Source organism: Nocardiopsis prasina DSM 43845, assembly GCF_000341265.1.
Classification (GTDB): domain Bacteria; phylum Actinomycetota; class Actinomycetes; order Streptosporangiales; family Streptosporangiaceae; genus Nocardiopsis; species Nocardiopsis prasina.
On sequence record NZ_ANAE01000143.1, the window covers coordinates 57672 to 115342 of the forward strand.

General features: G+C 69.8%; 51 protein-coding genes, 4 tRNA genes and 1 pseudogene (2 of these 56 cut by a window edge). 42 read left to right on the forward strand and 14 right to left on the reverse strand.

Annotated elements, in window-relative coordinates:
• Both D452_RS0116135 and D452_RS0116140 read right to left on the reverse strand, forming a co-directional pair.
• Positions 1 to 1694, reverse strand: partial view of an ABC transporter ATP-binding protein gene (locus D452_RS0116135; RefSeq protein ID WP_017545188.1) — the 5' portion only. Its footprint begins 169 nt before the window's first position; only the first 1694 of its 1863 coding nucleotides appear in the window; its start codon is at positions 1692 to 1694; its stop codon lies off the left edge, out of view.
• Positions 1695 to 1808: 114 nt separating this feature from the next.
• A complete protein-coding gene (locus D452_RS0116140) occupies positions 1809 to 2312 on the reverse strand; it encodes an adenylyltransferase/cytidyltransferase family protein (RefSeq protein WP_017545189.1) in 504 nt (167 codons plus the stop codon).
• Between the two features lie 215 nt (positions 2313 to 2527).
• Between D452_RS0116140 and D452_RS0116145 the strand changes: the two genes are divergently transcribed.
• Entirely contained in the window at positions 2528 to 2821 is a 294-nt protein-coding gene (locus tag D452_RS0116145; protein WP_017545190.1) for a hypothetical protein, read from the forward strand.
• 207 nt (positions 2822 to 3028) lie between these two features.
• On the opposite strand, the gene D452_RS0116150 is transcribed toward D452_RS0116145, so the two are convergent.
• Positions 3029 to 3102, reverse strand: a tRNA-Gly gene (locus D452_RS0116150).
• A 116-nt stretch (positions 3103 to 3218) separates the two neighbouring features.
• Between D452_RS0116150 and D452_RS0116155 the strand changes: the two genes are divergently transcribed.
• From D452_RS0116155 to clpX, 5 genes are all read left to right on the forward strand, one after another.
• A tRNA-Pro gene (locus tag D452_RS0116155) sits at positions 3219 to 3293 on the forward strand.
• A 228-nt stretch (positions 3294 to 3521) separates the two neighbouring features.
• Positions 3522 to 4973: a trigger factor gene (gene tig, locus D452_RS0116160; protein ID WP_017545191.1), complete on the forward strand. Its 1452-nt coding sequence runs from the start codon at positions 3522 to 3524 to the stop codon at positions 4971 to 4973.
• Between the two features lie 316 nt (positions 4974 to 5289).
• Positions 5290 to 5838, forward strand: coding sequence for a ClpP family protease (locus D452_RS0116165; RefSeq protein ID WP_082206236.1), 549 nt, complete (start codon positions 5290 to 5292; stop codon positions 5836 to 5838).
• 58 nt (positions 5839 to 5896) lie between these two features.
• Positions 5897 to 6553 (forward strand): ATP-dependent Clp protease proteolytic subunit, encoded by a 657-nt coding sequence (locus D452_RS0116170; RefSeq protein WP_017545193.1) that lies wholly within the window; start codon positions 5897 to 5899, stop codon positions 6551 to 6553.
• Positions 6554 to 6847: 294 nt separating this feature from the next.
• Entirely contained in the window at positions 6848 to 8131 is a 1284-nt protein-coding gene (gene clpX / locus D452_RS0116175; RefSeq protein WP_017545194.1) for an ATP-dependent Clp protease ATP-binding subunit ClpX, read from the forward strand.
• A gap of 148 nt (positions 8132 to 8279) precedes the next feature.
• On the opposite strand, the gene D452_RS0116180 is transcribed toward clpX, so the two are convergent.
• On the reverse strand, positions 8280 to 8990 hold the full coding sequence (locus tag D452_RS0116180; RefSeq protein WP_017545195.1) for a DUF305 domain-containing protein: 711 nt from the start codon (positions 8988 to 8990) through the stop codon (positions 8280 to 8282).
• Positions 8991 to 9241: 251 nt separating this feature from the next.
• Between D452_RS0116180 and D452_RS0116185 the strand changes: the two genes are divergently transcribed.
• From D452_RS0116185 to D452_RS0116200, 4 genes are all read left to right on the forward strand, one after another.
• On the forward strand, positions 9242 to 10600 hold the full coding sequence (locus tag D452_RS0116185) for an LVIVD repeat-containing protein (protein ID WP_017545196.1): 1359 nt from the start codon (positions 9242 to 9244) through the stop codon (positions 10598 to 10600).
• Between the two features lie 184 nt (positions 10601 to 10784).
• Complete coding sequence (locus tag D452_RS0116190; RefSeq protein WP_026129374.1) at positions 10785 to 12194, forward strand: LVIVD repeat-containing protein; 1410 nt, start codon at positions 10785 to 10787, stop codon at positions 12192 to 12194.
• 135 nt (positions 12195 to 12329) lie between these two features.
• Positions 12330 to 13748: an LVIVD repeat-containing protein gene (locus tag D452_RS0116195; RefSeq protein WP_017545198.1), complete on the forward strand. Its 1419-nt coding sequence runs from the start codon at positions 12330 to 12332 to the stop codon at positions 13746 to 13748.
• Between the two features lie 94 nt (positions 13749 to 13842).
• Positions 13843 to 15207, forward strand: coding sequence for an LVIVD repeat-containing protein (locus D452_RS0116200; RefSeq protein ID WP_017545199.1), 1365 nt, complete (start codon positions 13843 to 13845; stop codon positions 15205 to 15207).
• A gap of 48 nt (positions 15208 to 15255) precedes the next feature.
• On the opposite strand, the gene D452_RS0116205 is transcribed toward D452_RS0116200, so the two are convergent.
• Positions 15256 to 16140, reverse strand: coding sequence for a hypothetical protein (locus D452_RS0116205; protein WP_026129375.1), 885 nt, complete (start codon positions 16138 to 16140; stop codon positions 15256 to 15258).
• Between the two features lie 106 nt (positions 16141 to 16246).
• Positions 16247 to 17506 (reverse strand): folylpolyglutamate synthase/dihydrofolate synthase family protein, encoded by a 1260-nt coding sequence (locus D452_RS0116210; RefSeq protein WP_017545201.1) that lies wholly within the window; start codon positions 17504 to 17506, stop codon positions 16247 to 16249.
• A gap of 111 nt (positions 17507 to 17617) precedes the next feature.
• Here D452_RS0116210 and D452_RS0116215 point away from each other — a divergent pair, with 111 nt between their 5' ends.
• From D452_RS0116215 to D452_RS0116290, 16 genes and pseudogenes are all read left to right on the forward strand, one after another.
• Entirely contained in the window at positions 17618 to 18967 is a 1350-nt protein-coding gene (locus D452_RS0116215) for a bifunctional folylpolyglutamate synthase/dihydrofolate synthase (protein WP_017545202.1), read from the forward strand.
• Between the two features lie 26 nt (positions 18968 to 18993).
• Entirely contained in the window at positions 18994 to 19362 is a 369-nt protein-coding gene (locus tag D452_RS0116220; protein WP_026129376.1) for a DUF4233 domain-containing protein, read from the forward strand.
• A 211-nt stretch (positions 19363 to 19573) separates the two neighbouring features.
• A complete protein-coding gene (gene ndk / locus D452_RS0116225) occupies positions 19574 to 19978 on the forward strand; it encodes a nucleoside-diphosphate kinase (protein WP_017545204.1) in 405 nt (134 codons plus the stop codon).
• A 232-nt stretch (positions 19979 to 20210) separates the two neighbouring features.
• Positions 20211 to 21245, forward strand: a complete 1035-nt coding sequence (locus D452_RS0116230; protein ID WP_026129377.1) for a rod shape-determining protein — start codon at positions 20211 to 20213, stop codon at positions 21243 to 21245.
• A gap of 1 nt (position 21246) precedes the next feature.
• On the forward strand, positions 21247 to 22146 hold the full coding sequence (gene mreC / locus D452_RS0116235) for a rod shape-determining protein MreC (protein WP_017545206.1): 900 nt from the start codon (positions 21247 to 21249) through the stop codon (positions 22144 to 22146).
• Positions 22143 to 22697, forward strand: coding sequence for a rod shape-determining protein MreD (gene mreD / locus D452_RS0116240; protein ID WP_026129378.1), 555 nt, complete (start codon positions 22143 to 22145; stop codon positions 22695 to 22697). Before mreC ends, mreD begins: the two co-directional genes overlap by 4 nt.
• Positions 22698 to 22701: 4 nt before the next feature.
• Positions 22702 to 24815: pseudogene (gene mrdA / locus D452_RS28415) on the forward strand (penicillin-binding protein 2).
• Positions 24815 to 25999 carry a rod shape-determining protein RodA gene (gene rodA, locus D452_RS0116250; RefSeq protein ID WP_017545208.1) on the forward strand — a complete coding sequence of 395 codons (1185 nt, stop codon included), beginning with the start codon at positions 24815 to 24817 and terminating at the stop codon, positions 25997 to 25999. The pseudogene mrdA and the gene rodA overlap by 1 nt, the downstream one beginning before the upstream one ends.
• A 113-nt stretch (positions 26000 to 26112) precedes the next feature.
• Complete coding sequence (locus D452_RS0116255; RefSeq protein ID WP_017545209.1) at positions 26113 to 28050, forward strand: TIGR03960 family B12-binding radical SAM protein; 1938 nt, start codon at positions 26113 to 26115, stop codon at positions 28048 to 28050.
• Between the two features lie 616 nt (positions 28051 to 28666).
• Positions 28667 to 29449 carry a TIGR03936 family radical SAM-associated protein gene (locus D452_RS0116260; RefSeq protein ID WP_017545210.1) on the forward strand — a complete coding sequence of 261 codons (783 nt, stop codon included), beginning with the start codon at positions 28667 to 28669 and terminating at the stop codon, positions 29447 to 29449.
• A gap of 159 nt (positions 29450 to 29608) precedes the next feature.
• Entirely contained in the window at positions 29609 to 32746 is a 3138-nt protein-coding gene (locus tag D452_RS0116265) for a ribonuclease E/G (RefSeq protein WP_026129379.1), read from the forward strand.
• A gap of 279 nt (positions 32747 to 33025) precedes the next feature.
• Complete coding sequence (gene rplU / locus D452_RS0116270) at positions 33026 to 33337, forward strand: 50S ribosomal protein L21 (protein WP_017545212.1); 312 nt, start codon at positions 33026 to 33028, stop codon at positions 33335 to 33337.
• A 13-nt stretch (positions 33338 to 33350) separates the two neighbouring features.
• The gene (gene rpmA / locus D452_RS0116275; RefSeq protein WP_026129380.1) at positions 33351 to 33611 is read left to right on the forward strand and encodes a 50S ribosomal protein L27; all 261 of its coding nucleotides are present in this window, start codon (positions 33351 to 33353) and stop codon (positions 33609 to 33611) included.
• A gap of 139 nt (positions 33612 to 33750) precedes the next feature.
• Positions 33751 to 35115 carry a GTPase ObgE gene (gene obgE / locus D452_RS0116280; protein WP_017545214.1) on the forward strand — a complete coding sequence of 455 codons (1365 nt, stop codon included), beginning with the start codon at positions 33751 to 33753 and terminating at the stop codon, positions 35113 to 35115.
• Between the two features lie 99 nt (positions 35116 to 35214).
• Positions 35215 to 36402: a glutamate 5-kinase gene (gene proB / locus D452_RS0116285; protein WP_040694005.1), complete on the forward strand. Its 1188-nt coding sequence runs from the start codon at positions 35215 to 35217 to the stop codon at positions 36400 to 36402.
• A 153-nt stretch (positions 36403 to 36555) separates the two neighbouring features.
• Entirely contained in the window at positions 36556 to 37443 is an 888-nt protein-coding gene (locus tag D452_RS0116290; protein WP_017545216.1) for an alpha/beta hydrolase fold domain-containing protein, read from the forward strand.
• A 38-nt stretch (positions 37444 to 37481) separates the two neighbouring features.
• Here D452_RS0116290 and D452_RS0116295 read toward each other — a convergent pair whose 3' ends face one another.
• From D452_RS0116295 to D452_RS0116305, 3 genes are read right to left on the reverse strand one after another with little or no spacing between them, the layout of a single operon-like run.
• Positions 37482 to 38231 carry an SDR family oxidoreductase gene (locus tag D452_RS0116295; protein WP_017545217.1) on the reverse strand — a complete coding sequence of 250 codons (750 nt, stop codon included), beginning with the start codon at positions 38229 to 38231 and terminating at the stop codon, positions 37482 to 37484.
• On the reverse strand, positions 38228 to 39091 hold the full coding sequence (locus D452_RS0116300; protein WP_017545218.1) for an SDR family NAD(P)-dependent oxidoreductase: 864 nt from the start codon (positions 39089 to 39091) through the stop codon (positions 38228 to 38230). The genes D452_RS0116295 and D452_RS0116300 overlap by 4 nt, the downstream gene beginning before the upstream one ends.
• The gene (locus D452_RS0116305; protein ID WP_017545219.1) at positions 39088 to 39396 is read right to left on the reverse strand and encodes a hypothetical protein; all 309 of its coding nucleotides are present in this window, start codon (positions 39394 to 39396) and stop codon (positions 39088 to 39090) included. The genes D452_RS0116300 and D452_RS0116305 overlap by 4 nt, the downstream gene beginning before the upstream one ends.
• 70 nt (positions 39397 to 39466) lie before the next feature.
• On the opposite strand from D452_RS0116305, the gene D452_RS28420 reads away from it, so the two are divergent.
• From D452_RS28420 to D452_RS0116330, 5 genes are all read left to right on the forward strand, one after another.
• Complete coding sequence (locus D452_RS28420; protein ID WP_017545220.1) at positions 39467 to 40021, forward strand: TetR/AcrR family transcriptional regulator; 555 nt, start codon at positions 39467 to 39469, stop codon at positions 40019 to 40021.
• A 65-nt stretch (positions 40022 to 40086) separates the two neighbouring features.
• On the forward strand, positions 40087 to 40623 hold the full coding sequence (locus D452_RS0116315) for a type II toxin-antitoxin system PemK/MazF family toxin (RefSeq protein ID WP_394297090.1): 537 nt from the start codon (positions 40087 to 40089) through the stop codon (positions 40621 to 40623).
• A 168-nt stretch (positions 40624 to 40791) separates the two neighbouring features.
• The gene (locus D452_RS0116320; RefSeq protein WP_017545222.1) at positions 40792 to 42066 is read left to right on the forward strand and encodes a glutamate-5-semialdehyde dehydrogenase; all 1275 of its coding nucleotides are present in this window, start codon (positions 40792 to 40794) and stop codon (positions 42064 to 42066) included.
• Between the two features lie 295 nt (positions 42067 to 42361).
• A complete protein-coding gene (locus D452_RS0116325; RefSeq protein ID WP_017545223.1) occupies positions 42362 to 43333 on the forward strand; it encodes a hypothetical protein in 972 nt (323 codons plus the stop codon).
• Between the two features lie 235 nt (positions 43334 to 43568).
• The gene (locus D452_RS0116330; protein WP_017545224.1) at positions 43569 to 44333 is read left to right on the forward strand and encodes an SDR family NAD(P)-dependent oxidoreductase; all 765 of its coding nucleotides are present in this window, start codon (positions 43569 to 43571) and stop codon (positions 44331 to 44333) included.
• 133 nt (positions 44334 to 44466) lie between these two features.
• Here the strand turns inward: D452_RS0116330 and D452_RS0116335 are convergent, their stop codons facing one another.
• Positions 44467 to 45390, reverse strand: coding sequence for a PaaX family transcriptional regulator (locus D452_RS0116335; RefSeq protein WP_017545225.1), 924 nt, complete (start codon positions 45388 to 45390; stop codon positions 44467 to 44469).
• Between the two features lie 382 nt (positions 45391 to 45772).
• On the opposite strand from D452_RS0116335, the gene D452_RS0116340 reads away from it, so the two are divergent.
• Positions 45773 to 46495, forward strand: a complete 723-nt coding sequence (locus D452_RS0116340) for an alpha/beta hydrolase family protein (protein ID WP_017545226.1) — start codon at positions 45773 to 45775, stop codon at positions 46493 to 46495.
• 80 nt (positions 46496 to 46575) lie between these two features.
• Here D452_RS0116340 and D452_RS0116345 read toward each other — a convergent pair whose 3' ends face one another.
• Entirely contained in the window at positions 46576 to 47643 is a 1068-nt protein-coding gene (locus D452_RS0116345; RefSeq protein ID WP_017545227.1) for a M48 family metallopeptidase, read from the reverse strand.
• 274 nt (positions 47644 to 47917) lie between these two features.
• Here D452_RS0116345 and nadD point away from each other — a divergent pair, with 274 nt between their 5' ends.
• The 7 genes from nadD (at position 47918) to D452_RS0116380 (ending at position 53198) form a co-directional block, all read left to right on the forward strand.
• A complete protein-coding gene (gene nadD, locus D452_RS0116350; protein WP_255421452.1) occupies positions 47918 to 48526 on the forward strand; it encodes a nicotinate-nucleotide adenylyltransferase in 609 nt (202 codons plus the stop codon).
• Positions 48527 to 48575: 49 nt separating this feature from the next.
• Complete coding sequence (gene rsfS, locus D452_RS0116355; RefSeq protein WP_017545229.1) at positions 48576 to 48974, forward strand: ribosome silencing factor; 399 nt, start codon at positions 48576 to 48578, stop codon at positions 48972 to 48974.
• Between the two features lie 42 nt (positions 48975 to 49016).
• Positions 49017 to 49640 carry a histidine phosphatase family protein gene (locus D452_RS0116360; RefSeq protein ID WP_026129382.1) on the forward strand — a complete coding sequence of 208 codons (624 nt, stop codon included), beginning with the start codon at positions 49017 to 49019 and terminating at the stop codon, positions 49638 to 49640.
• 77 nt (positions 49641 to 49717) lie between these two features.
• Positions 49718 to 49790: transfer RNA gene (locus tag D452_RS0116365), tRNA-Ala, on the forward strand.
• Positions 49791 to 50131: 341 nt separating this feature from the next.
• A complete protein-coding gene (locus D452_RS0116370) occupies positions 50132 to 50404 on the forward strand; it encodes a lactococcin 972 family bacteriocin (RefSeq protein ID WP_233515634.1) in 273 nt (90 codons plus the stop codon).
• 144 nt (positions 50405 to 50548) lie between these two features.
• Positions 50549 to 52519 (forward strand): hypothetical protein, encoded by a 1971-nt coding sequence (locus tag D452_RS0116375; RefSeq protein WP_152498600.1) that lies wholly within the window; start codon positions 50549 to 50551, stop codon positions 52517 to 52519.
• A gap of 28 nt (positions 52520 to 52547) precedes the next feature.
• Positions 52548 to 53198 (forward strand): ABC transporter ATP-binding protein, encoded by a 651-nt coding sequence (locus D452_RS0116380; RefSeq protein WP_017545233.1) that lies wholly within the window; start codon positions 52548 to 52550, stop codon positions 53196 to 53198.
• A gap of 59 nt (positions 53199 to 53257) precedes the next feature.
• Here D452_RS0116380 and D452_RS0116385 read toward each other — a convergent pair whose 3' ends face one another.
• A complete protein-coding gene (locus D452_RS0116385; RefSeq protein ID WP_017545234.1) occupies positions 53258 to 55015 on the reverse strand; it encodes an ABC transporter ATP-binding protein in 1758 nt (585 codons plus the stop codon).
• Positions 55016 to 55165: 150 nt separating this feature from the next.
• Between D452_RS0116385 and D452_RS0116390 the strand changes: the two genes are divergently transcribed.
• Entirely contained in the window at positions 55166 to 55753 is a 588-nt protein-coding gene (locus D452_RS0116390; RefSeq protein WP_017545235.1) for a TetR/AcrR family transcriptional regulator, read from the forward strand.
• Positions 55754 to 55775: 22 nt separating this feature from the next.
• Here D452_RS0116390 and D452_RS0116395 read toward each other — a convergent pair whose 3' ends face one another.
• Positions 55776 to 56069: a GroES family chaperonin gene (locus D452_RS0116395; RefSeq protein ID WP_017545236.1), complete on the reverse strand. Its 294-nt coding sequence runs from the start codon at positions 56067 to 56069 to the stop codon at positions 55776 to 55778.
• 172 nt (positions 56070 to 56241) lie between these two features.
• Here D452_RS0116395 and D452_RS0116400 point away from each other — a divergent pair.
• Together D452_RS0116400 and D452_RS0116405 are read left to right on the forward strand one after the other, a co-directional pair.
• Positions 56242 to 56314 (forward strand) — tRNA-Ala (locus D452_RS0116400).
• Positions 56315 to 56780: 466 nt separating this feature from the next.
• Positions 56781 to 57629: an NAD(P)H-binding protein gene (locus D452_RS0116405; protein ID WP_026129384.1), complete on the forward strand. Its 849-nt coding sequence runs from the start codon at positions 56781 to 56783 to the stop codon at positions 57627 to 57629.
• Here the strand turns inward: D452_RS0116405 and D452_RS0116410 are convergent.
• Positions 57622 to 57671: the 3' portion of a DUF998 domain-containing protein gene (locus D452_RS0116410; protein ID WP_017545238.1), read on the reverse strand. 553 nt of this gene lie beyond the right edge of the window; 50 of the gene's 603 nt are visible here — the last part of the coding sequence; its start codon lies beyond the right edge, outside the window; its stop codon occupies positions 57622 to 57624. The genes D452_RS0116405 and D452_RS0116410 overlap by 8 nt on opposite strands.

The window sequence follows — 57671 nt, forward strand, 5'->3', positions numbered from 1 at the left end:
CGGCCCTCCAGCGCCACCGACAGCGCCTCCTGCACCGCCGCCTCGGACTCGGAGTCCAGGTGCGCGGTGGCCTCGTCCAGGACCACCACGGACGGCGCCTTCAACAGCAGCCGCGCGATCGCCAGGCGCTGCTTCTCCCCGCCCGAGAGGCGGTAGCCGCGGTCACCGACCATCGTGTCCAGGCCGTTGGGCAGCTGGTCCAGGAGAGCCCCGAGCCGCGCCATCCGCAGCGCCTCCTCCAGCTCCGCGTCGGTCGCCTCCGGCCGCGCGTAACGCAGGTTGGCGCCCACGGTGTCGTGGAAGAGCTGCGCGTCCTGCGTCACCACGCCCACCGCCTCCCGGAGGGAGTCACTGGTGGTCCCACGGAGGTCCAGGCCCCCGATCCGCACCGCTCCCTCCCTCGGGTCGTACAGCCGTGAGACCAGGTGGGTGAGGGTGGACTTGCCCGCCCCGGACGGCCCCACCAGGGCCACCATCTGACCCGGCTCGGCGCGGAAGGACACCTCGCTCAGCACCTGGGTGTCGTCGGCGGCCTCGGCCTGCGGGGTCAGCTCCAGGGACGCCACCGACGTCTCGGAGGCGCCCGGGTAGCGGAAGGACACCCGGTCGAACTCCACGCTCAACGGCCCGGCGGGCAGCGGCCTCGCGTCCGGGCTCTCCTTGATCTGCGGCTCCAGGTCCAGCACCTCGAAGACGCGGTCGAAGGAGACCAGGGCCGTCATGATCTCCACGTGCACGTTGGACAGCGTGGTGATCGGCCCGTAGAGCCTGGCCAGCAGGGTGGTCAGCGCCACCAGGGTGCCCACCTCGAAGGCACCGTCCACCGCGAGCACACCGCCCACGCCGTAGACCATCGCCATGGCCAGCGCCGTGATGGTGGCCAGCATGGTGAACAGCAGACCGCCGATCACCGACTGGCGCACCCCGAGGTCACGCACGCGGGCGGCTCGGTCGGAGAAGGTGCGGGACTCCTCGTCGGGCCTGCCGTAGAGCTTGACCAGCATGGCCCCGCCCACATTGAACCGCTCGGTCATCAGCGAGCTCATCGCGGCGTTGTTGTCCATCGCGTCGCGGGAGATGTTCGCGAGCCTGCGCCCCAGCAGCTTCGCCGGGACGATGAATAGCGGTACCAGGACCAGCGCCAGCAGCGTCACCTGCCACGAAAGGGCCAGCATGGTGATGAGTACCGCCACCACGCTGATCAGGTTGGAGACCACCGACTGGAGGACCGAGGTGATGGCGCGCTGCGCGCCGACCACGTCCGTGTTCAGCCGACTGATCAGCGACCCGGTCTGAGTGCGGGTGAAGAAGGCGATCGGCATCCGCTGCACGTGGGAGAACACCTGGGTGCGCAGCAGGTAGATGACGCCCTCACCGATCCTGGAGGACAACCACCGTCCGGTCAGGGTGATGACGCCCTCCACGAGCGCCAGAACGGCCGCCGCGACGGCCAGCCAGACCACCACCGAGGTGTTCCCCGGGATGATGCCCTGGTCGATGATGGCTCGTAGGAGCAGCGGGTTGGCCACGACCACGGCCGCGCCCACCGCGGTCACCGCGAGGAAGAACAGGATCTGCCGCCAGTGCGGTGTCGCGTAGGACAGCACACGTCTGGTGAGCCCCGGGGGCAGTTCCTGCCCCCGCGCGCTTCCGTCGTTGACCAGTGCCCTGTAGGAGGGCCTCCCTGACATCATCCGCAGCCTCGATTCCGTTCACCACGTCGCCATCCAAGCCTCAACACCGGAGGGAGGGCGCTGCTTCCCTGGTCCGGTGTGGGATCGCCGGGGACGTCGGTGGGAACAGGGGCCTCAGAGGGACGAGGCGAGTCGGCCGAGTGCCGCGGTGGTGGAGCGGCCGGGCGTGAACGGCAGTTCCCAGGTCTGGGCGCCCAGGGCGTCGGCGCCCCGGATCTTGGCCTGCGTGTAGCGGTCCCCGGCGGTGAAGGCCAGCGCGGCGGGGGAGAGGGGCCGGAGCAGTTCCGCGTAGGCCGCCCAGTCGGCGACCGAGGGCGGGCCCTCGATCACGAAGGACCCGGCCACACAGCCCAGGGCGGCGATGGTCTCGGACCGTTCCGCGTCGGGGTTGACCGGGCGTCCAGGACCCTTCCAGGCCCGGACGCGCTCGTCGGACTCGATCCCCACGACGAGGGGGAGGCCGCGGGCGGCGATGGACTGGAGGAAGCGCACGTGCCCGACGTGCAGGACGTCGAAGACCCCGGTCACCACGACCGGTCGCTCCAGCGGTTCCGGTCGCTGGAACCACAGCAGGCGCAGCGGCGTCGCCTGCTCGCCTGTGCCGTCCGTGTCCGTCATCTGGCCCCCGTTCCACCGAACCCGAGTGGCGCCCGTTCCAGGTCGTGCCGACGGGTCCGCCCGAAAGGTCAACGTACCCGCTTGAGGCCGGTATTCCGCTTCGTGGCGAGGTGAAACCGAACAGTGTTCTGTGGGTGTGGGCCACGTCACCGGGAACCGTGGCCGTCGGGGGTGAGTCCCATCACGGGAATCGAGGACGAGAGGAAGAGGTGTCCATGTCGTGGACGGTGCTGATCGAGGAGATTCGGGGGAGCGGTGAACGCCAACGCTGGGGGCTGGTTCCGTCGGTGCTCGGTGGCCAGCGCAACGCCAGCTTCGACGACCGGGAGGAAGCCAGGGCGGAGGCCCTTCGCCTGACAGCGGCGCATGTTCCTGGCCACCCGTGGTCGGAGCGGGACCGTCAAGCCTACCGGGTCTCTCCCGACGAGTACGTCGTGAACGTGGACGGTGCCACGACCGAGTTCCACTTCCGCGTCACCGTGGCCGAGCGGATCGTTCCCGGAGGCTAGGGGAGCGGTCCGGAACCCCTGGGCCGCCGACTCTTCCGGGTTCGGTGGTGCGGGGGTCTCGGGGGGCGTCCCCCGGGTGGAACGGCGAAACGAGCTGGTGCGGATGGGCACACGGCTCGCTTCGAGTGGTGCGGGGGTTTCGGGGGGCGTCCCCCGGGTGGAACGGCGAAACGAGCTGGTGCCGACAGGCACACAGCTCGCTTCGAGTGGAGCGGGCGACGAGAATCGAACTCGCATGACCAGCTTGGAAGGCTGGGGTTCTACCATTGAACTACGCCCGCGTGGCATCGGAGCCCCTGAGTTTCCTCTAGACTCGTGGAGCCGATGGAGACAAGAGTACAGTCTCTGGGGCGTTGGTCGCACACCCGTTTTCGGGTCGTGTGTCCGCGCCGGGTGACGGGGTGTAGCGCAGCTTGGTTAGCGCGCATGCTTTGGGAGCATGAGGCCGCGGGTTCGAATCCCGCCACCCCGACGAAACCGTCCGCGGCGGTTCGGCCTTCGGGCCGTGCGCCGTGGCCCCCTGTCTGTCTGCCCTAGACTTGGTGCGATCAGCAGGAAACTGTAAGTCCCAGCCCGTCGCAGGGCACCCCGAAGGAACGTGGTCATCACCGACCGGGGGTGCGCGCGTGCATACGCCGTTCGTGTGGTGCGCCTGCGGGCCGACGCGGACACCAGCCGGCAAACCTAGGAGTACCGCCCCGTGAAGACCGATGTCGAGGAGCTCAGCCCGACCCGGGTCAAGCTGACCATCGAGGTGCCCTTCGAGGAGCTCGAGCACGCTTTCGACGTGACCTACAAGTCGCTCGCCAAGCAGGTTCGGATCAAGGGCTTCCGCCCGGGCAAGGCACCGGCGCGGCTGATCGACCGCTACGTCGGCCGTGGCGCGGTGATCAGCGAAGCGGTCAACCACGCCGTTCCGGAGCTCTACAACGAAGCCATCCAGAAGGAGGAGATCTTCGCGCTCGGCCAGCCCGACGTGGAGGTCACCAAGCTGGAGGACAACGACGAGCTCGCCTTCACCGCCGAGGTCGACATCCGACCCAAGTTCGAGGTGAAGGACTACAAGGGCATCGAGGTGACCGTCGACAGCGCGACCGTCACCGACGAGCAGGTCGACGAGCAGATCGGCACCCTGCGCGAGCGCTTCTCCACCCTGGTTGGCGCCGACCGTCCCGTCGAGGACGGTGACCACCTCTCCATCGACCTGGTCGCCGCCATCGACGGTGAGAAGCTCGAGGACGTCGCCGTGAGCGGCTACTCCTACGAGGTCGGCACCAACACCATGCTGGAGGGCCTCGACGAGACCCTGCGCGGCATGGAGTCCGGTGGCGAGGCCACCTTCAAGACCACCCTCGTCGGTGGTGAGCACGAGGGCAAGGAGGCGGACGTCACCGTCACCGTGCACTCGGTGAAGGTGAAGGAGCTGCCGGAACTGGACGACGAGTTCGCCCAGCTGGCCTCCGAGTTCGACACCATCGACGAGCTGCGTGACGACGTGCGCAAGCGCATGGCCGACGTCCGTCGCATGCAGCAGCTCTCCGCCGCCCGTGACAAGGCGCTCGAGAAGCTGATCGAGTCCGTCGAGATCCCGCTGCCCGACGCGGTGGTCGACGAGGAGATCAACCGTCGTCGCCAGAGCCTTGAGCAGCAGCTCGCCCAGAGCGGTCTGACCAAGGAGGCCTACCTCGAGTCGCAGGAGAAGACCGAGGAGGAGTTCGAGGAGGAGCTGAAGACCGGCGCCAACTCGGCGGTCAAGGCCGGCTTCATCCTCGACCAGCTGGCCCTCCAGGAGGACCTCAGCGCCGACCAGGGTGAGCTCAGCCAGTACGTGTTCGAGCAGGCCCAGCGCATGGGCGTGAGCCCGGACCAGCTGGCCCAGCACCTGGTCGAGTCGAACCAGATCCGCGTCGCCTTCACCGAGGTCGTCCGCGGCAAGGCCATGGACGTCGTCCTGGCCGGTGCCAAGGTGACCGACGAGGACGGCAACGTCGTCGAGCAGGAGATCGTCGAGGCCACCGACGACCAGGCTCTGGCCGAGGCCGTCAAGGCCGCCGCCGCTGCCTCCGCCGAGGTCACCGAGGCTGACAAGGCCGAGGAGACCGCTGAGGCCGCCGAAGCCGACGAGGACGCCGACAAGGCCGACTCCAAGTAGTCCGAGGCTTCACGGCGCCGCGAGGCACCATGGCTCTCAGGGGCCCTGGCCGACCCGTAACGGGACGGCTGGGGCCCTTTCCCTTCCGTTCCTGGCGCGTTGTTCGCTGTCAGGAGAAAGGGTGTGTTCCCGACCGGCCGCACCCTGCGCTCAAAGCGAACAGGGACGGTATCCGGACGAGCCTGGCGTCTGTCGGCGTTAGTGTCGCTGTATCGCAACCGTTTCGATTCCGGAGCAGGTGACGAGAGTGCCGCCGACCTTTGATGAGTCCCAGCGATTCGACGCTCGTACGTCGGATCAGCAGCTTTCCCCTTTTATTGAGCAGACGCCTCAGCGCCTGTTGCGCCAGCGAATCGTGTTCCTCGGCCAGCAGGTCGACGATGACATCGCCAACCGCCTCGTCGGTGAGCTCCTGCTGCTGTCCGCAGAGGACCGCCAGCGGGACATCACGATGTACATCAACTCGCCGGGTGGATCCGTGACGGCGGGTATGGCGATCTACGACGTCATGCAGTACATCCCCAACGACGTGCGCACCGTGGGTATCGGTATGGCCGCGTCGATGGGCCAGATGCTCCTGTGCGCCGGTGCGCCCGGCAAGCGTTACGCGCTGCCGCACACCCGCGTCATGATGCACCAGCCGTCCGGTGGCATCGGGGGCACCGCCTCCGACATCCGGATCCTGGCTGACCAGCTGCTCTACGTGAAGAAGATGTTCATCCAGAAGATCTCCGAGCACACCGGGCAGTCGGTCGAACAGATCGAGAAGGACGCCGACCGGGACCGCTGGTTCACGGCTCAGGAGGCCAAGGAGTACGGCTTCATCGACGAGGTGCTCGAGGGCACGCTCGACGTGACCAGCTGACAGTCCTGAGCTGACCTGGCCCAGTCCATGAATCGGCGCAGTGCGTGGAAGGCGTGAAATGACCGAGTTCAACCCCAGTCTCATCGGCGGCGCGGCCTCGATGGCTCCTCAGAGCCGCTACGTCCTGCCGTCCTACGTGGAGCGTACGTCGTACGGCGTCAAGGAGATGAATCCGTACAACAAGCTCTTCGAAGAGCGGATCATCTTCGTCGGCGTCCAGATCGACGACACTTCGGCCAACGATCTGATGGCCCAGCTCATCACCCTTGAGCAGCTCGACTCCGAGCGGGACATCCAGATGTACATCAACTCGCCGGGCGGTTCCTTCACCTCCCTCATGGCGATCTACGACACCATGCAGTTCGTGCGCCCCGACATCCAGACGGTGTGCATCGGACAGGCCGCGTCGGCCGCCGCGATCCTGCTGGCGGGCGGCACCAAGGGCAAGCGTGGTGCCCTGCCCAACGCCCGGATGATGATCCACCAGCCTGCGACCGAGGGTATGCACGGTCAGGCCAGCGACATCGAGATCCAGGCCAACGAGATCACCCGTATCCGTACGCAGCTGGAGACCACTCTGGCCAAGCACACGGGTCGCTCCCACGAGCAGGTCTCGAAGGACATCGAGCGGGACAAGATCCTCACCGCCGAGGAGGCAGTGGAGTACGGTCTCATCGACTTCGTCCTGCCCTACCGCAAGGCCTCCCTGAAGTAACGGGGAAAACGGCTGCCGTGTCCTCCCCGGCCGGGGCGTCTCGCGAACGCGAGGAGCGCCCCGGCGGGGGAATCCGGCGCCACGAAGTACTCACCGGTCCGGTTTCTGACCCGCCTGGGACAGCCCGGTGGTGAAGCCGGTCCGGTTTTTCGCTTAGTCTGGCGGAGAGCGACACACAGATCGCCCCGTTCGTGGCTGGCTGTCGCGAACGGACACACGGGAGTCGAGTCCTTCCGTCCGTTCGGCGCCGCGTACGCCCGGAACGGGGCGGCCTTAGTTTTGAGGAGTGGCTGGGTGGCACGCATCGGCGACGGCGGGGACCTGCTGAAGTGCTCATTCTGCGGTAAGAGCCAGAAGCAGGTGAAGAAGCTCATCGCTGGCCCCGGCGTGTACATCTGCGATGAGTGCATCGATCTGTGCAACGAGATCATCGAAGAGGAACTCGCCGACGCCACCGAGCTCACGTGGGACTCCCTTCCCAAGCCCCGGGAGATCTTCGACTTCCTGGACTCGTACGTGATCGGTCAGGAGCAGGCGAAGAAGGCCCTCTCGGTGGCGGTGTACAACCACTACAAGAGAGTGCGCTCGGAGACCGACCGTCCCGGTGACGAGGACGTCGAGATCGCCAAGTCGAACATTCTCCTGCTGGGGCCGACCGGTTCGGGCAAGACCCTGCTGGCACAGACCCTGGCGAAGATCCTCAACGTCCCCTTCGCCATCGCGGACGCCACCGCCCTCACCGAGGCGGGCTACGTGGGCGAGGACGTCGAGAACATCCTCCTGAAGCTGATCCAGGCCGCTGACTACGACGTCAAGAAGGCCGAGACCGGCATCATCTACATCGACGAGGTCGACAAGGTCGCCCGAAAGAGCGAGAACCCGTCGATCACGCGTGACGTCTCCGGCGAGGGTGTCCAGCAGGCGCTGCTGAAGATCCTGGAGGGGACCACCGCGAGCGTGCCCCCGCAGGGCGGCCGCAAGCACCCGCACCAGGAGTTCATCCAGATCGACACCACCAACGTGCTGTTCATCTGCGGTGGCGCCTTCGCGGGTCTGGAGAAGATCATCGAGTCCCGCACCGGGCAGCAGGGCATGGGCTTCAACGCCACGCTGCGGCCCAAGAGCGAGATGGCCGGGACCGCGTTGTTCGGCGAGGTCATGCCGGAGGACCTGCTGAAGTTCGGGATGATCCCGGAGTTCATCGGTCGTCTGCCGGTGATCACCAGCGTGCACAACCTGGACAAGGCCGCGCTGATCCAGATCCTCACCGAGCCCCGCAACGCCCTGGTCAAGCAGTACCAGCGGCTGTTCGAGCTGGACAACGTCGAGCTGGAGTTCACCCAGGACGCCCTGGAGGCCATCGCCGAGCAGGGCATCATCCGGGGGACCGGAGCCCGTGGTCTGCGCGCCATCATCGAGGAGGTCCTGCTCTCGGTGATGTACGAGGTGCCCAGCCGGGAGGACGTCGGCCAGGTGATCATCACCCGTGAGTCGGTGGAGCAGCACGTGAACCCGACGATCGTGCCGCGCGCCCAGCTGGAGGCGGACGAGGGCGGTCGTCAGGAGAAGTCGGCCTGACCGCCGGACCGGCCGCCGCGAGCGGCTGACGCCGAGCGGCGGAGCGCCGAGGGCTCAGGGGCGCCCTTCCCCACGGGAGGGCGCCCTTTCCCGTGCCTGGGCTTCTCGTACCTGGGCGGGAGCCGGGCGCTGCCCGGGTTCGGCCCGGTCACTCCCCGCCCTCGAGAACCCCCTCCATACGGGCGATCTCGGTGTTCTGCTCGGCGATGAGGTCGTTGGCCATCCGCAGGACCTCCTGGTCCTTGCCCTCGGCCATCGCCTCCTCCGCCATCGTGACCGCGCCCGCGTGGTGGGCGGTCATGAGCTCCACGAAGAGCTGGTCGAAGTCGTCACCCTCGGCGTCGGCGAGGCGGCCCATGTCCTCGTCGGAGACCATGCCCTCCATGTCGTCGTGGTCCACCTGGAGGTCGCAGGCGACCACGGCGTCCTCGGTGGAGTGGTGGCTGCCGTCGCCCTCCAGACCGCAGAAGTTCTGGTGGGCCGGGTTCTCACGGGCGGGGCCGAAGACGTTGACCTCCAGCCAGCTCTCCATGGCGGAGATCTCGGGGCCCTGGGCGGCCGCGATGCGGTCGGCGATGCGCTCGATGCCGTCGCGCTGGTAGCGGTCCTCGACCAGGTCGGTCATCTCCAGCGCCTGGCGGTGGTGCTCGATCATTTTCACCAGGTAGGTGACGTCGGCCTCGTTGTGGCCCTGCTCCTCGGCGAGGGCGGCGATCTGGTCCGCGGTGGCCGGGGTCGAGTCCTCCCCGGGGGCGCCGGGGGCGATGACGTTGGCGGACTGCTGTTCCTCGTCACCGGTACAGGCCGAGACTCCGAGCAGCACGAGGGCGGTTCCGGCTGCGAGTGCCAGGCGACGCACGAGGTCTCCTCCAGGGGTGGGGGTCGGCGGGCCGGGTGCCCGCCGGTGTCGGCTGACCCGACGTCCTGCGGGTTTTTTACTCACTCGAAGGGTGTTTTGTCCAGTGCCGCGGGTGTGTCGGGGCGGTCGTGTCCGTTCGTGAACTCCCTGCGGTGTCCGTTCTCGGCGTTTCGTCTGGCTTGTGTATGACAATGAGGGTACAACCCATTGTAGTCAAGTGACGTCTTTGGGTGGTTTTCGGGGGTGGGTGCATGGCTTCGGTAACGGGACGGCGCAGAGGAACGGTCGCGGTCGCCTCGCTGGTCGCGGCGGCCGGGCTCGCGGTCCCGGGCGCCAGCGCCGACGACGGTGTGACCACCGGCGGGGGCGTGGTGCACCTGGCCAACGTGCCCAAGCCGGAGACGCTGGCCAGGTCGCCCAACTCCGATCTGGCGTTCTCCGGTGACTACGTGATCGGGGGCAACTACCACGGTTTCGTCGTCTACGACATCTCCGAACCGGAGTCCCCGACGATCGTCTCCGAGGTGCTGTGCCCCGGCGGCCAGGGCGACGTCTCGGTCAGCGGGGACCTCCTGTACTTCTCCGTGGACTACCCGCGGGCGAACGACGAGTGCGGGGCACCGTCCGCCCCGGCCACGGAGGCCGACGCCTTCGAGGGGCTGCGGATCTTCGACATCTCGGACAAGGCGAACCCGCGGTACGTTGCGTCCGTGGCCACCGACTGCGGTTCCCACACCAACACCCTGGTGCCGGGCGCGGACGGGCGAAGCGACGTGGTCTACGTGTCCTCCTACTCGCCCGCGGAGGTTTTCCCCAACTGCCAGCCGCCGCACGACAAGATCTCCGTCATCGAGGTGCCGCACGAGGCCCCCGAGGAGGCGGCCGTCGTCAACGAACCGGTGCTGTTCCCGGACGGCGGCCACAGCACCACCACCGGCTGCCACGACATCACCGCCTATCCGGCCCGAGGCCTGGCGGCCGCGGCGTGCCTCGGGGACGGCCTGCTGCTGGACATCACGGACCCGATCCACCCGGAGGTCGTGGAGCGCGTCCAGGACGAGAACTTCGCGTTCTGGCACTCGGCGACCTTCACCAACGACGCGAGGAACGTGGTCTTCACCGACGAACTCGGCTCGGGTTCCTCGGCGACCTGCAACGAGAGGATCGGCCCCGAGCGCGGTGCCAACGCCGTCTACTCGCTGGACACGTCGGGAGAAAGCCCCGAACTGGAATTTCGGAGCTACTACAAATTGCCCCGACACCAGACCGATACCGAGAACTGCGTGGCGCACAACGGTTCCCTGATCCCGGTCCCGGGCCAGGACTACTTCGTCCAGTCCTGGTACCAGGGCGGGGTCTCGGTCATCGACCTGACCGACCCCGACCGGCCCGTCGAGGTGGGCTTCTTCGACCGCGGCCCGTTCGACCCGGACCAGCTGCGCACGGCCGGATCCTGGTCCGCGTACTACTACAACGGGCACGTCTACTCGTCCGACATGGAACGCGGGCTGGACGTCCTGGCGCTCACTGACCCCCGGTTCGACGGGGCGGAGTCGGCGGTGCTGGACGAGTTCAACCCGCAGTCGCAGCCGGAACTCCCGAACGGCTAGCCGGACCGGGTGCGGCGGTGGTCGCCGCACCCGGAACCGGGCCCGTCTGGACACGGTGCGTAGGGGGATCGGGTCAGCTCGACACCGTGTAAACAACCATGTTTCTTTTGTTTCCCTCTATACATATTGATGTTGAGCTGTGTACGTTCTTCCTGTTTCGCTCCATTAGGAATCAGGAGTACGCATGGCGTCGTCCCCCGGCCCCTCCCCTTCGAGACGCTTGCGGTACCGACGCGGCTCCACCGGCCTCGCTCTCGTCGGTGCCACCGCCCTGACCTTGGGCCTTCTCGGCCCCGCCGCCGCCTCGGCGGACCGGACCCCCTTCGAGAGCGACGCCGAGACCAGCGCGAACGTCACTCACGTGACCAACGTCCCGAAGTCCGAAGCCATGGGTGACTACAACACCGACCTGGCGTTCACCGGCGATTACGCGATCGGCGGCAACTACAACGGTTTCGTCGTCTACGACATCTCCGAACCGGAGTCCCCGACGGTCGTCTCCGAGGTGGTGTGCCCCGGCGGCCAGGGCGACGTCTCGGTCAGCGGCGACCTCCTGTACTTCTCCGTGGACTACCCCCGGGCCAACGACGAGTGCGGCGCCCCCGCCGTCCCCACCACCGACCCGAACGGGTTCGAGGGCATCCGCGTCTTCGACATCTCCGACAAGGCGAACCCGGCCTACGTCGCCGCCGTGGCCACCGACTGCGGATCCCACACCAACACCCTGGTGCCCGGCAAGGACGGTGAGCACGATTACGTGTACGTGTCCTCGTACTCGCCTTCGGCGAACTTCCCCAACTGCCAGCCGCCGCACGACAAGATCTCGGTCATCGAGATCCCCGTGGACGACCCCTCCGAGGCCGCGCTGGTCAACGAACCCGTCCTGTTCCCGGACGGCGGCAACCACAACACCAGCGGCTGCCACGACATCACCGCCTACCCGGAGCTCGACATCGCCGCCGGGGCGTGCATGGGCGACGGCATCCTGATGGACATCTCCGACCCCGCCCACCCCGTGGTCACCGACGTCGTCCGGGACGACAACTTCGCGTTCTGGCACTCCGCCACGTTCACCAACGACGCGGGCACCGTGATCTTCACCGACGAGCTGGGCGGCGGTGGCGGCGCCATCTGCACCGAGGACTACGGAGTCGAGCGCGGAGCCAACGCCATCTACACCGTCGGCGGCACGGACGGAACGCCCGAACTGGACTTCGAGAGCTACTACAAGATCCCGCGCGTACAGAGCGCCACCGAGAACTGCGTGGCGCACAACGGTTCCCTGATTCCGGTCCCGGGCCAGGACTTCTTCGTGCAGTCGTGGTACCAGGGCGGGGTGTCGGTGATCGACTTCAACGACCCGGCCAACCCGCGCGAGATCGGCTACTTCGACCGGGACCCGATCGACGAGGACAAGCTCGTCCTGGGCGGTTCCTGGTCGGCCTACTACTACAACGGCTACGTGTACTCCTCGGACATCACCCGGGGCCTCGACGTGATCCGGCTCGACGACCCGCGCCTGCGCTCCGCCGCGCGCGTCACCTACGACGAGTTCAACCCGCAGTCGCAGCCGAGCTACCGACCGGGCCGCTGACGCGCGACACGACCTCTCCCGGTGGCTCCTCCTGGGGAGTCAGGGCAAACGGGAGAGCGCGGGGCCGTGGCCCGACGGCCACGGCCCCGCCGCGTCCCGCCCCCCAACCCGTCCCCCAACCGATCTGGAGAAACCATGCCCGCAGCTCCCCCGTCACGGGCCGGACTCGGCCTGCGAGGCGCGACGGCCGTCGCGCTGACCGCGGCGGCGACCCTGTTCGCCGGGCTCCTCGGCCCGGCGGCGGCGTACGCCGACACGCCCCCCTCCGACAGCGTCACCAGTGACAACGTCGAGCACCTCGCCAACGTCCCCAAGCCGGACGCGGTCAGCAACACCAACTCCGACCTGGCGTTCACCGGCGACCACGTCATCGGCGGTAACTACGACGGCTTCGTCATCTACGACGTCGCCGACCCGGCCGACCCGAAGATCGTCTCCGAGGTGGTGTGCCCCGGCGGCCAGGGCGACGTCTCCGTCAGCGGGGACCTCCTCTACTTCGCCGTCGACTCCCCCCGGGCCAACGACGAGTGCGGCGCCCCCGCCGTGCCGGTCACCGACCCGAACGGGTTCGAGGGCGTGCGGATCTTCGACATCTCGGACAAGGCCAACCCGCAGTACGTCTCGGCCGTGCGGACCGACTGCGGATCGCACACCCTGACCCTCGTGCCCGGGGCGGACCCCGCGACCGAACTGGTCTACGTCTCCTCCTACGCGCCCTCGGCGACCTTCCCCAACTGCCAGCCGCCGCATGACAAGATCGCGATCATCGAGGTCCCGGTGGACGACCCGGGTTCGGCCGCGATCGTCAACGAGCCGGTGCTCTTCCCTGACGGCGGCAACCACGACCAGCCCGGTCTGCTCCGACCCACCGAGGGCTGCCACGACATCACGGTCTACCCGGCCAAGGACCTCGCCGCCGGCGCCTGCATGGGCGACGGCATCATCATGGACATCTCCGACCCGGTCAACCCGGTCGTGACCGAGGTGGTCCAGGACGAGAACTTCGCGTTCTGGCACTCGGCGACCTTCACCAACAACGCCGAGGCCGTCCTGTTCACCGACGAGCTCGGTGGTGGCGGTGCGGCCACCTGCACCGAGGAGATCGGCCCCGAGCGCGGCGCCAACGCCATCTACTCCCTGGACGAGACCGCTGACGGCGGCCACGCCCTGGAGTTCGCGAGCTACTTCAAGATCGACCGCCACCAGGGCGACCAGCAGTCCTGTGTCGCGCACAACGGGTCGCTCATCCCGGTTCCTGGGAAGAACTACTTCGTGCAGTCCTGGTACCAGGGCGGCATCTCGATCATCGACTTCAACGACCTCAGCAACCCCCGCGAGATCGGCTACTTCGACCCCGACAACCGGATCGACCCGGACATCGAGAACGGCAGCACCTGGTCCGCGTACTACTACAACGGTCACGTGTACTCCTCGGACATGCGCCGCGGTCTGGACGTCCTCAAGCTCACCGATCCCCGCCTGAGGGCGGCCGAACGGGTGACCTACGAGGAGTTCAACCCGCAGACCCAGCCGGCCTACCGCCCCGGGCGGTAACCAGCGACGACGTACCGGGGTGCCGCGCGAGCCACGCGCGGCACCCCCGCGTGCTGTCACCCCCACCCCCAACCCCCACCAGGAAGGCAGACCCATGCGCACCTCCCCGCGCCGCGTCGCCGCAGTGGCGACGGCCGCGGCCGCGACGCTGTTCGCCGGGCTCCTCGGCCCGGCGGCGGCGTACGCCGACACGCCGCCCTCGGACGAGATCTCCAGCGACAACGTCGAGCTCGTGGCCAACGTCCCCAAGCCCGAGGCGGTCAACAACACCAACTCGGATCTGGCGTTCACCGGCGACTACGCCATCGGTGGCAACTACGACGGCTTCGTCATCTACGACATCTCCGAGCCCGAGGACCCGAGGATCGTCTCCGAGGTGGTGTGCCCCGGCGGTCAGGGAGACGTCGCGGTCAGCGGCGACCTCCTGTACTTCGCCGTGGACTACCCCCGCGCGAACGACGAGTGCGGCGCGCCCTCCGTGCCGGTCACGGACCCGAACGGGTTCGAGGGTGTTCGCATCTTCGACATCTCGGACAAGGCCAACCCGCAGTACGTCTCGGCGGTGCGCACCGACTGCGGTTCGCACACCCTGACCCTGGTCCCCGGTGACGCTGAGCGCGAGTACGTGTACGTGTCCTCGTACTCGCCCTCGGCGAACTTCCCCAACTGCCAGCCGCCGCACGACAAGATCGGCGTCATCGAGGTGCCGCTCGAAGCGCCCTCGGAGGCGTTCCTGGTCAACGAGCCGGTGCTGTTCCCGGACGGCGGCCACCGCACCACCACGGGCTGCCACGACATCACGGTGTTCCCGTCCAAGGACATCGCCGCCGGCGCCTGCATGGGCGACGGCATCCTGATGGACATCTCGGACCCGGCCTCGCCGGTGGTCACCGAGGTGGTCCAGGACGAGAACTTCGCGTTCTGGCACTCGGCGACCTTCACCAACGACGCCCGCACGGTGCTGTTCACCGACGAGCTCGGCGGCGGCGGTGCGCCCACGTGCACCGAGGAGATCGGCCCGGAGCGCGGCGCCAACGCCATCTACACCCTCGACGGTGAGGGCGCGGACTCCGCGCTGGAGTTCGCGAGCTACTTCAAGATCGACCGCCACCAGGGCGACCAGGTGTGCGTGGCCCACAACGGGTCGCTCATCCCGGTCCCCGGCCAGGACTACTTCGTGCAGTCCTGGTACCAGGGCGGCGTCTCGGTGATCGACTTCAACGACCCGGCCAACCCGCGCGAGATCGGCTACTTCGACGCGGACTCGCGGATCGACCCGGACATCCAGGACAACGACACCTGGTCGACGTACTACTACAACGGTTACGTGTACTCGTCCGACATCGACCGGGGCCTGGACGTCCTCAAGCTGACCGACCCGCGCCTGCGCGCGGCCGAGCGGGTCACGTACGAGGAGTTCAACCCGCAGACCCAGCCGGTCTACCGCCCCGGCCGGTAAGCGTCACCGACGCTCAGGGGTCGGGGGCCGCGTGCCCCCGGCCCCGTCTCAGTCGAAGAGGTCCTCGGGCCGGTCCACCGTGACGGCCGCGGGGACCCACTTCTCCAGGGTCGCCAGGTCCGCGCAGCCCTCGATGCGCTCGCGGACCTCGTCCGAGACGCCGAACCCGCGTGCCTCCAGCACCGAGACGACGCTGCGCGCCGCCTCAGCCGCGCGGCCTTCCTCCCGGCCTTCCTCTCGGCCTTCCTCTCGGCCGATACCGACGTACTTGCGGGCGAAGTCGCTCTGCCACTCGTAGGTCTCCACAGCCATCAAGCCCTCCAGCTCCTTGCGAGCGGCCTCATTGAGGCCGGACAGCACATAGTCATAGTAGAACGCCCGGTTTCGCTCGGGCGTGGAATCCAGGGCCTCCACCACCGCGTTCAGTGTGCGGATATCGGAGCTGCCGTGCGCGTGGGCGGACAACACGGAGAGCTCCGGCAGATCGCGGGCCTGGTCCGTCCGCGCGATCACCGGCATCCTGCTGGGACCGATGGCCAGCGGTGCAAGATCGAACCCGGGGTGCCCGGTTCGGATCGGAGCGGCACACCAGTTCGCGAGGGCATCGGTTGGGCACAGGACCACCAGCAGCGTCGGACATTCCAGGCGGGTGTGAAGGTTGACCACATAGGCGGGCCAGGTCAGACGTTTCTCCTTGTCACGGCCGTTCTGGCGCTCGACCACGACCGCCATGACGTTCTCCGGTCCGTCACGCAGGAGGACGGCGCCGTCGGCGTTGAGCTCCTTGGGGTCGCAGTTGGTCATGGCCGTGCTGGTGTTGACCACCTCCGTGTGATGGGGGATCTCGAACCCCAAAGATTCCACCAGGACCGGAGCCAGCGCGGGTTGGTTCTGTACAAGACGAAGAGGGATCTCGTGCTCTCGTGTGGGCATGCGGCTCCTTGGAGCGAAGGGTCCGACGCGCATGACGAATCAGGGCATGGGACGACCAGGGGTGACCAAGGATGATCGTGCCGCGAAGAGCGGGTATGAGTGGGGGTTATGCGGGACGCGGGTCGAAGAGGCGGTCGGTGGGGGCGTCGAGGACCTCCAGGACGCGACCGGTGAAGTAGACCGTGCCCAGGGCGAGGACGCGTTGGCCGAGGGCCGTGAGGGCGGCGGGGGAGAGGTCCTCGGCGCGGACGCGGTTCCAGTGGTCGGGGAGGGCGTGCTCGAAGCGCAGGTGCTCCTCCGGGAGGCGCACGGCGGTCACCGGCACACCCCGGAGGGCGTCGACCGCCCCGGAGACGTCCTTGTGGTCGGGCAGGCACAGCAGGACGTGGTCCACACCGCCCCACAGGTCGCGGGCGTGCGACAGCGCGGCGGTCACGCCGACGCGGTCGATGGCGGAGTCCACCACGACCTCGGTGGCCGAGCCGGGCACGGTGTGCCCCGACAGGCGGGCGGGCAGGTTCACGGTGCCCAGGACCTCGTGGAGCCGTGCGGCCGTCGCCGGAGGCCTGCCCAGCAGTTCCAGCATCCGGGTGGCGGCGGCCGTGCCCAGGACGCCGTTGGCGGCGGACAGGCCCCGGGGCCGCAGTGCCTCGGGGGGTTCGGACGCGGTCGCGGGGTCCACGACCTCCGGGGAGAGCCGTTCGCGGGTGTCGGCCAGGGTCCCGGCCACGACGGGCGCCACCTCGGCGCTCTGCGGCAGGGTCACCAGCGCACGGGTGCGTTCGGGGTGGACCACGCGGGTCTTCTCACGTGCGATCTCCGCCACAGTGTCCCCGAGGACCCCCACGTGCTCGGCGAAGACCATGCCCAGCGCCACCACCTGCGGGCCCAGGAGACGCAGCTCGTCGCGGTGGCCGCCCATGCCGGCCTCCAGGACGCACACGTCGGCTCCGACCGCTCGTGCGTGCAGCAGCCCGGCCACCAGGAACATCCCGCTGGGCGCCAGGTATCCCTCCCCGGGGGAGGGCAGGGACCGCCGGGCGGCCTCCACGGTGTGGCCGAGGCCGCGGAGTTCCTCGTCGGTCACGGACACCCCGTCGACCCGGATCCGTTCGCGGTACCCCCGGAAGCTCGGCCCGGTCACCAGGACGGTCCGCAGACCGGCGGCGGACAGCGTCGCCGCCGCGTAGGTGGCCGTGCTCCCCTTCCCCTTGGAACCCACCACACCGAGCACGGGCATCGGCGCCGGATCCAGGTCCAGCTCGGCCAGGAGCGCGGCCGCGCGGTCCAGGCTGCGCGCGTGGCCGGGGGCGCGACCCGCCCACTCGGAGAAGAACGGTTCGACGATCGGGTCAAAGCTGGGCATGCCCCCAGTATGGTCGGCGCGGTGTGCGTCGCCGTACGTCCGACCCCGCATCGGAGCCCAGGTGGGGCCGCGTACACTGGCGCGGGTGTACACCCCGACCACCGAGACCCCGTGAGTGGCGCGGGCGCCCACGAGCGCTACGCCGAGGTCACCGCGGAGATTCTCTCCCGCGCGCCCGAATCCGACATCGACCCCACTCTGGACCGTGTCCGCACGGTCCTGGACCTGCTGGGTGACCCGCACCGCAACTTCCGGGTCATCCACGTCACCGGGACCAACGGCAAGACGTCCACCGCCCGGATGATCGACGCGCTCGTGCGCGGCCGAGGCCTGCGCGTGGGCCGCTACACCAGCCCCCACCTGCGGACGGTGCGGGAGCGGATCGTCGTCGACGGCGAGCCGATCTCGCAGGAGGAGTTCGTCGAGGCCTACGACGACATTCGGCCGTACCTGGAGATGGCCGACTCGATGTGCGACATCCGGTTGTCGTTCTTCGAGATCCTCACCGTTATGGCCTACGCCGTGTTCGCCGACGCCCCCGTGGACGTCGCCGTGGTGGAGGTCGGCATGGGCGGCAGCTGGGACGCCACCAACGTCGTCGACGGCGACGTGGCAGTGATCACGCCCATCGGGATCGACCACACCGAGTACCTGCCCGACACCCTCGACGGCATCGCCGAGGAGAAGGCCGGAATCATCAAGCCCGGATCGGTCACCGTCATGGCGCAGCAGCCGCTTCCCGCCGCCGAGGTCCTGCTCCGGCACGCCGCCGAGGTCGGGTCCACCGTGGCCCGCGAGGGGCTGGAGTTCGGCGTGACCTCCCGCGAGGTCGCCGTCGGCGGCCAGCAGGTCGCCGTCAAGGGCCTCACCGGCACCTACGACAACCTCTTCCTGTCGCTGTTCGGCGAACACCAGGCCAGCAACGCGGCGGTCGCCATCGCGGCCGTCGAGGCCTTCTCCGCCTCCGAGGACGCGGCCGGACTCGACCCCGTGATCGTCGGCGAGGGCCTGGCCGGGATCGACTCCCCGGGCCGCATGGAGGTCGTGCGCACCAGCCCGACCGTCATCGCCGACGCCGCCCACAACCCGGCCGGAATGATCGCCACCGCCGCCGCCGTGGAGGAGGCCTTCTCGTTCTCCAGGCTGATCGGCGTGATCGCGATCATGGCCGACAAGGACGTCGAGGGCATCCTGGAACCCCTCGAACCACTGCTCGACGAGATCGTGGTCACCCGCAACTCCTCACCTCGTTCCCTCGACCCGGCACAGCTGACCGACATCGCCCGGCAGATCTTCGGCGAGGACCGCGTGCACGTGGCCGCGCGGCTCGACGACGCCATCGACCAGGCCGTGGGCCTGGCCGAGGCGGGCGGCGAGTTCGGCGGTACCGGCGTGCTGGTCACCGGATCGGTCGTCACCTCGGGCGACGCGATCCACCTGCTGCGCGGTTCCGGGGACTGAAGACCCACAGACGAAGGGAGAACGCCGTGCGTACACTCTGCGCCGTAGTCCTCGTGTTCGAGGCCGTCGTGATCGGTCTGGCGATCCCGATCGCCATCAACCTGGAGGGTGCCGACCCCGCCGTGGCGGGCGGTGTCTGGGGCGGCATGGCGCTGGCCGCCCTGCTGCTGTCCGGCCTCCAGAAGCACACCTGGGCGCACTACGCGTCGTGGGTGCTCCAGGCGGCCTTCCTGTTCAGCTCCTTCATGGTCACCGGGGCGCCCCTGGTCGCGATCGTGTTCGTGTCCCTGTGGGTCACCGGCGTGATCCTGGGGCGCAGGGTCGACGCCGTCCGCGCCGCCCATGAGGAACGGGCCGAGCAGGAGGAGGGCGCGGGCGTCGGCGGGCCGTCCTAGGGCGATCGGGCTCTCCCCCCGCGTCCACGGAGCAAACGCGATAGTGTGACGCACGTCCGGGCAGACGAGCGGACCCGCACGGCGGAACCTCCCCCCGCCTCGTCCCCGAGCCCCGGTCACACACCCGTTCACCCCACCGCGTGCGCTCGCCACTGCGGGCCCAGGCCCCCTTGTGCCACGCGGGGGTCCCCAATGAGGAGTTGAAACGCACGTGGAGCGCACTCTCGTTCTCATCAAGCCCGACGGTGTCCGCCGCAGCATCGTCGGTGAGGTCATCTCGCGCATCGAGCGCAAGGGCCTGAACCTGGTCGCGATGGAGCTGCGCACGCTCGACGCGGACACCGCGAAGACGCACTACGAGGAGCACGCCTCGCGTCCGTTCTTCGACTCGCTGGTGGAGTTCATCACCGGTGGTCCGCTGGTCGCCATGGTGGTCGAGGGCGAGCGCGCCATTGAGGCCTTCCGTGCCCTGGCCGGCGCCACCGACCCGGTGACCGCCACGCCCGGGACGATCCGCGGCGACTTCGCCCTGGAGGTCCAGAAGAACATCGTCCACGGCTCGGACTCCACCTACTCCGCCGACCGCGAGATCAAGCTGTTCTTCCCCGACCTGTAGGGGTTCCGGGCCCGTGAGCCCTAGTCTTGGTGTCCCGAGGTGCGTGAGCGCCCGGGACACCATTTCTTTTCTCACCCTTGTACGGTGACGAGGCAACAATTCGGTGTGTTTGCGTAACGGGCTAAGTGCTGACCGTTACGATGCGGAGGACTGGATACCTAACGTGCTGGAACGACCACGTATGGTCGTGACCGCGCGTCCCCGCCCGACACGGCGCCTCTGAGGACGTTACATGCCGAACAACCTTGCATTTCTCGGCCGGGACATGGCCGTAGACCTTGGTACCGCCAACACACTCGTGTACGTACGCGGACGCGGCATCGTCCTGAACGAGCCCTCCGTGGTCGCGCTCAACACCTCGACCGGCAAGATCGTGGCGGTCGGTATCGAGGCCAAGCAGATGATCGGCCGCACGCCGACCAACATCACTGCCATCCGCCCCCTCAAGGACGGTGTCATCGCCGACTTCGAGGTCACCGAGCGCATGCTGCGGTACTTCATCCAGAAGATCCACCGCCGTCGCCACTTCGCCAAGCCCCGCATCATCGTCGCGGTCCCGAGCGGCATCACCTCGGTCGAGCACCGCGCGGTCAAGGAGGCGGGCTACCAGGCCGGGGCGCGCCGCGTGTACATCATCGAGGAGCCCATGGCCGCGGCCATCGGCGCCGGGCTCCCGGTCCACGAGCCCACCGGCAACATGGTGGTCGACATCGGCGGCGGCACCACCGAGGTCGCCGTCATCTCCATGGGCGGCATCGTCACCTCCCAGTCCATCCGCGTGGGCGGCGACGAACTCGACCAGGCGATCATGACCTTCATCAAGAAGGAGTACTCCCTGATGATCGGGGAGCGCACCGCCGAGGAGCTCAAGCTCGCCATCGGCTCCGCCTACCCCACGGGCGCGGAGGAGCTGCACGCGGAGGTACGCGGACGCGACCTCATCAGCGGGCTGCCCAAGACCATCGTCCTGTCCGAGTCCGACGTGCGCCAGGCCATCGAGGAGCCGGTCACCGCGATCATCGACGCGGTCCGCACCAGCCTCGACAAGTGCCCGCCCGAACTCTCCGGCGACATCATGGACCGGGGCGTGGCGGTCACCGGCGGCGGCGCCCTGCTGCGCGGCCTCGACGACCGTCTCCTCCACGAGACCGGAATGCCCATCCACGTGGCCGACAACGCGCTCGACTCCGTCGCCGTGGGCTCGGGCACCTGCGTGGAGAACTACGAACGCCTCCACCAGGTCCTCGTCCCGGAACGGCGGCGTTGACATGCTCCGCGACTCCACGCGGTCCCGGCTGTTCCTCGCCGTGCTCGTCGTGGCGGCCGTCGTCCTGATGGTCCTGGACTCGCGGGCGGGCAGCAACCCGGTCACCTCGGTCGCCCGGGGCGGCGGCGAACTCGTCTTCGCCCCCACCGCGACCGCGGTCGGTCTGGTCGCCGGGCCCGCCGCCACGCTCTACGAGGGCGTGAGCCAGGGTCCGAAGTCGGCCGCCCGGGTCGCCGAACTGGAGGCCGCCAACGCCGAACTGGAGTCGGACCTCCAGGCGGCCCGACTCGACGAGGGACGCGCGGACCAGCTCGACGAGCTCCTGCACCTGTCCGGTCTGGGCGGCTACGAGATCGTCCCGGCCCAGGCCGTCACCCGCACCACGGCGCAGGGCTACGCGCACACCGTCACCATCGACGCGGGCACCGACTCCGGGATCCGCCCCGACATGACCGTCGTCAGCGGCTCCGGCCTGGTCGGACGGGTGATCGAGGCCGGGCCCCGACTCGCCACCGTCAAGCTCGCCACCGACGTCAACTCGACTGTCGGCGCGCGGCTCGAGAAGACCAGCAAGATCGGCGCGATCAGCGGAGGCAGCGTGCCGGGCGGCCCCGAGGCCGACCTCACCCTGGAGCTCTTCGACATGGAGGCCCCCATCGACGAGGGGGACCGCGTGCTCACGCTCGGCTCACACGACGGCGCGCCCTTCGTGCCGGGGGTGCCCATCGGCACCGTCGACGAGGTCCACGTGGCGCCCGGGGCGCTGAGCCGGATCGCCCGCATCACCCCGGCCGTGGACTTCGCGTCCCTGGACATGGTGGGTGTGGTCGTCTCCGGCCCCGCCGAGGACCCGCGCGACTCCGTGCTCCCGCCCAAACCCGACCCCGAGGGGGACCAGTGAGGACCGCAGGGACCCTGCTGTTGGTGGCCGTTGCGGTGCTCGCCCAGGCCACCATCGTCAACCGTCTGCCCTTCGAGTGGGGCCCGGACCTGGTCCTCGCGGCGGTCGTCGCCGTCGCCCTGACCACCAACCCCGCCGCCGCCGCCGGGTGCGGCTTCGCGGCGGGGCTGGCCATGGACGTCCTGCCCCCGGCCGAACACCCGATGGGCCGGTACGCCCTGGTTCTGTGCGTGGCCGCCTACCTCGTCTCACTGCTACGAGCCAACACCGGCCTGGGCGGCGCGGTGGGCAACGCCGTCTCGAACTGGACCGCCCTGGGCATCACCGCCGTCACGGCGGTGGGCGTGGGGCTGAGCTACGCGCTCGTCGGCTTCCTGATGGGCGACGCCAACATCACGCTCGCGGTGGTCAGCGTCCGCGTCGGCGTCGGCGCGCTCCTGACCGCCCTGTTCGCCACGGTGGTGACCCTGCCGATCCTGTGGGTGCGCACCTCGCTCGCGGAGAGCGACTTCGCCACCATCCAGGGGCCGACCTCGATCAGAGGGTGGTGACCCCGTGCACAAGCCGCCCACCAACCCTTCGCGTCCCGGCCGCAGGCTCGGCTGGTTCGGACTCTTCCTGGCCCAGTTCCTGGTGCTGGCCCTGTTCGCGGTCCTGGTCGCCCGGCTCTGGTACCTCCAGGTGCCCATGGCCGACCACTACCGCGAGCTCGCCGTCTCCAACCACCACCAGGAACTGGTCGTCCCCGCCACCCGGGGGCAGATCCTCGACTCCAGCGGCCGCGTCGTGGTCAACAACAAGACCGAACTCCTGGTCTCGGCCGACTACCACCAACTCCAGGGGATGAAGGACGGCGGGGAGAAGGTCCTCAGCGACCTCTCCGGCGTCCTCGACGTCCCCCTTGAGGAACTCCAGCAGCGCATGCGCCTGTGCGGTCCCGAGGTCCAGCGTCCCTGCTGGCCCGGGTCGCCCTACCAGCCCGTCACCCTCGCCGAGGACGTGGAGGGCCCGGTCGCGCTCCAGATCATGGAGCGCGCCGACGACTTCCCGGGGATCACCGCGCAGGCCCAAGCCGTGCGCGAGTACCCCTACGGCGACCACGCGGGCCAGATGCTCGGCTACCTCCAGCCCGTCACCCAGGAGGAGCTGGAGGCGCGCGAGGAGCTGCGCACCCAGTTCACCGGGATCGACATGGTGGGCCGTGACGGCCTGGAGGCCGTCTACGACAAGGAGTTGCGCGGCAACGCCGGGCTGCGCACCCTGGGCGTCAACAACCACGGCGAGATCATGGACGTCATCTCCGAGCGCCTCCCCGAAGCTGGCATGCACCTGGTGACCCACATGGACATGAACGTCCAGAAGGTCGCCGAGGAGGCGCTGGCCCGGGGCATGGAGGGAGCCCGGCCCAAGTACAAGGCCGACTCCGGCGCCGCGGTCGTCCTGGACGTCACCAACGGCGGGGTCGTGGCCATGGCCAGTCTGCCCACCTACGACCCCACCATCTGGGACGGCGGCATCGACCAGGAGACCTTCGACGCCATGCTCAGCGAGGAGGCCGGGGAGCCGCTGCTCTCCCGCGCCGTCCAGGGCACGTACCCGCCCGGCTCCACCTTCAAGGTGTCGTCGCTGTCGGCCGCCGTCGAGAACGGGTACTCGCTGCGCAGCAGCTACGCCTGCCCCGGCTCGGTCAACCTTGCCGGTCAGAACTACGAGAACTACGCGGGCGCGGGTCAGGGCAGCATCACCCTGAAGCAGGCGATCATCGCCTCCTGCAACACCGTGTTCTACAACTTCGGCTACCAGATGTGGTCCAAGGACGGCGGACTCCACCCGGACGGCGACCCCGAGGAGGCCATGGCCGACATGGCGCGCGGCTACGGGTTCGGCTCGCCCACCGGCGTCGACCTGCCNTCCCCGACCGCGAGTGGAAGCGCACCTTCTGGGAGGAGACCCGGGAGGTCAACTGCAAGCGTGCCGAGGACGGCTACCCGGAGATCGCCGAGAGCGACCCGTCCCAGGCCGCCTACCTCAAGCAGCTCGCCCATGAGCACTGCGTGGAGGGTTTCGAGTGGAGGGCCAGCGAGGCGATCAACTTCTCGATCGGCCAGGGTGACGTCCTCGTCAGCCCGCTCCAGCTGGCCAGCGCCTACGCGTCCATCGCCAACGGCGGCACACTGTACGAGCCCCGCGTGGCCAAGGCCATGGTCGCGGCCGACGGCTCGAAGGTCGATCCGATCGAGCCCACGGTCAAGAACGAGGTCCCGGTCAGCGACGAGACCATCAAGTACCTCCAGGAGGCCCTGGCGGAGGTGACCACGTCCGGTACCGGTGGTGGCGCCTTCTCCGACTTCCCGCAGGACAAGGTCGCCGTCGCGGGCAAGACCGGCAGTGCCGACGCGCAGGGCCGACAGGTGTCGTCCTGGTTCGCCTCCTACGCGCCGGTGGACGACCCGCAGTACGCCATCGTCGTCCTGGTCTCCCAGGGTGGTACCGGCGGTGAGACCGCCGCGCCGATCGCCCGCGAGATCTACGAGGGCCTGTACGGGTTCTCTTCCGCTGGTGACACCGAGGACGTGAAGGAGGGCAAGCCGCTGCTGCCCGGCGGCAAGCCGCACACCGAACTGCCGGTCGTCCGCCAGGACGGTTCCATCGAGACGCTGGAGCCCTGATGATCACGAACATGGGAGGACCGCCCCGGCGCCAGAACGACCTGGGGCGGACCCTCAGCACGGCGGCGGGCGGGGCGCGCCGCCTCGACTGGGTCCTGATCGCCTGCGTGCTGGCGCTCGCCGGGATCGGATCGCTGCTGGTGTGGTCGGCGACCCTGCCGGGCGACGGGGGCGACCCGTTGGAGTCCCTGGACCACCTCGTGCGCCACCTGGTCCACCTCGCCGTGGCCGTGGTGGTGTGCCTGATCCTGGCAGCGGTGGACTACCGGACGGTCCGCGCCTACGCGCCGATCGCCTACGGGTTCTCGGTGGTCACCCTCGTCCTGGTGCTCACGCCCCTGGGCGCCGTGATCAACGGTTCGCGCGGCTGGATCGTGATCGGCGGATTCCAGTTCCAGCCCAGTGAGCTGGCCAAGGTCGGCCTGATCCTGGTCCTGGCCACTCTTCTCGGTGAGCCCAGGGACGGCGAGACCCGGCCGATGACCAGGGACGTGCTGTTCTGCCTCCTGGTGATGGCGATCCCGCTCGGGCTCGTCATGCTCCAGCCCGACCTCGGGACCAGCCTGGTTCTGTGCGCGATCTTCCTCGGCATGCTCACGCTGTCCGGGGCCCCGGTCGTGTGGGTGGCGGGCATGCTGTCCTGCGGCGCGCTGGCGGCGCTGGCCGTGTGGTGGTTCGACCTGCTGGAGCCCTACCAGCTGGACCGGATCGCGACTCTGATGGACCCGGCGGCCGACCCGCAGGGCGCGGGCTACAACTCCGCGCAGGCGCTGATCGCCGTGGGGTCGGGCGGTTTCGACGGGACCGGGCTGTTCCAGGGGGAGCAGACACACGGACGGTTCGTTCCCGAACAGCACACCGACTTCATCTTCACCGTGGCGGGGGAGGAGCTGGGCTTCGTCGGCTCCGGGGCGATCATCGTGTTGTTCGCCGTGGTGATCTGGCGGATCCTGCGCATCGCCCAGGGGTGCGACCAGCCCTACCCGCGCCTGCTGTGCGTCGGGGTGGCCTCCTGGTTCGGGTTCCAGGCCTTCATCAACATCGGGATGGGCCTGGGCATCCTGCCGGTGACCGGTCTGCCGCTGCCGTTCGTGTCCTACGGCGGCACGGCGATCCTCGCGAACATGCTGGCACTCGGCCTGGTGCTGGGTGTGAACTCCCGGGACCGGGGCTTCGAGTTCTGATCAGCGCGAACGACCCCGGACGGGCCTGTGGATGACCGGTCCGTGAGGACCCCGGGCGGCTAACCTGGTGTGATCCAGCCAGACACGATGTCCGCCGATCGAAGGCCCACACCATGTCCGTCGAAAGCCTCTTCCCGCGTCTCGAAGCCCTGCTGCCCCAGGTGAGCAAGCCGATCCAGTATGTGGGCGGTGAGCTCAACTCCGTGGTCAAGCCCTGGGACTCCGCGCGGGTGCGCTGGGCGCTGATGTATCCGGACGCCTACGAGGTGGGAGTGCCCAACCAGGGCGTGCAGATCCTCTACGAGGTCCTCAACGAACGCGAGGGCGTGCTGGCCGAGCGCGCCTACGCGGTCTGGCCGGACATGGAACGGCTGATGCGCGAGCACCGCGTCCCGCACTTCACCGTGGACTCCCACCGGCCGATCCGCGCCTTCGACGTCCTCGGTCTGAGCTTCGCCAGCGAGATGGGCTACACCAACATGCTCACCGCGCTGGACCTGGCGGGCATCCCGCGCCGCACCGCGGACCGCACCGAGGAGGACCCGGTCGTCCTGGCCGGGGGCCACTCCGCGTTCAACCCCGAGCCCATCGCCGACTTCCTGGACGCCGTGGTGCTCGGTGACGGCGAGGAGATCACCCTCGCCATCACCGAGATCATCCGCGAGTTCAAGGAGGAGGGCGCCCCCGGCGGACGGGACGGCCTCCTCCTGCGGCTGGCCGCCACCGGCGGGGTGTACGTGCCGCGCTTCTACGACGTGGCCTACCTCGACGACGGGCGGATCGCCGGGTACGCGCCCAACCGCGCCGGTGTGCCGGACACCGTGCAGAAGCACACCGTGATGGACCTCGACCAGTGGCCGTACCCGAAGCGGCCCATCGTCCCCACGGCGGAGTCGGTGCACGAGCGGTACAGCGTGGAGATCTTCCGGGGCTGCACGCGCGGCTGCCGGTTCTGTCAGGCCGGGATGATCACCCGGCCCGTGCGCGAGCGCAACCAGGAGACCGTCCAGAGGATGGTGGAGGAGGGGGTGAAGGCCTCCGGCTTCCAGGAGGTGGGTCTGCTCTCGCTCTCCAGCGCGGACCACAGTGAGATCGGTGACATCGCCCGCAACCTCGCCGACCACTACGAGGGCACCAACACCGGCCTGTCCCTGCCCTCCACCCGCGTGGACGCCTTCAACATCGACCTCGCCAACGAACTCACCCGGAACGGCCGCCGCTCCGGGCTGACCTTCGCCCCCGAGGGCGGCAGCGAACGCATGCGCCGGGTGATCAACAAGATGGTCACCGAGGAGGACCTCATCCGCACCGTCACCGCCGCCTACGCGGCCGGGTGGCGCCAGGTGAAGCTCTACTTCATGTGCGGACTCCCCACCGAGGAGGACGAGGACGTCCTGGCCATCGCGGACCTCGCCACCGAGGTGATCCGGACCGGCCGCGAGGTGACCGGGCGCAAGGACATCCGCTGCACCGTCTCCATCGGCGGGTTCGTCCCCAAGCCGCAGACCCCGTTCCAGTGGGCGGCCCAGACCTCGCACCAGGACGTGGACGCCCGGCTGCGCAGGCTGCGGGACCGGATCCGCGGCGACCGCAGGTACGGGAAGTCCATCGGGCTGCGCTACCACGAGGGACGTCCGTCGATCATGGAGGGCCTGCTGTCCCGGGGCGACCGCCGGGTCGGCCGGATCGTCGAGGAGGTGTGGCTCGCGGGCGGCCGGTTCGACGGCTGGAGCGAGCACTTCTCCTACGACCGCTGGATGAGGGCGGCCGAGGCCGGGCTGGCCGGGACCGGTGTGGACGTGGACTGGTTCACCACCCGTGAGCGCGACGAGGACGAGGTCCTGCCGTGGGACCACCTCGACGCGGGGCTGGACCGCTCCTGGCTCTGGCAGGACTGGCAGGACTCACTGCACGGCGAGGAGTCCCTGGAGATCGACGACTGCCGTTGGAACCCCTGCTACGACTGCGGTGTGTGTCCCACCATGGGCACCGAGATCCAGATCAACGACCAGGCCGGGGGCCGCCCGATGCTGCCCCTGACCGTGGTCTGAGACGGGGGCCGGGCCGGTCCCGCCGGGGGTGGGGCCGGTCCCGCGAGGGGCTGGTGAGGTTCGTGGGTACGGCGACCGCACCCGTGAACCGGGGCAAGCAGTGTGTGATGGGGGGAAAGGGAGTAGGATTCGCGCTCCGGGCGCCCTCCGCGGTGTGGCTCGACCTCGTCGTGTGCCGTTGGCACCGGGGGAGCGTCCGGGGGAGAAGGTGTACGGCCCGGCGCCCCGCTCGCGCCGGGCCGTACGTGAAGTAAGACTCGCGGGGGATACCGGGGGTTGCCATGGTTGCGGGATTTCTTTGGATTTTTTTTCCGCACCCCCGTGTTCTGGTGGTGAACGCCGGTTCAGTGCCCGCTCGGACCCGGTCGGGACTTTTCGATCGGGGGCCGTCGGGGGAGGTACCGGTATGCGTGTCCCGCTTGGCTCGTGTGCACTTCGGCGCACCGTACGCTGAACAGGACGAGGAACAGCCCCTGAGGGCCGCCACAGACGGCCCTGAACCAAGGGGGCACTGAGGAAAGGAGTTGAGCTGCCCCCCGCACACGAGGGCACCACCTCACCCTCCACCGCCAACCCCGGCCAGAGGCTGCGCGTCCGCTACGCCAAACGTGGACGCATGCGCTTCGCGAGCCACCGGGACATAGCCCGGGTACTGGAGAGAGCCCTGCGCAGGGCCTCGGTTCCCGTGGCCTTCTCCGCTGGCTTCTCACCACACCCCAAGATCTCCTACACCGGTGCGGCCCCCACCGGGGTCGCCAGCGAGGCGGAGTATCTTGAGCTCACCCTGGCCGAGGCACGCCGACCCGAACAGGTCAGGACCGCGATCGACGCGGCGATGCCCGACGGGATCGACGTGATCGAGGTCGTCGAGGCCGGGACCCAGGGCCTGGCCGACCGGCTCGAGGCCTCCCAGTGGCGCGTGGAGATGGCGGACGTCGACCCCGACGACGCCGCCAGGGCGGTGGCCACCTATCTGGCCGCCGAGAGCGTCGAGGTGGAACGGATGACGAAGAAGGGCCGACGCCGCTTCGACACCCGCCCGGCCGTCCTCGATATCGACGTGTGTCACCGATCCCATGGGCGCGTCCCAGGGGACCGACACGCGACATATGCCATACTTCGAATGGTCATACGGCACACGACACCTGCTGTACGACCAGACGACGTGCTGACCGGCCTCCGCCAACTGGCCGACCTCGCGCCGCCGTCATCACCGACGATGACCAGGCTGGCGCAGGGGCCACTGGACGAGGCGACAGGTGTGATCGCTGATCCGTTCGACGCGGACCGACCCGAGGCTCCCATCACTGAGAGCGCCGGGACCGCGCACGACCAGAAGAACGATCGACGCACCCGCTCACCACGGACGTCATCGCCCATGACGGGATCTTCGTCATGAAGGGCCCCAAAGTGGGGAACATGGGCGAAACCACAGGACTTTGCCCCGACGGCACACCGGTGTCGTCGGCGCTGACACAGCGACGACAGCGCTCGTGAGCCGCGCCACCGACCGATGAGGTCGCGGTGCGCCCGAGTGCTTTGACGGGAGACCGCCCGGATGCTCGAGAACGAGCCCAACAACGGTGCCGAAGGCGCCGCGGGTACAACTGAAACAACCGAGAACACGGCGGCGGCGCCCCCTGCGGGGGACGGCGCGGTGCGGGTGACCACACCCGCGCCGGCCAAGGGCGCTCGCCGCGCGGCAGGACCACCCCCCGAGCCCGACGACGTCTTCTCCGCGCCCACCGCGCCGGTCACCAAACTGGCCGGTTCCGGAGAGGTCGGCACCGTCAACACCTCGGTGTCCGCGAGCTCCCGCAAGCGCACCGTGCGCGCGGCGGGCCGTCCGGACGACGCTCCGGCCGCCGCGCAGCGCCGTACGCGTGCCCGCGCCACGGCCGAGAAGGCGAGCGCTCCCGCTCCGGAGCCCGCTGAGGTGAAGGAGCCCGCCGAGACCGCGGGCGACGCCAAGGAGCCCAAGGAGACCGGACGCGGCCGTACGCGCGGAAGGACACGCTCCCGCTCCGCCAAGACCGTCGAGGCACCCGCCCCGGAGGCCGTCGAGGAGACCGGGGAGGCCCCCGCCGAGACCGGCGGCGCCGTCTTCCAGCCTCCCGGCGCCATGCTCTTCCAGCCCCCGGTGGCCAGTGCCGCCGTCCAGACCCGCCCCAAGGCCGAGCCGGTGGTCGAAGCCGACACCGAAACGGACGAGGACGACACCGAGGACGAGTCGGCCGAGGCCCCCGCCGAGGAGACGGGCTCCGACGAGCGCCCCAGCCGTCGCCGTCGCCGCCGCGGCGGCCGTGGACGCGGTCGCTCGCGCGGCGCGGAGGACTCCGACAACGACGAAGGCGACTCCGCCGCGTCCGAGGACGACACCAGGGACCAGCGCGGGGACGACCGGGCGGCCGCCGAGGAGGACGACTCCGAGGACGAGTCCGGTGACGACTCCGCCGAGGGCGAGCGCGGCGGCAGCCGTCGCCGTCGTCGCCGTCGTCGGCGTTCGGGATCCGGTGGCGACTCCACCAACGACGACCCGCCGAACACCGTGGTCAAGGTGCGCGAGCCGCGCCAGGAACGGCCCATCGAGAACGAGGTGCAGGCGGTCCGCGGCTCCACCCGCCTCGAGGCCAAGAAGCAGCGCCGCCGCGAGGGGCGCGAGCAGGGCCGCCGCCGCGCGCCCATCGTCACCGAGTCCGAGTTCCTGGCCCGCCGTGAGGCGGTCAAGCGCGACCTGGTCGTGCGCCGGACCGGCGACCGCACCCAGATCGCCGTCCTCGAGGACGACATCCTGGTCGAGCACTACGTCGACCGCGCCACCCACCGTTCCTACGTGGGCAACGTGTACCTGGGCCGGGTGCAGAACGTCCTGCCGTCGATGGAGGCCGCCTTCGTCGACATCGGCAAGGGCCGCAACGCCGTGCTGTACGCGGGCGAGGTCAACTGGGACTCGTTCGGCCTGGACGGCCAGCCCAAGCGCATCGAGTCGGTACTCAAGTCCGGCCAGTCGGTCCTGGTGCAGGTCACCAAGGACCCGGTCGGCCACAAGGGTGCTCGCCTGACCAGCCAGATCAGCCTGCCCGGCCGCTACCTCGTGTACGTGCCCGGCGGTTCGATGACCGGCATCAGCCGCAAGCTCCCGGACAAGGAGCGCGCGCGCCTCAAGACCATCCTCAAGAAGGTGATGCCCTCCGGTGCCGGTGTGATCGTGCGCACGGCCGCCGAGGGCGCCAGCGAGGAGGAGCTGGAGCGCGACATCACGCGTCTGGCCAAGCAGTGGGACTCGATCAAGCGCAAGTCCAAGTCGGCCAACGCCCCGTCCCTGCTCAACAGTGAGCCGGACCTGACGGTGCGCGTGGTGCGCGACGTCTTCAACGAGGACTTCTCCAGCCTGGTCGTCTCCGGCGACGAGGCCTGGACCACCGTCCACGAGTACGTGGACTACGTGGCGCCCAACCTCTCCGAGCGGCTGTCGCACTGGGACGAGGACCGCGACGTCTTCTCCGCGTACCGGATCGACGAGCAGATCAACAAGGCCCTGGAGCGCAAGGTCTGGCTGCCCAGCGGCGGTTCGCTGATCATCGACCGCACCGAGGCCATGACCGTGGTCGACGTCAACACCGGCAAGTTCACCGGTCAGGGCGGCAACCTCGAGGAGACGGTCACCAAGAACAACCTGGAGGCGGCCGAGGAGATCGTCCGCCAGCTCCGCCTGCGTGACATCGGCGGCATCATCGTCATCGACTTCATCGACATGGTGCTGGAGTCCAACCGGGACCTGGTGCTGCGCCGGATGCTGGAGTGCCTGTCCCGTGACCGGACCAAGCACCAGGTGGCCGAGGTCACCTCGCTCGGACTGGTGCAGATGACCCGCAAGAGGGTCGGCCAGGGCCTGCTCGAAGCCTTCTCGCACACCTGTGACCACTGCAACGGTCGCGGCCTGCTGCTCTCCGGCGACCCGGTGGAGAACAAGGGCGGCGGTGGTGGCGGCACCGGCGGACGCAAGAAGAAGAAGGGCAAGGGCGACGCCGAGTCGACCGGGGACAAGGCATCCTCGGGTGACAAGGACGCCTCGGGCAAGGCGGACAGGTCCGACAAGCAGGACGGCGACGACCTCCCCGTGAACGGCGAGGAGGCGGCCGACCAGCCCGTCGAGCAGGCCGAGAAGCCCGCCAAGGCGGAGAAGGCGGAGAAGACCACCAGGAAGAGCCGTGGCCGCAAGGCAGCGGAGCCGGTGGCCGCCGGAGCCGACCAGTCCGAGTCGGCTCCCTCTGGCGAGTCCGCTCCGGCCGAGGCCCCGGCCGCCGAGGAGGCCGCTCCCGCGAAGAAGACGCGTAAGCGCTCCTCGCGTGCGAAGAAGGTCGCCGAGCCCACTGAGGCGGCCGAGGGGTCCGCGTCGGAGGACAAGCCGGCTGAGGAGCCCGCTGAGGCCCCTGTGGCCGAGGAGGCCCCGGCCAGGAAGACCCGTCGGCGCACCAGCACCCGCAAGGCGGCCCCGGCCGACAGCGGTGAGGGTGAGCAGACACCGGCGAGCGGTGCCGAGCAGGTCTCGGACTCCGACGCCACCGAGACACCCGCCACCGCGGAGGGTGACGCCGACGGCGCCACCGAGCGGCCCAAGCGCCGCCGTACGCGGCGGACCAAGGCGGCGGTGACCTCACAGACCAGTGAGTCCACCGCGGTCGACGTCCGCTGACCAGCGGTCGAGGCGGGACAGCAGTCTGGCCCGGACCCGTTCACGAACGGGTCCGGGCCAGGGCACGTGTGCGGGCCTGTGTCGGGTCGGTGGTAATCTGATGGACGGTGCGTCGGCGCGCCCCAAATGTTCGCGCGCCCCGAGACCGCAGTGCTCTCCACCAAGGTGGGTTTGTTTCCCTCAGATCCCCGCGCCCCGCTACAGGCGATTCGTGGATCGTGGCATCACGGTCATGAGTGAGCGCATTATTCGTTGAGCGAGCAGGAAGAGAGTTACCCGGTGTACGCGATCGTGCGAGCGGGCGGCCGACAGGAGAAGGTGTCTGTCGATGACGTCCTGAACATCGACAGGGTCTCCGACGAGACCGGCGCCACCCTCACGTGGCAGCCCATCCTTGTGGTCGACGGTGACAATGTCATCAGCGAGGCCGACAAGCTGAGCGGCTACACGGTCACCGCCGAGGTCCTCGGCGAGACCAAGGGCCCCAAGATCAACATCCTGAAGTACAAGAACAAGACCGGTTACAAGAAGCGCCAGGGTCACCGCCAGAAGCACACCCAGGTGCGCGTCACCGGCATCGCGGCGAAGTAGGAGGCCTGGAGAAATGGCACATAAGAAGGGCGCTTCGTCCAGCCGTAACGGTCGTGACTCGAACGCCAAGCGCCTCGGCGTGAAGCGCTTCGGCGGTCAGGCCGTCTCGGCCGGTGAGATCCTGATCCGTCAGCGCGGCACCAAGTTCCACCCCGGTGCGAACGTCGGCCGTGGCGGCGACGACACGCTGTTCGCGCTGGTCGATGGCGAGGTCAAGTTCGCCAACTTCCGCGGTCGCAAGGCCGTCAACATCGTTCCGGTCGCCGCCGAGTAGGCTGCGCCGGCAACAGCGGTTTTTCGGGGGCGGGCCAGGGAACACTGGCCCGCCCTTCGCGTTGTCACTGGTGAGATGACGCATGAGGAGTACCGGTCCACGCCGGGTGGCGGGGACCGCAAGAGTAACGGGGAGAGCTATGCCTGACTTCGTCGACGAGGCGGTCTTGCACGTCAAGGCCGGGAACGGCGGGCATGGCTGTGCCTCCGTGCACCGTGAGAAGTTCAAGCCGCTGGGCGGCCCGGACGGCGGCAACGGCGGCCAGGGCGGCGACGTCGTCCTGGAGGTCGACGCCCAGTCCGCGACGCTGCTGGACTACCAGCGCCGTCCGCACCGCAACGCCCAGAACGGCACTCCGGGCCAGGGCGGCCACCGGGCCGGAGCCAAGGGGCAGGACCTGGTCCTGACCGTCCCCGACGGCACCGTGGTCACCAAGGGCGACGGGGAGGTCATCGCCGACCTGGTCGGCCACGGCACCCGCCTGGTGCTGGCCCAGGGCGGCAGTGGCGGCCTGGGCAACGCCGCGCTGGCCTCCAAGAAGCGCAAGGCCCCCGGCTTCGCCCTCAAGGGCGAGGAGGGCGAGGCCTTCGACGTGCGCCTGGAGATGAAGACCATCGCCGACGTCGGCCTGGTGGGCTTCCCCAGCGCCGGGAAGTCGTCGCTGATCGCGGCGATGTCGGCGGCCCGGCCCAAGATCGCCGACTACCCGTTCACCACCCTCATCCCGAACCTGGGAGTGGTGGAGGCGGGCGCGACCCAGTACGTCATCGCCGATGTGCCCGGCCTGATCCCCGGTGCGAGCGCGGGCAAGGGCCTGGGCCTGGAGTTCCTGCGCCACATCGAGCGCTGCTCCACCCTGCTGCACGTCCTGGACTGCGCCACCTACGAGCAGGGCCGCGACCCGGTCAGCGACCTCGACGCCCTGGAGGCGGAGCTGTCCGCCTACAGCGAGCAGGCCGGGGTGGACCTGTCCGACCGCCCGCGCATCGTCGCTCTGAACAAGGTGGACGTCCCCGAGGCACGCGACCTCGCCGACATGGTCACCCCCATGCTGGAGGAGCGCGGCTACAAGGTGATGGAGGTCTCCGCGGCCTCCCGTGAGGGTCTGCGCGAACTCTCCTTCGCCCTGGCCGAGCAGGTGGCGGCGGCCCGTCAGGCCGCACCGGTCGAGGAGCCCACCCGCATCGTGCTGCGCCCGAAGATGATCGGGGACGTCCCCTTCGAGGTCGTGCCGCTCGGCGACAACTCCTTCCAGGTGCGCGGTGACAAGCCCGCCCGGTGGGTGCGTCAGACCGACTTCTCCAACGACGAGGCCGTCGGCTACCTGGCCGAGCGGCTCAACCGCCTCGGCATCGAGGAGGCGCTGGCCAAGGCCGGTGCCACCCAGGGCGCCGAGGTGCAGATCGGCACGGACGAGGACGCCGTGGTCTTCGACTGGGACAACTCGATGGACGCCGAGGTCGTCCCGTCCGGCCCGCGCGGAACCGACGCCCGGCTGGGCTGACCCGCGCGGGGACCGACCGCTCCACACCAGCCGGACCCAGACAAGGTACGAGCACGGCGCTCGGGAGGGCGCCGTGCCACGGATGGAAAGCCCCTCGTGGTGCACAGCGCAGACACCCAGCAGCACACCGGCCGACTAGCCGGGCAGAGTGACGTCGACACCCTGGAGTCGGCCGGGCGGGCGGCGGTCGCCGGGGCCCGCCGGGTCGTGGTCAAAGTGGGGTCGTCCTCACTGACCACCCCGGACGGGCTGATCGACTCCGGCCGGATCAGGGACCTGGTCGAGGTCCTGGCGGACCGCAGGGCCCTCGGCCAGGAGGTGATCCTGGTCTCCTCCGGCGCGGTGGCCGCCGGGATGGCGCCGCTGGGTATGGCCCGCCGCCCGCACGATCTTGCCTCACAGCAGGCCGCCGCCAGTGTCGGCCAGGGACTCCTCGTGGCCTCCTACGCCGCCGAGCTGGCCGGGCACGGTCTGACCGCCGCCCAGGTTCTGCTGACGGTGGAGGACATGATGCGCCGGGTGCAGCACCGTAACGCCCAGCGCACGCTGCGCCGCCTGCTGGACATCGGCGCCCTGCCGATCGTCAACGAGAACGACACCGTGGCCACCCACGAGATCCGGTTCGGAGACAACGACCGCCTCGCCGCTCTGGTCGCGCACCTGATGAGAGCCGACGCCCTCGTGCTGCTCTCCGACGTGGACGCGCTCTACGACGGCAACCCCGCCGACGAGGGGACCTCGATCGTGCACCTGGTGCGCGGACGGGACGACCTGGACGGGATCGACATCGGCTCCTCGGGGAAGCGGGGCGTGGGCACCGGCGGGATGGTCACCAAAGTTGACTCGGCGCGCATCGCCACCGAGGCCGGGGTGCCCACCCTCCTGACCTCGGCCGCCAACGTCCGTTCCGCCCTGTCCGGCGAGCGGGTGGGCACGTTCTTCGCTGCCGCTGACGGCCGCCGCCCCTCCGCGCGCCAGCTGTGGCTGGCCCACGCCACGGCGGGGCGGGGCAGCCTGGTCCTGGACCCGGGGGCGGTCAACGCGGTGGTGCGTGAGAAGGCGTCGCTGCTGCCCGCCGGGGTCGTCGGGGTCGACGGCGACTTCAGTGCCGGTGACCCCGTGGATCTGCGCGACGAGCAGGGCACGGTGGTCGCCCGGGGCCTGGTCAACTACGACGCCGCCGAGATCCCGGACCTGATGGGCCGGTCCACCCGGTGGCTGGCCCGGGAGATGGGCCCCTCCTACGAGCGCGAGCTCGTGCACCGCGACGACCTCGTGGTGCTCTGACGGACGACGCCGAGGGCCGGTCCGGGCCGTGGGTCCGGGCCGGCCCTCGTTGTGTCCGGGAGTTCGATCACCGGCCGCGCCGTCGCCCTTCGCGCACGCCTGTCGTCCGTGCGTGAAAGAGTCCGAGAGAACGTCCCGAGGAGGGTGACACCCATGTCCAGTCTGATGACACACCTGGCGTCGCTGGCCCTCCGGGTCCTGCGCAAACCGACCCTGGAGTCGGTGGAGGACACCCGGGAGTGGCTCCACGAACCCAAGGAGGACGCGGAGCCGCCGCAGTGGCTCAGCGCACGGCACTGGATCACCCGCAGGGAGGTCGGCGGCTTCCCCGTCTACACGGTGCGTCCCCGCAGCGTCGTCGAACCGGAGAGGGCGGTGTTCTACCTGCACGGGGGCACCTACGTCAGCGAGATCGCCGCGTGGCACTGGGTGCTGGTCGCCCGGATCGCCGACGCCGGCTGCCGGGTGGAGGTGCCGATCTACGGCCTGGCACCGGAGCACACCTACCGTGAGGCCTTCCCGTTCGTCACCCGGGTCTACCGGGAACTGACGGAGGACGCCCCGCCGGAGCGCACCCTGATCGCGGGTGACTCCGCCGGGGGAGGGCTCGCGCTGGCACTCACCCAGACCCTGCCCGGGGCACGGCTGCCGCTGCCCGCGAGGCTGGTCCTGATCTCCCCGTGGACCGACCTGACGATGTCCAACCCCGACATCGCGGAGGTGGAGGGGTCCGACCCCTGGCTGGCACCGGTGGGTCTGCTGGAGGCCGCAGGGGAGTGGGCGGACGGGGACGACCTCGCCGAGCCCCGGCTCAGTCCGCTGTACGGGCCGATGGCGGGGCTGCCGCCCATGGACCTGTACATCGGCACCCGCGACCTGCTCCTGCCCGACACACGTCGCCTGCACGACCGCGTCACCGAGGCCGGGGGAGTGGCCGAGCTCTTCGTGGAGGAGGGGGCCTTCCACATCCACCCGCTGGTCCCGGTCCCCGAGGGCGTTGACGCGCGTGACCGGATCATGCGCACTGTCCGGGAGCTGTGAGGCCGCCCCGGTGCGGCTCCCCCGGGGGACCCCTCGGCTCACGTCAGTCTTCTGACCACGGAGAGCGGCAGCCGCTTCAGTAGGAAGCCGATGGGCGCCCAGGGCCAGGCGGGGACGTAGGCCCGGACCCGCCGCCTCTCGATGGCCGCGACCATGGCCCGGACGCCGACCTCCGTGTCGACCATGAACCGGGTCCTCTGAGCGACGTGCTCGTTCATCTCCGTGCGGATGTAGCCGGGGTAGACCACCGACACGTCCAGCCCCGGCACGCCCTCGGAGCGCAGCCCCTCGGCCACGGCGGCCACCCCGGCCTTGGTGGCGGAGTAGACGGTCATGGCCCGGCGCATGCCGCGCAGGGCCGACATGGAGGAGACCATCACGAGGTGGCCGCGCTCCTGTTCACGGAAGATCTCCATGGCGGCGTCGGCCTGCGCGAGGGCGCCCACGAAGTTGGTCATGGCGGTCTGCCGGTTGGCGTCGTGTCGGCCCGTGCCGAGCGCCGCGCCCTTGCCCAGGCCCGCGTTGACGATGACCCGGTCCACCCCGCCGAGCTCGGCGGCGATCTCCCCGAAGACCCGGTGCACCGCCTCGTCGTCCGTGACGTCCAGGGCCCGGAGCACCACGCGGCGGTCGGGGTGGGCCGCGGCGATCCCGTCCCGGAGGACGGCCATGGGCTCGGTGCGCCGGGCGCACAGGCCGAGGTCGTAGCCGAGCGCCGCGAACTGGCGGGCCATCTCGGCGCCCAGCCCGGCCGAGGCGCCGGTGATGATGATGGTTCCCTTGCTCATACGCGGTTCTCCGTGGGGTCCTCGGGTGTGGGGGAGGGGCGCTCCACACGGCCGCGCACACCCTCGGCCACCCGGCGCATCGCGCGGTCGTACAGGGGGCGCAGCCAGCGCTTGGCGAGGACAGCGGCTCGGCCCTCCCGGTCAGTGAGGATGACCGGACGACGCCGGTCCGTCCCTCGGAGCACGCGCGCGGCCACCTCGTCGGCGGACAGCCGCGAACCGTTGATCAGCCTGGTCGCGGAGGCCTCCACCTCGGGGTCGCTGCCACTGAGGGAGGCGGCCAGGTTGGTACGGAAGAACGACGGGCACACCACCGAGGCGGCGACGCCGTAGGGGGCGAGCTCGTGCCGGAGGGTCTCGCTGAGCGCGACGACCGCCGCCTTGACCGCGTTGTAGGAGCTCATGACCGGCGGGTGCACGAGCCCGGCCATGGACGCGACGTTGACGACGTGTCCCGACCCCTGCCGCTTGAACAGCGGGGTGAACGTGCGGCAGCCCCGAACCACGCTGAACAGGTTGATCTCGGTGATCCGCCGCCAGTCCTCGACGGTGAGGACGTCGATCCGTCCGCCCGCGGCGATCCCGGCGTTGTTGACCAGCACGTCGAGCCCGCTCCACCGTTCCTCGACGTGGGTCAGGGCCGCCGCCCAGTCGTCGTCGGAGGTCACGTCCAGGCGCAGGTAGGTGACGTCCTGGGGAAGGGTGTCGGGGGCGCGTTCGGCGAGGTCGGTGGCGACCACCCGGTCCCCGCGCGCCGCGAACGCGGCCACCAGCGCGGCGCCCAGGCCGGAGGCGCCGCCCGTGACGAGGACGCGTCGGCCCGCACCGGCTGTCGGGGTCCCTCGCTCGGGGGCGCTCATCTGCGGACTCCGTGCTTCACCGGTTCGAGTCGGGCGACCACAGCCCGGTGCGCCTCGCCCGGTCCGTCCGTGAGCCGCTCGGCGTCGGGGCCCTCGTGCGCGGCGGGCGGGAAGAGGTTCCACAGTCTCCGGGCGCGGGCGCGGATCTCGTCGACCACGGGCAGGGGGCGCCACGGGTCGCCGTCGGCCCGGAGCGCGGCGGGGTCGTGTTGGCGGGCCTCCTCGGCGGGCTCGATCACGGTCTCGACGAAGGTGCGGACCCGCCCGACGAGGTCGGTGGCGCGGGGGGAGGGTGCGAAGTCCATGTCGTTGACACTACGACCTTGTTGAGCAATGCTCAATAGGGTGAGTGGAGCAGCTCCGCGCCGGACGCGGATGACCCAGGACGAACGCAGGCGCCAACTGGTCGGGATCGGACTGCGCATGCTGGTGGAACGTCCCATCCAGGAGCTGGCGGTGGACGAGGTCGCGAGGGAGGCGGGCATCTCCCGAGGTCTGCTGTTCCACTACTTCCCCAACAAGACCGCCTTCCACGAGACCGTCGTGGCCGCCGCCGGACGGCGCGTCGTGCGCAACACCGCCCCCGACGAGGACCGCACCGGCTGGGACGCGGTGACCCAGTTCGCCGAGCGCTACATCGAACAGGTGAACCGGCGCCGGGCGTCCTACGCGGCGCTGGTGTTCGGCGCGGGTCCGGTGACCCTGGACGGCGCACTGGTGGAGGGCCTGCGCGAGACCATGGGTGCCCGTGTACGCGCCCTGCTCGGCGCCCCCGAGTCGGCGGCGGCGGTCACCGACGCGTGGACCGCCTACCTGGAGGCCAGGGCCCTTCGCTGGGCGGCCGTCCCCGACGAGGAACGCGTCACCGACCCGACCGCTGAGGCCGACCACTGCGTCCGGGCCCTGCGCGCCCTGCTGGACCTGGACTGATCGCGTGCCGACGGCGCCCCCGGAGCGCTGTGCGCGGGGGCCGCGCGGGTCCTAGGATGCGGTGCGTGAGCCAACACACGACACAGCACGGAAACCCGCCACAGGGCGGCGCACCCCGACAGAACGGCAGCTCCCGGCGCGACGGCGACATCCCGCAGCGGGGCGGTCTCCAACAGGGAACCGAGACCCACCCCCATGAGGGTGCGGTGCGCGAGGTCCCCACCGGACGCAACGCCACCAGACTCGTCTACGCGCCAGAGAAGGACGGCCTCGCTGACGCGGGCGAGATCGTGTGGACCTGGGTGCCCTACGAGGAGGACGCCACCCAGGGCAAGGACCGCCCCCTGCTCGTGGTGGGGCGCAAGGGGCGGCGTCTGCACGGACTCATGCTCTCCACACAGGTCCCCGACGAGCACGAACGCCAGGACTGGCTGCCGATCGGCACGGGCGCCTGGGACAGGGAGGGCCGTGACTCCTTCGTGCGGGTGGACCGCCTCTTCGAGTTCGACGAGGCGGCGATCCGCCGGGAGGCCGCCGTCATGGAGGAGAGCCTGTTCTGGAAGGTCGCGGCGGTCCTCAGGGACCGCTACGGCTGGACCTGAGAGGGACGCGGGGCGCTCCGCCGTCTCACCCTGTGGATAACCCGGTGTCTCCGGGGGCGGGGCCCTATACGCTGAGGGAGATCCTCCTGGTCCGGTGCCCTACGAAGGGGTGGGTCCACCGGCCCGGGCGGCCTCCCGAGCAAGGAAGCCCCGACAAGGATGACAGCCATGAGTGACATCGAGCGCGCGGTCCACGCGGTCGCCGAACGCGCAGGGGACGCGGCGGCCGACCTCGCCCCGCTCAGCCGGTCCGTGAAGGACGCCGCCCTGCTGGCCATCGCCGACGCCCTGGTCAAGAGGGCGGACGAGATCACCGCCGCCAACGCCGAGGACGTCGAACAGGCCCGCCAGGACGGCACCAGCCCCGCCATGATCGACCGGCTCACCCTGAACCCGGCGCGGATCGAGGCCATCGCGGAGGCGGTGCGCGAGATCGTCGAGCTGCCGGACCCGGTCGGCGAGTCCGTGCGCGGCGGTGTCCTGCCGGGAGGCCTGGACCTGCGGCAGATCAGGGTGCCCCTCGGGGTCATCGGCATCATCTACGAGGGCCGTCCCAACGTCACCGTGGACGCCGCAGCCCTGTGCCTCAAGAGCGGCAACGCCGCCCTGCTGCGCGGCTCCTCCTCCGCCTACAACTCCAACACCGCCATCGTCGCGGTGCTGCGCGAGGCACTGGAGGGCACCGGCGTCCCGACCGACGCCATCCAGATGGTCCCCGGCCGAACCCGGGAGTCCTCCACCGCGCTGATGCGGGCCCGCGGGCTCGTCGACGTACTCATCCCGCGTGGCGGCGGTTCGCTCATCCAGGCCGTGGTGCGCGACTCCACGGTCCCCGTCATCGAGACCGGCGAGGGCCTGTGCCACGTGTACGTGGACGCCGACGCCGACCTCGACAAGGCGGTGGGCATCGTGGTCAACTCCAAGGCCCAGCGCTGCTCGGTGTGCAACTCCGCCGAGACCCTCCTGGTGCACGAGTCCGTGGCCGAGGACTTCCTGCCGCGCGTGCTCGTGTCCCTGGCCGAGGCCGGGGTGACCGTGCACGGCGACGAGCGCGTGCTCGCCGTCGCCGCGGCCCACCCGACCGGCGCCACCGTGGTCGAGGCCACCGAGGAGGACTGGGCCACCGAGTACCTGTCCATGGACCTGGCCGTGCGGGTGGTCCCGGACGTGGACGCGGCGATCGCGCACATCCGGCGGTACTCCACCCAGCACACCGAGGCGATCGTCACCGACTCGCTCAGCACCTCCCGGTACTTCGTCGCCCGGGTGGACTCGGCGGCGGTGATGGTGAACGCGTCCACGCGCTTCACGGACGGCGGCGAGTTCGGATTCGGCGCCGAGATCGGCATTTCCACCCAGAAACTGCACGCCAGGGGCCCGATGGGGCTCACTGAAATGACCTCGACCAAGTACGTGGTCACCGGGGACGGTCACCTGAAGTAGCCGGGGGAACCGTCGGCACGTACCAGAATGGTCGCTCGGATGTCCGGGCGACCATTCGTGTGCCCGCACCGGCCGTGCACAACCGCACCAGAGGCTATCCGCAGCCCCTCGGGGTAACACACGTCACCAGGTGAATTCTTCTGCTGGAAACCTGGGCAGAAGCGAATCTTCTCCTGCAAGTATTCCCAAAGCGCTTTGGGGTCGGTACTTTCACTGTGGTGTCCCCAGGCGCTCTTCCCGCACCCTCATCAGGAGCGTCGGACCCCACCGGTCACGACGAAAGGAATTCCCCCGCATGAAGTTCGGGAGCAAGATCGCTGCGTCCACCGCCACCGCGGCCCTGGCCATCGGCGGCGTCACCCTCATGGCCGCCCCCGCCCAGGCGGACCTGATCACTCTCTGCTCTGGGCACGGTGGCGCGGTCACCCTGCCCACTGATCTCAAGGTCCCGGCCGGTGCGAGCTGCTTCCTTGACGGCACCGTCATCCAGGGCAAGGTCACCGTCGAGGGCGACGCCAACCTGCACGTCCTCGGTGGTCAGATCGACGGCGGCGTGACCGTCTCCAACGGTGGCTACTTCGACGCCTCCGACACCAAGGTCGCCGGGGACGTCGTCAACACCGGCTCCTACGGCACCTACCTGGAGGAGGGCACCTCGGTCGCCGGTCTGAGCGCCGCGCCCGCCGAGGGCGCCGACAACGACGGCTTCGTCTTCGTGGTCGGTTCCTCCGCCTCCTCCGTCGACGCCAGTGTCGGCGAGGTCTACGTCACCGACTCCCGTCTGGGTGGCGTGACGGCCGAGGGTGTGGAGTACGTGGACATCTTCGACAGCGTGGTGCGCGGTGACCTCTCCGTCACGGACGCGGCCTCCGGCGGCATCCTCGCCGACAGCGAGGTCATCGGAGACGCGACCTACAGCGGCGGCAACGGCCCGGTGGCGGTCGGTGCGGGCGCCGAGGAGGGCTTCGCCAGCTCGCTCAACTACATCGACGGCAACCTGACGGTCACCGGTGTCTCCGGTGGTGTGTACATCGACAACAACATCGTGGGTGGCGACCTGACCACCTCCGACAACAGCCCGACCGCCCAGGTCGGCGACAACAACCGCGTGCGCGGTGGCATCGTCACCCAGGAGGTCGCGCTGCGGGCGCTGGCCGCCGAGGTGACCGCCGAGTTCGAGGCGCACGAGGCGGACCTGGAGGAGACGGTCGAGGAGCTTCGCGCCCAGACCATCGAGGACGCCCTGGAGGCCGGTCCCGCCTTCTAGCCGGTCCCGCTTCCAGTCGGTCTCGCCGTCCCAGGCGGCGCGACCACGGCACACCCGGCGGAGGGCCACCCCCCGCCCTCCGCCTCCAGCAGCGCCGACGGCCCCGTGCCGTCGGCGCTGTTCTCGTGTGGGTCCAGGCCGCCTCCGGGAACTCTTCGACCCCATCTGTCCCACAAACACCACTGATATGTCGTAGCAGTGACGACGGTCATGGCCCGGTGATACATTCCGGGGCATGGCTGACTCCGAACGGCGTGTCGTGGTCTCCGGTGGTTCCGGCGGAATCGGGCGGGCCATCGTGTTCGCCCTGGCGAGTGAGGGGGACGAGGTGATCGCCCTCGGGCGGGACTCCGGGCGGCTCGCCGCCATGGAGCGCCGGGCCCGCGCACACGGCCTCAACGTCACCACCCGGATCTGCGACATCACCGACGAACAGGCGGTGGAGTCCCTCGCGGACGGCCTCGGAGAAGTGTCCGTCCTGGTCAACAACGCGGGCACCGCACAGAGCGCACCGTTGCGAGGCACCAACCTCGACCTGTGGGACACCCACCTGCGCACCAACACCACCTCGGCCTTCCTGCTCACCAGGGCGCTCCTGCCCGGCATGCTCGCCCGCGACCGGGGGCGGATCGTCTTCATCGCCTCCACCGCCGCGCACACCGGATCCCGCTACACCGCCGCCTACACGGCCTCCAAACACGCGATGCTCGGCCTCGCTCGGGCCGTCGCCGCCGAGGTCGTGGGCACCGGTGTCACCAGCAACGCCGTGTGCCCCTCCTTTGTCCGCACCCCCATGACCGAGCGCTCCGTGGCCCGCATCGCCGAACGCACGGGGCGCGGGCTCGAACAGGCCGAGGCGACCCTGGCCACGACCAGCCCTCTGGGCCGACTCATCGAACCCGACGAGGTGGCCGCCGCCGTCGTCTATCTGGCGAGCCCCCTGGCAGGGGCGGTCAACGGCCAGTCACTGACCATCGACGGCGGAGGAACCCACCGGTAAGCCCCTTCCGTGCGTCCGCCCCGCGGCCGAACACTGGCGGTACTTCGGACTCCACCGGGGAGAGGGGGTGGCCACCGTGATCCCCGGGCCGGTCGCCCTGGCGGGCGCCCGCTCCGAGGTGCTGGGAGGGGCCCTACGAGGCGGTGGGGCCGAGGGCCGCCGCGGCGCGGACGTGCTCCAGGCCCGGTTCGCGCAAGAGGGCGTGCAGATCGAAGAAGACCCGAGACGCCCGGCTGCCGGCCCAGCGGTCGGGGAGCAACTCCGGGGGCAGACCCGGGTCGTGGAAGGGCATCCGCCGCCACGCGTCCACCGCCCGTAGGTGGTCGGCGAAGGCCGCCGCGCGCAGTCCCGGTTCCTGGTGTGAGCGGGCGCCCCGGCGGCGCCAGACGGCCGCCACCGGTTCGTGCTCGTCGAGGAACCCCTGGTACATCGCCTGGAGCCCGGGCAGGTCCCACCAGCGCGACACGGACGCGGTGAGATCGCGAAAATCCAGGTAGGAGGCGTGGAACAGCTCCGCGTGCTCCTCCAGTCCGAGGTCGCGAAGCGCTCTGCGGGCCTGGTCGGCCAGGTGGGCGGGGGCGATCCACACGCCGGCGGCGGTGGTGCCGAAGCCGAGCCGGGTGAGCTGGGCGCGCAGGGCGTGGCGGCGGCGCCGCTCGGTCTCGGGCACCGAGAAGACCACGAGCACCCAGCCGTCCTGAACGCGGGCGGGCCGGTGGCCGAAGACGCGCTGGTCGTCCTCGGCGAGGATGCGTCGTCCCTGTTCGGACAGGCGGTACCCGGCCACCCCGCCCAGGCGTTCCGGGGTCAACAACCCCCGGCGCTTGAGTCGGGACACCGCCGAGCGTACGGCGGGGCCGTCCACGTCGAGGCCGGCCATGAGCACGATGAGGTCGGCCACCCCGATCCACCCGCCCACGTCACGGGCGTAGGAGCCGAAGAAGGAGACGATCAGCGACCTCGGCCGCCGCCGCTCGGAGTCGGCCGAGGTACCGGTGGGGGTGTCCGGCAGGGGATCGGCGGCGGTCCCGGCTGGCCGGTCGCTGTTGGACGTCACGCGGACACGATAGCGGCAGGAACCCACATGCCCCGGGTGGTCCCCGCCATCACCGGTGGTCGGGCACACCGCGGAGAACTCTCCATGTAGGTCTCTTGGCGGTCGTCACCGTTACCGCACATTTGTGATGTCGGGTGGATCACGTCACGACGAGGGTCGAGGTCCTTCCGTGGAGCTCCTCAGCGACGACACCACGTCTTCGCGCACCGGCGCCGGGAGCGCGCGGCCGACTTCGACACCGGGTCGTCCCCCACGGCCCCCCACCCCGGCCCGACCTGCTACGTTCCTCCGAGACACCGGCCACCCGGCACTGGAGGGGCGCCCAGAGGCCCCGGGCGCCCCGGAACCGGGACGGGACGGGCCACGAGCAAGGGAGACCGCGGTGACGACGTCCTACGGTGCGTACCCCAGCCAGATCATCCACCGTTGGGACCCCGAGGGCGCCGAGGGCCCCGCGCCCGTGGCGGTCCTCCTGCACGGCGGCTGGTGGCGCGACCTGCACGACGCCCACCTCATGGACCCGATCGCCCACGACCTCGCCGCCACCGGGTGGGCGGTCTGGAACGTCGAGTACCGGCGCACCGGAGAGGACGGCGGCGGCTGGCCGCAGACCCGGGACGACGTCGTCCGCGCCCTCGACCTGCTCGCCGCCACCGCGAACCGCGACCCGGGCCTGGACGCCTCACGCGTGGTGTCCATCGGGCACTCGGCCGGGGGACACCTCGCCCTGATGACGGCGGCCGAATCCCTGGTCACCTCAGTGGTCGCCCTCGCCCCCATCACCGACCTGCGCCGCTGCGCGGAGGCAGAACTGGGGGAGGGGGCCGTCGCACCCTTCCTCGGCCCCGACCCCGCACCCGCCCTGTACTCCGAGTCCTCACCACTGCACCGACTGCCCCTCGGCCTTCCCCAGCTGGTCGTCCACGGGGACGTCGACCAGCGAGTACCGGTCCAGCACAGCCGCGACTACGTGGCAGCGGCCGCAGCGGCCGGCGACCCCGTCGACTACCGGGAGGTCCCCGGAATCGACCACTTCGCCGTCATCGACCCCGAACGCGCCGCCTGGCGCGAGGTGCGCGACACACTCGCCCACGGCTGGGGCTGACCGCGCCCCAGGGCCCCGGACACACCAAGGGGGCGGTACCCGGCCGGACCGGGCGCCGCCCCCGAAGAGTTCGGGTGGGGCTAGTTGCTGTTGCCGCTCTGGTCGCCGCCGCCCTCGGAGCCGCCGTTCTGGCCGCCCCGCCAGCGGTCCGCCACCGTGTCGAAGATCTGGCCGCCGGCGCGCCCGGCGCCGCCCGCCACGTCCCGGATGGTCTTCACCAGAGGGTCGGAGGAACGGCTCCAGCCCTCCCGGTAGGAGTTGGCCGCGTTGCTCGCCTCCTCCGAGACACTGGCGTCACGGTCGGTGGAACGGCGCGCGTACTCACCGTCCAGGACCCGCTGGTACTCGCCGCTCTCGATCCACCGGTGCAGCTCGGCCACCCGCACCACCGCGAACGGGTGGCTCTGCGGGATGGTGGTCATCAGTTTGAGGACGCTGTCCACGGCGTCGCCGCCGCCCTCGTACTCGCGGGCCTGCTCCATGAACGCGTCCGGGTTCATCTGGGACAGGTTCGAGCCGCCGGCCAGCTTCATCAGGGCGCGCTTGGCGGCCTCGGGGTTCTGGCAGGCGAGCAGACCGGCGCGGTCGCTGGAGAGCTCGGACTTGCGCTGCCACTCCCGCAGACCCGCCAGGATCGCCTGGATCGCGATCGCGCCCAGCGGGATCCACATGATCTTGGTGGAGAGCCACACCAGCAGCAGGAGCATGGTGCGGTACACGGAGTGCCCGCTCAGCACGTGACCGACCTCGTGGCCGATGACGAACCGCTTCTCCTCGTCGTTGAAGAGGTCGAACAGGCCGGTCGTCATGACGATGAACGGCTTCTTGCGGCCGATCGCCATGGCGTTGGGCTGGGGGTCCATCTTCACGTAGAGCTCGGGTACCTCGTCCAGGTCCAGGACGTAGGCGGCGTCGCGGAGGTAGTCGTGCAGCTCCGGGAACTGCGTGGGGCTGACCCGCACGGCGCTGGAGAGGAACATCAGGCGGAGCGAGCGCTCGTTGACCCGACCGAACAGGGACTTGACGAGGGTGTCGAAGCCCGACAGCGATCGCAGCGCGACCAGGGCGCCACGGTCGGCGGGGTGCTCGTAGGCACGTGGGGAGATGTCTGTGAGCCGGACGCGTACGCGGTCTGGTGAGTTGGCCATAACGGCATGCTATGCGGCACGATGCCCGTTGGCCACGGTTCCGGGCCATCGAGATATGACTTGACTCCCCGGAGTTTCACGAACCCGCGGGAAGTACGGCGTCCCGGCCCTTGTTTCAGCTGATCCGGGAGTAACGCGCCCGGGAGAGGGCCGACACCCGCCAGGGTCGGCTAACCTCGGTTGGCCGAAACCGGCAAGACGGCAGCGCCACGGCGAAACGGAGCGCACAGTGACACACCAGGCCACCGGCGGCTCCCACGGAGGGAGCTCACCCGTGAGACGGGACGGCTCCGCACCGACGCGGGTCGGAATCATGGGCGGAACCTTCGACCCCATCCACCACGGACACCTCGTCGCCGCGAGTGAGGTCGCCCACCTCTTCGGGCTCGACGAGGTGGTCTTCGTGCCCACCGGCCAACCCTGGCAGAAGGACCTCGACAAGGTCACCCCCTCCGAGGACCGCTACCTCATGACGGTCATCGCGACCGCCGAGAACCCCCAGTTCAGGGTCGACCGGGTCGAGATCGACCGTTCCGGACCCACCTACACCCTCGACACCCTCCGCCAGATGCGCGCCGCCTACGGCCCGGACGTGGAGCTCTTCTTCATCACCGGGGCCGACGCTTTGGGTGCCATTCTGAGCTGGCACAACGTCGACGAACTCTTCGACCTCGCACATTTCGTAGGCTGTAACCGGCCCGGACACCACCTCAGTGACACCGGCCTGCCCGCGGGCAAGGTCTCCCTGGTGGAGGTCCCCGCGCTCGCCATCTCCTCCACCGAGTGCCGCGAACGCGTCCGCAAGGGCGAACCCATCTGGTACCTCGTACCGGACGGCATCGTCCGCTACATCCACAAGACCGGGCTCTACCTGGAGTCCTGACCGCGCCACGCGGACCCGCATCCCGACCAAGTAAGGCAGCAGGCACAACGTGACAGCCACCGACAGGGCCCTGGAACTCGTCAAGGTCGCCGCAGAGGCGGCCTCCGACAAGCTCGCCCAGGAGATCATCGCCTACGACGTGAGCGACCAGCTCGTCATCACCGAGGCCTTCGTCCTGTGCTCGGCGCCCAACGACCGCCAGGTCCGCGCCATCGTCGACGAGATCGAGGACCAGCTCCGCATCCACTCCGGCGCCAAGCCCGTGCGTCGCGAGGGCGAGCGCGACGGCCGCTGGGTCCTTCTGGACTACGCCGACATCGTCGTCCACATCCAGCACGAGGAGGAGCGCGGCTACTACGGCCTCGAACGCCTCTGGAAGGACTGCCCGGAGATCGAACTCCCCGAGACCGCCCAGGGCGCCGAGCGCACCCCCCTGGACGGGCCGTAACCTCCGCGGCCGTCCGGTCGCCGAACAAGAGGGACACACCACGTGACTGACGCGCCCCGTGTGCTGTTCTGGCGGCACGGACGCACCGCCTGGAACGTCGAGAAACGCTTCCAGGGACAGACCGACATCGACCTCGACCCGGTCGGCCACGCCCAGGCCGAACGGGCCGGTCGGTTGCTCGCCACCCTGACCCCCGACGTCATCGTCGCGTCCGACCTCAGGAGAGCCGCGGACACCGCCGGGTACCTCTCCCGGTGCTCCGGGCTCCCGCTGGAGTACGACAAGGGGCTCAGGGAGCGCTTCGGCGGCAGCTGGGAGGGACACACCGCCACCGAACTCGCCGAACGCTGGCCCGTCGAACACCCCCGCATGGACATCCCCGACGGAGAGCCCATCTCCGAAGTCGGAGACCGCATGTACGCCGCCATCCACCGGGGTATCGACAGGACCCCGCCCGGCGGCCTCCTGGTCGTCGTCAGCCACGGAGCGGCCCTGCGGATAGGCATCACCCGCATGCTCGGCATCCCCGACGAACAACGGGAGATCCTCGGCCCGCTCAGCAACGCGTGCTGGTCCGTGCTCCAGACCCGAGCAGACACCTGGCGACTCATGGAACACAACGCCGCCAGCCTCCCCGAGCCCGTGGTGCTCAGCGACGACGCCTGAACCCGTTTCGACGAACCGCCCAACTTCCGCTAAGGTTCAGGGAGTCGGAAGGGCACACGCCCCCACGACTCCCACACGGGGCTATGGCGCAGTTGGTAGCGCGCCTCCATGGCATGGAGGAGGTCTGGGGTTCGAATCCCCATAGCTCCACTCGACTCCGAAACGACCCTGCTCGGGGGACCTCGTCCTCCTCGCCGGGTCGTTTCGTCGTTTCTCTTGGGGGACGCCCCCCACGCCCTCGGTGTGCGCTCGCTGGGGCTCGCGCACCTCGCCGCCCCTGCCCGCGCGTAGCCGCGCTCATTGAGGCGCCTGGCTCGCTCGCGTTCTCCCAGGCCCGTGGTGGGTGCGGGTGATGGGTTTCCCGTTCGGCCCGCGCTGTCGGTTCCCTCTTGATTTCTCGCGAATGGACGTGCATTCTCTGGTCTACTCGTGTGTGGTCGTCGATCCGAGAAGAGGGTCAATTGGTGGGCAGCTTTCAGCGTACGTCTCTCGTGGTTATTCTGTCCGGATTTCTCGCTTTCGCCGCTATTGGCCCGGTTGCTGCCCGAATCCAGAATGTCGGTGGCGGAAAGTGGGACCAGGGAATGACGTCGTCCCGCGTCTACTCGAACTATCTCCACGAGACCGTGTGCCACACCTCCACCGCTGTGGGCACCTACACGTCCGTGGGCAAGGCGCCCGCGGGCAAGTGGTCGTACGCCAGCGCCCCGCGTGCGGAGAAGAACAACGCCACCTACTGGAACAACGACGTCGCCTCGTGCTGACCTGAGGGGCGGCGGGACGCCGCCCCTTTATCCCCCTATTCCTCGGAGTGTTCGGTGCTGCACCGAAGTGTCACCTTCACGCATTTCATTCTCCTCCTGGTTGCGGCCTTTCTCTCCTTCGTCACGGTTCGCACCTACGAGGAAATGGCGATCACGGTTCCCTCCGGCGTGGTCTGGGTGAACAGCAACAGCGGGGACGCCGATCTCCCGCAGATCGTCGACACGGTCGAGGGGTTCGCGGAGGAGACCGGGGTCTCCGTCGCACTGCACACGCCCGACCTGCGCGATCCCGGCAACGCCCGCCACCTGTACCTGGCGGCGGGCGCGTCCGGGGCGCCCGCCGCGAACTGGCTGGAGGACGGCTACCCCTCCTTCGGGCACACGATGCGCACGGACGTCCGTCCCTTCGCTGACCTCGAACAACCCGATCCGCGCGGGTTCTACCTGGTCTTCGGGACGCAGGAGGACACCCAGCGGTTCGAGGAGGAGCTCGCCGGGATCGGCCTCCGTGAGGTCTCCAGCGTCGGCGCGCAGGAACTGAACTGGACCGACCTCTACCGGTACGGCGGCGACCTCGACACCGCGTTGGTCATCCTCCTGCTGTTCTCCGTCACGGTCACGGCCTCCGGGGTCCTCCTCAACGCCCGTTCCTACGGTGTGCTGCGTCTCCAGGGCCACTCCTACGCGGGCATCCTCGGGCGCGACCTGGCCCAGCTGGCCCGGTTCCACCTCGGGTACGGGCTCGGCGCCGTGGCCCTGGTCCTTCTGGCCCTGTACCTCCACAACCGCTGGTCCCAGCTCGGGCTGTTCGCCGCGATCTCGGGACAGCTCCTCGCGCTGCTCCTCGGTGCGGCCCTGGTCGCCCACGCCTTCGCCCTGGCCATGGTGCACGCCACCGACATCCTCGGCGCACTCAAGGGGAGGCTGCCCGCCCGTCTCGCCGGGGCAGGGGCCTACCTCGTACGCGTCCCGGCACTGGTCTTCGTGCTCGTGGTGATCGGGCACGTCGTCGTCTCCGCCCAGAACGTGCGCGCCCAGGAGGAGAGCCTCGACAGCTACGAGCAGGCGGGGCAGGCGTCGCGGGTCACCCTGTCCGGAAGCGTCGACCTGACGGACGAACGCGAGGACATGGAGGGTCTCGTGGCGGGCTGGCTCCGCCAGGCCGACACGGAGGGCCAGCTGGTCCTGACCGCACGGGAACGGGGCGAGAACCTCCTGCCGCCCGGCAGACCGCGCCCCGACTTCGACGTCCTGGTGGTCAACGACACCTACCTGGAACAGCAGGTGGTGACCGCCGCCGACGGGCGACGCCTCGGCCGGGAACCCGGGGTGCGCCTCCTCGTCCCCGAGAACCGGACCGAGGAGGTCGGCGCCATCCTGGAGGGGTTCGGCTCATGGCTGCGGTTCGTCGGTGAGGGATCGGCCCAGGGGTTCCGGACGGCGACCGTCGCGACCGGACAACGGATCTTCACCTACGGCTCGGACCTGCCCGGGGACGTCCACAGCCGGGCCCACCTGGAGGACCCGGTGATCGTGGTCCTGCCCGACGGCGGTGTCCTGGACGACCACACCTACGTCTCCTATGCGACCAGCGGGGGACTGGTCTTCCCCGACCCCGGATTCGCCGCGGCGTCCATCGCGCGACCGCCCTTCTCGACCTACGTCAACGGCCTCCAGATGGTCGTCACCAGCGCGGCGGACATCCAGACGCAGCTCGTCCGCGACATGCGGCTCCAGACCTTCAACCTGGCGGCGGCCACGGTCGTGCTGCTGATGACCGCCGTCTCCGTCTGCGTCATCCACGTCCGCGCCCGGGCCCAGACGATCTTCGCGCGCCACCTGGCCGGATGGGGGTTCCTCGCCATCCACCGGAGGCTGCTCGTGGTGGAGTCCGCCCTGGCCGCGCTGTTCGTCGGCTGGGCCGTCTGGCGTACCAGGGCCGAACTCGCCTGGCACGCCGACCCTGCCAACCCGGTGACCGGTGAACCCGCGGCGGCCCTCGGACTCCAGCCCTTCCTCGCGGCGGCCATCGCCGTGTCCGGCCTCCTGCTCGTCACCGCCACGCTCGTGGGTTTCCACCGCCGCGTGGTGCGTGAGGGCGCCTCCCAGGCATGATCCGGTCGACCATCCCAAGGAGCACAGCGTGATCAACACACTCGACCTCGGCAAGTCCTTCGGACGGCGCGTCCTGTGGGAGGGCGTGAACCTCGACATCCGTCCCGGCGAGACGCTCGCGCTGGTCGGCCCGTCCGGCAGCGGAAAGACCACCCTCCTCAACTGCCTCGGACTCCTGGAGGCCCCCGACTCCGGAGAGATCCTCTTCTACGGCCGGTCCGTGACCAGGCAGGGAGCCGGGCGCCGACGGCGCTTCCGGAGGGACCACCTCGGCTACCTGTTCCAGAACTACGCCCTGATCGAGAACGCCACCGTCCGCCAGAACCTCGACGTGGTCCGCCGCGACCGGGAACGGCAGGAGGAGGCGCTCGACCGCGTCGGTCTGGCAGGGCGGGACCGGGAGCCGGTGCACCACCTGTCCGGGGGCGAGCAGCAGCGCGTGGCGCTGGCCCGGCTCCTGGTCAAGCGGCCCCGCCTGGTTCTGGCCGACGAGCCCACCGGCGCCCTGGACCAGGAGAACGGCGCCATGGTCATCGACACTCTGGCGGAGATGGCTGACGAGGGGTGCTCGGTGGTGATCGCCACCCACGACGCCTCGGTGCGGGACTCCTGCGACGCCGTGTTCGACGTGGGGGAGGCCTCCGGCCGTCGCCCGGTCGCCGCCGGACCCGGCCGCTGACCCGCACCTCGCGGCGGCCGATCGCAGGTACGCGCCCGAGCCCGCCACCGGAGCTCCGATCACACGGACGGCGCCCCTGAGGCCACCTCCTCGCCGCGGTCCTCGGTCTCGGCGATGTGCAGCGCGGAGACCAGGTTCCGGTACAGGTCGTCCTGCTCCAGGAGCTGCCCGTGGGTGCCCTGCGCGCGGATGATCCCGTCCTCCAGGAGCAGGATGCGGTCGGCGTGGATCACCGTGGACAACCGGTGCGCGATGGTCACCACGGCCGCCCGGTCCGCGTGTCCGCGCACGCTGCGGGTGATGGCCGACTCGGTGATCGCGTCCACCTGCGAGGTGGCCTCGTCGAGGAGCAGCACGTCCGGGGAGCCGAGCAGGGCCCTGGCCAGGGCGATGCGCTGGCGTTGACCCCCGGAGACCGAGCTGGCGTCCAACGGGGTGTCCAGGCCCTCCTCCAGGGACGCGACCTTCTCGGTCAGCAGGACGTCGTCGAGGACCCGCCGGATGTCGTCCTCCGTCGCCTCCGGGTTGGTGAACAGCAGGTTCTCGCGGATGGTTCCGGGCACCACCGGGGTGTCCTGCTCGACGTAGGCGAAGTGTCCGCGCACCTGCTGCGGGGACAGTTCGCGGTAGGGCGTGCCGTTGACCGTGATCCGGCCCTCCTCCGGCTCCAGGAACCGCAGGAGCAGCGACAGGACCGTGGTCTTTCCGGCCCCGGAGGGGCCGACGATCGCCGTGTGCCCGCGTCTGGGAATGGCCATGTCGACCCCCTCCAACGCGGCGGCGGCCCCGGGCGCGTACCGGGCGGTGACCCCGCGCAGCTCCAGCAGCGGTCCCCCGTGACCGTCGCCGGACCCCGGAGCGGAGCCACTCGGGCCCTCGGCCGTCGGTTCGAGGGGAATGGCCTCCACCTCGCGGATGCGCTTGGCGGCGGCGATGCCCGACTGGAGGGTGGTCACGCTCTGGGAGAGCTCCATGACCGGGTTCATCAGGGTGAAGGCGTAGAGCAGGAACGCGACCAGAGTGGAGACCGCGATCTCCCCCGAGGCCACCCGCATCGCACCCACACCGAGGATGGCGATGATCGCCAGCTGGACGCCGCCGAAGGCGATGGTCCAGGCCACGGCCTCGCGCCGGACCGATCGGATGCCGTGCCGGGTCGCGTCCTCCGCGTGTTCGAGGATCTGCGATCCCAGACGCTCCTCGGCCCGGCTCACCTTCACTGTGCGGATCGCGCGCAGGGAGCCGTCGAGCACCCCGCCCATGAGCCCGAGGGAGTTCTGAGCCCTCTCCTGTGCCCTGGCGATGGCGGGCATCAGAGTGAGGAACAGGACCGTGACGACGACCACCGCGACGACGGTGACGCTCAGCAGGACCAGGTCGAGGACGCCCATCATGACCAGGGTCCCGATCATCAGAACACCGCCGTTGACCAGGCTGATGATGCTGCTGGAGGCGGCCTCCTTCAGCAGGACGGTGTCCGAGGTGGCCCTGGTGACGAGCTCGCCGGAGGAGCGCTTGGACATCGGGAACAGGGCCGCCCGGAAGTAGCGCCGGACGAGGGAGGTGCGGGCCTCGAGGACGACCTTCTCGGCGACGGTCCCGAGCACGATCCAGTGCCACAGGCCGGTGACGAGACCGACGCAGAACAGGCTGAGCAGGATCGCGATGGGCATCGCGAGGCTGCCCGCGTCGGAGATGGTGTCCAGGACGAGCTTGACCACCATCGGGTTGGCCAGCTCCAGGGCCGAGCCGAACAGGGCGAGGACCAGGCCCAGCAGGAGCTTGCTCCGGTACGGGCGGACGAAGGACCAGAGCACCCTCAACTGGGCGAAGCGCGGCTCCTGTGTGGTTCCGTCCGAAGAGTCGGGTGGGGCATGTTCTACCGGTGGATGAGCAGTCATGGATGAAAGTAGGTCATATGTGCCCGATTATTGTCAACAGGTTACCGACGCCCCTACTATGAGGACATGGTGAAGAGCGCTCCCTCTGAGGAAGAGACCAGAACCCGCGCCCGAACCCGCCGGGCGATCCTCGACGCCGCCGTCGACGTGCTCGGCGAGAACCGAGCCGCGCCACTGTCACAGGTGGCCACCCGCGCCGGGGTGGCGCGGAGTACGCTCCAGCGCTACTTCCCCGAGCGCGCCGACCTCGTGGCGGCCCTGGGCGACTACACCGACGAACTGGCCAACGAGGCCACCGAACGCGCGCGGACCACGGAGGGCACCGCCATCGAGGCCTTCTCCCGGCTCGTGTCCGAGTACTTCGCGCTCCGCCGGGCCGCCATGCTCTCCTTCGCCGGGGAGGAGGCCGCGCAGGCGCAGGACGAGGAGGAGTGCGGGCCCAGCGACCTCGCCCTCTACGAGATCGTCGAGCGCGGACACGAGGACGGCACCATCGACCCCCGGATCACGCCGCTGTGGGCACAGCAGCTCATGTGGTCCACCCTCTACGCGGGCTGGCTCCACGTGACCACGGCCAGGGTCCCCGCCTTCGAGGCGCACAACATGTGCCTGATGTCACTGGTCAAGGCCGTCTCGCGGGAAAGGGCGGCCTGACCGCTCGGGGGCCGGTCGGTCCTCACAGGTAGAGGCCGGTGCCCCGATCCGGAGCCTCGTTCGCGATCGCGTGGACGTCCCGCTCCCGCAGAATCACGTAGCGCTCACCGTTCAACTCGACCTCGCCCTGTTCCTCGGGGTCGAAGAGCACACGGTCACCCGTCTTCACGTGACGCGCACCCGTCCCGGCGCCGCGCACCTCGCCCCAGGCCAGCCTGGTCGCCAGCTTCACCGTGTCCGGGATGACCAGACCCGCGCTGCTGCGCCGCTCACTCTTGTCCGGGACCGTCTTCACCAACAGGCGGTCATGGAGCATCTGGATTTCAAGCTTTGATTCGGCCACCTCCCCAGAGTATTCGGCCCGACCGGGACCAGCCCCCACGCCCGGGAGCACCCGAAGGTCACCCAAGGTTTCACCCTGGTCCGACCCACCCTTGACTTCCTGTAGAGTTGAAGTGTGCCGAGCGGGGAAACCGCCCGGCCTACCAGGGGCTATGGCGCAGTTGGTAGCGCGCCTCCATGGCATGGAGGAGGTCTGGGGTTCGAATCCCCATAGCTCCACGAGTAGGGCCCGCTGGGTGGTTGCCGCGCAACCTCCCGGCGGGCCTTCCTGCTTTCTCCGAGACGACTCTGATCGCACGCGATCGCCGGGTCGCCCCGCCGTTGCACCGGGGTGACCCCCACCCCCGGTGCGCGCTCGCCGGGGCTCGCGTACCTCGCCACCCTGCTCGGGGTGGGCACACCGTGACGTCCCGTCCACGGCTGACACGGGTGTTCGGCCCTCCGTTCGGTTCGCATACGGCGGTGCCGTTCCGCGACCGGTTCCCTCTCTTCCTTCCTCCCGCCGTACCGGCGTCTCCTGTGCCCCGGATCCTGGCTCCCGTCGCGTTCCGAAAGTGGCTCGATCCGTTCCCCCTTTCTCCCTGGGTTCTTTCTCTGTTTGAGGGTTGTCGCCCTTTGGCCTTTTGGGTATCGACTCAACCCTCTACAAATGGTTCAAGGATACGGTTGAAGCGGAGGTGTGTGAATGAGAATTCTCGTGACCGGTGCGAGCGGTAATGTCGGCCGACTGGTGGTGGAGGGGCTCAGGGGAGTCCAGGTCCGGGCGCTCTCGCGGCGGGTCCGTGACGACCTGCCCGACGGCGTCGAGGGTGTGGTCGGTGATCTCGCCCGCCCGCAGAGCCTGGAAGGGGTCTTCGAGGGGGTCGACCGGGTCTATCTCTTCCCCGTTCCGGACATGGCTGGGCGTGTGGTGGAAATGGCGCGTGCGGCGGGTGTCACCAGAGTGGTGACCCTTTCCTCCGGTGCCGTCACCCACGGGTTCGACACCGACTACCACCTTCCGGTGGAGAGGGCGGTGGAGGCCTCGGGAATGGAGTGGACCCACGTGCGCCCGGGGGAGTTCGCGTTGAACAAACTCCGGCTGTGGGGGCCTTCGATCAGGCGCCGGCGGACGGTCAGGGACCCGTTGCCGGAGGAGGCCTGGTACCCGGTGCACGAACGGGACATCGCGGACGTCGCGGTGGCCGGACTGACGGGGGAGGGGCACACTGGACGGGCGTACACCCTGAACGGCCCGGATCTGGTGAGCCGCCGGGAACAGGTGGCCGCGATCGCGGAGGCGATCGGGGAACCGGTGCGCTTCGAGGTGGTCGACGCCCACACGGCGAGGAAGGACTACCTGGCCCAGGGCGGATTCGCGGCCGACAACGCGGACTTCCTGTTGGGCTTCGAGGACTACTCCGGTGGCGAGTCGGACCCCGGGGACCTGGAGGTCCTGCAACCGGAGGCGCTGCCGACCTCGATGGACGCCCTCGGGCGGCCCGCACGCACCTTCCGGCAGTGGGCGCGCGACCACGCGGCGGACTTCAGGTAGTCGCCCCGTAGGCGAACAGGCAGCCGAGCCAGACCAGGCTGA

Excerpts from the sequence above, each read along its gene's own strand:
- D452_RS0116210 (WP_017545201.1), bottom strand. The coding sequence starts at position 17,506 with ATGCCCAGCTTTGACCCGATCGTCGAACCGTTCTTCTCCGAGTGGGCG.
- mreC (WP_017545206.1), top strand. The coding sequence starts at position 21,247 with ATGCTCCGCGACTCCACGCGGTCCCGGCTGTTCCTCGCCGTGCTCGTC.
- D452_RS0116330 (WP_017545224.1), top strand. The coding sequence starts at position 43,569 with ATGGCTGACTCCGAACGGCGTGTCGTGGTCTCCGGTGGTTCCGGCGGA.
- D452_RS0116195 (WP_017545198.1), top strand. The coding sequence starts at position 12,330 with ATGCCCGCAGCTCCCCCGTCACGGGCCGGACTCGGCCTGCGAGGCGCG.
- D452_RS0116200 (WP_017545199.1), top strand. The coding sequence starts at position 13,843 with ATGCGCACCTCCCCGCGCCGCGTCGCCGCAGTGGCGACGGCCGCGGCC.
- D452_RS0116140 (WP_017545189.1), bottom strand. The coding sequence starts at position 2,312 with ATGACGGACACGGACGGCACAGGCGAGCAGGCGACGCCGCTGCGCCTG.
- D452_RS0116265 (WP_026129379.1), top strand. The coding sequence starts at position 29,609 with ATGCTCGAGAACGAGCCCAACAACGGTGCCGAAGGCGCCGCGGGTACA.
- D452_RS0116260 (WP_017545210.1), top strand. The coding sequence starts at position 28,667 with ATGCGCTTCGCGAGCCACCGGGACATAGCCCGGGTACTGGAGAGAGCC.
- rpmA (WP_026129380.1), top strand. The coding sequence starts at position 33,351 with ATGGCACATAAGAAGGGCGCTTCGTCCAGCCGTAACGGTCGTGACTCG.
- D452_RS0116390 (WP_017545235.1), top strand. The coding sequence starts at position 55,166 with ATGGTGAAGAGCGCTCCCTCTGAGGAAGAGACCAGAACCCGCGCCCGA.
- D452_RS0116255 (WP_017545209.1), top strand. The coding sequence starts at position 26,113 with ATGTCCGTCGAAAGCCTCTTCCCGCGTCTCGAAGCCCTGCTGCCCCAG.
- rodA (WP_017545208.1), top strand. The coding sequence starts at position 24,815 with ATGATCACGAACATGGGAGGACCGCCCCGGCGCCAGAACGACCTGGGG.
- D452_RS0116230 (WP_026129377.1), top strand. The coding sequence starts at position 20,211 with ATGCCGAACAACCTTGCATTTCTCGGCCGGGACATGGCCGTAGACCTT.
- D452_RS0116190 (WP_026129374.1), top strand. The coding sequence starts at position 10,785 with ATGGCGTCGTCCCCCGGCCCCTCCCCTTCGAGACGCTTGCGGTACCGA.
- D452_RS0116325 (WP_017545223.1), top strand. The coding sequence starts at position 42,362 with ATGAAGTTCGGGAGCAAGATCGCTGCGTCCACCGCCACCGCGGCCCTG.
- D452_RS0116305 (WP_017545219.1), bottom strand. The coding sequence starts at position 39,396 with ATGGACTTCGCACCCTCCCCCCGCGCCACCGACCTCGTCGGGCGGGTC.
- D452_RS0116375 (WP_152498600.1), top strand. The coding sequence starts at position 50,549 with ATGGCGATCACGGTTCCCTCCGGCGTGGTCTGGGTGAACAGCAACAGC.
- D452_RS0116395 (WP_017545236.1), bottom strand. The coding sequence starts at position 56,069 with ATGCTCCATGACCGCCTGTTGGTGAAGACGGTCCCGGACAAGAGTGAG.
- D452_RS0116405 (WP_026129384.1), top strand. The coding sequence starts at position 56,781 with ATGAGAATTCTCGTGACCGGTGCGAGCGGTAATGTCGGCCGACTGGTG.
- D452_RS0116300 (WP_017545218.1), bottom strand. The coding sequence starts at position 39,091 with ATGAGCGCCCCCGAGCGAGGGACCCCGACAGCCGGTGCGGGCCGACGC.
- D452_RS0116290 (WP_017545216.1), top strand. The coding sequence starts at position 36,556 with ATGTCCAGTCTGATGACACACCTGGCGTCGCTGGCCCTCCGGGTCCTG.
- D452_RS0116185 (WP_017545196.1), top strand. The coding sequence starts at position 9,242 with ATGGCTTCGGTAACGGGACGGCGCAGAGGAACGGTCGCGGTCGCCTCG.
- D452_RS0116345 (WP_017545227.1), bottom strand. The coding sequence starts at position 47,643 with ATGGCCAACTCACCAGACCGCGTACGCGTCCGGCTCACAGACATCTCC.
- D452_RS0116205 (WP_026129375.1), bottom strand. The coding sequence starts at position 16,140 with ATGCCCACACGAGAGCACGAGATCCCTCTTCGTCTTGTACAGAACCAA.
- D452_RS0116295 (WP_017545217.1), bottom strand. The coding sequence starts at position 38,231 with ATGAGCAAGGGAACCATCATCATCACCGGCGCCTCGGCCGGGCTGGGC.
- D452_RS28420 (WP_017545220.1), top strand. The coding sequence starts at position 39,467 with ATGACCCAGGACGAACGCAGGCGCCAACTGGTCGGGATCGGACTGCGC.
- D452_RS0116170 (WP_017545193.1), top strand. The coding sequence starts at position 5,897 with ATGACCGAGTTCAACCCCAGTCTCATCGGCGGCGCGGCCTCGATGGCT.
- obgE (WP_017545214.1), top strand. The coding sequence starts at position 33,751 with ATGCCTGACTTCGTCGACGAGGCGGTCTTGCACGTCAAGGCCGGGAAC.
- D452_RS0116145 (WP_017545190.1), top strand. The coding sequence starts at position 2,528 with ATGTCGTGGACGGTGCTGATCGAGGAGATTCGGGGGAGCGGTGAACGC.
- D452_RS0116320 (WP_017545222.1), top strand. The coding sequence starts at position 40,792 with ATGAGTGACATCGAGCGCGCGGTCCACGCGGTCGCCGAACGCGCAGGG.